General features: G+C 62.8%; 50 protein-coding genes and 1 tRNA gene (1 of these 51 only partly in view). 12 read left to right on the forward strand and 39 right to left on the reverse strand.

The features are described from left to right. The first annotated feature begins 408 nt into the window (after positions 1-408). Positions 409-1,455, forward strand: a complete 1,047-nt coding sequence (locus OX460_RS19190; protein WP_099665830.1) for a GGDEF domain-containing protein — start codon at positions 409-411, stop codon at positions 1,453-1,455. Here OX460_RS19190 and OX460_RS19195 read toward each other — a convergent pair. Continuing rightward, positions 1,452-2,678, reverse strand: a complete 1,227-nt coding sequence (locus tag OX460_RS19195; protein WP_099665831.1) for an HD-GYP domain-containing protein — start codon at positions 2,676-2,678, stop codon at positions 1,452-1,454. The genes OX460_RS19190 and OX460_RS19195 overlap by 4 nt on opposite strands. Positions 2,679-2,816: 138 nt before the next feature. On the opposite strand from OX460_RS19195, the gene OX460_RS19200 reads away from it, so the two are divergent. After that, positions 2,817-3,758, forward strand: a complete 942-nt coding sequence (locus OX460_RS19200) for a LysR substrate-binding domain-containing protein (RefSeq protein WP_289899589.1) — start codon at positions 2,817-2,819, stop codon at positions 3,756-3,758. Positions 3,759-3,952: 194 nt separating this feature from the next. Then, positions 3,953-7,549 (forward strand): indolepyruvate ferredoxin oxidoreductase family protein, encoded by a 3,597-nt coding sequence (locus tag OX460_RS19205; protein WP_289899590.1) that lies wholly within the window; start codon positions 3,953-3,955, stop codon positions 7,547-7,549. 54 nt (positions 7,550-7,603) lie between these two features. Here the strand turns inward: OX460_RS19205 and OX460_RS19210 are convergent, their stop codons facing one another. Beyond that, a complete protein-coding gene (locus OX460_RS19210; protein ID WP_077398629.1) occupies positions 7,604-8,614 on the reverse strand; it encodes a substrate-binding domain-containing protein in 1,011 nt (336 codons plus the stop codon). 453 nt (positions 8,615-9,067) lie between these two features. Here OX460_RS19210 and OX460_RS19215 point away from each other — a divergent pair, with 453 nt between their 5' ends. Continuing rightward, positions 9,068-9,400, forward strand: coding sequence for a hypothetical protein (locus OX460_RS19215; RefSeq protein WP_143451403.1), 333 nt, complete (start codon positions 9,068-9,070; stop codon positions 9,398-9,400). A gap of 7 nt (positions 9,401-9,407) precedes the next feature. Here the strand turns inward: OX460_RS19215 and OX460_RS19220 are convergent, their stop codons facing one another. Next, positions 9,408-10,451: an MBL fold metallo-hydrolase gene (locus OX460_RS19220; protein WP_289899591.1), complete on the reverse strand. Its 1,044-nt coding sequence runs from the start codon at positions 10,449-10,451 to the stop codon at positions 9,408-9,410. A gap of 169 nt (positions 10,452-10,620) precedes the next feature. Between OX460_RS19220 and OX460_RS19225 the strand changes: the two genes are divergently transcribed. Next, positions 10,621-11,244 (forward strand): TetR/AcrR family transcriptional regulator, encoded by a 624-nt coding sequence (locus OX460_RS19225; protein WP_099665834.1) that lies wholly within the window; start codon positions 10,621-10,623, stop codon positions 11,242-11,244. Here OX460_RS19225 and OX460_RS19230 read toward each other — a convergent pair. Beyond that, on the reverse strand, positions 11,217-12,323 hold the full coding sequence (locus OX460_RS19230) for an exo-alpha-sialidase (protein WP_289899592.1): 1,107 nt from the start codon (positions 12,321-12,323) through the stop codon (positions 11,217-11,219). The two genes, OX460_RS19225 and OX460_RS19230, sit on opposite strands and share 28 nt — an antisense overlap. Positions 12,324-12,327: 4 nt before the next feature. Further along, positions 12,328-12,597: a MoaD/ThiS family protein gene (locus OX460_RS19235; protein ID WP_289899593.1), complete on the reverse strand. Its 270-nt coding sequence runs from the start codon at positions 12,595-12,597 to the stop codon at positions 12,328-12,330. A 91-nt stretch (positions 12,598-12,688) separates the two neighbouring features. Between OX460_RS19235 and OX460_RS19240 the strand changes: the two genes are divergently transcribed. Then, positions 12,689-13,000, forward strand: a complete 312-nt coding sequence (locus tag OX460_RS19240; RefSeq protein ID WP_070258491.1) for a hypothetical protein — start codon at positions 12,689-12,691, stop codon at positions 12,998-13,000. Between the two features lies 1 nt (position 13,001). Here the strand turns inward: OX460_RS19240 and OX460_RS19245 are convergent, their stop codons facing one another. The 13 genes from OX460_RS19245 to OX460_RS19305 form a co-directional block, all read right to left on the reverse strand. After that, positions 13,002-13,298: a 2Fe-2S iron-sulfur cluster-binding protein gene (locus tag OX460_RS19245; protein ID WP_289899594.1), complete on the reverse strand. Its 297-nt coding sequence runs from the start codon at positions 13,296-13,298 to the stop codon at positions 13,002-13,004. A 16-nt stretch (positions 13,299-13,314) separates the two neighbouring features. Next, on the reverse strand, positions 13,315-14,463 hold the full coding sequence (locus OX460_RS19250; protein ID WP_289899595.1) for a Gfo/Idh/MocA family oxidoreductase: 1,149 nt from the start codon (positions 14,461-14,463) through the stop codon (positions 13,315-13,317). Positions 14,464-14,472: 9 nt separating this feature from the next. Further along, positions 14,473-15,525 carry a sugar phosphate isomerase/epimerase gene (locus OX460_RS19255; RefSeq protein WP_289899596.1) on the reverse strand — a complete coding sequence of 351 codons (1,053 nt, stop codon included), beginning with the start codon at positions 15,523-15,525 and terminating at the stop codon, positions 14,473-14,475. A gap of 46 nt (positions 15,526-15,571) precedes the next feature. Then, positions 15,572-16,507: a substrate-binding domain-containing protein gene (locus OX460_RS19260; protein WP_289899774.1), complete on the reverse strand. Its 936-nt coding sequence runs from the start codon at positions 16,505-16,507 to the stop codon at positions 15,572-15,574. A gap of 88 nt (positions 16,508-16,595) precedes the next feature. After that, positions 16,596-17,621: an ABC transporter permease gene (locus OX460_RS19265; protein WP_289899597.1), complete on the reverse strand. Its 1,026-nt coding sequence runs from the start codon at positions 17,619-17,621 to the stop codon at positions 16,596-16,598. Further along, positions 17,602-19,089: a sugar ABC transporter ATP-binding protein gene (locus OX460_RS19270; protein WP_289899598.1), complete on the reverse strand. Its 1,488-nt coding sequence runs from the start codon at positions 19,087-19,089 to the stop codon at positions 17,602-17,604. The genes OX460_RS19265 and OX460_RS19270 overlap by 20 nt, the downstream gene beginning before the upstream one ends. After that, complete coding sequence (locus OX460_RS19275; protein WP_099665843.1) at positions 19,089-20,114, reverse strand: LacI family DNA-binding transcriptional regulator; 1,026 nt, start codon at positions 20,112-20,114, stop codon at positions 19,089-19,091. Before OX460_RS19275 ends, OX460_RS19270 begins: the two co-directional genes overlap by 1 nt. A gap of 159 nt (positions 20,115-20,273) precedes the next feature. Beyond that, positions 20,274-20,861 (reverse strand): hypothetical protein, encoded by a 588-nt coding sequence (locus tag OX460_RS19280; RefSeq protein WP_099665844.1) that lies wholly within the window; start codon positions 20,859-20,861, stop codon positions 20,274-20,276. A 28-nt stretch (positions 20,862-20,889) separates the two neighbouring features. Beyond that, the gene (locus tag OX460_RS19285) at positions 20,890-21,801 is read right to left on the reverse strand and encodes a glycerophosphodiester phosphodiesterase family protein (RefSeq protein WP_289899599.1); all 912 of its coding nucleotides are present in this window, start codon (positions 21,799-21,801) and stop codon (positions 20,890-20,892) included. Then, the gene (locus OX460_RS19290) at positions 21,776-23,380 is read right to left on the reverse strand and encodes a hypothetical protein (RefSeq protein ID WP_289899600.1); all 1,605 of its coding nucleotides are present in this window, start codon (positions 23,378-23,380) and stop codon (positions 21,776-21,778) included. The genes OX460_RS19285 and OX460_RS19290 overlap by 26 nt, the downstream gene beginning before the upstream one ends. 1 nt (position 23,381) lies before the next feature. Then, complete coding sequence (locus OX460_RS19295) at positions 23,382-24,209, reverse strand: hypothetical protein (protein WP_289899601.1); 828 nt, start codon at positions 24,207-24,209, stop codon at positions 23,382-23,384. Between the two features lie 75 nt (positions 24,210-24,284). Next, entirely contained in the window at positions 24,285-25,328 is a 1,044-nt protein-coding gene (locus OX460_RS19300) for a hypothetical protein (RefSeq protein WP_289899602.1), read from the reverse strand. Continuing rightward, positions 25,325-26,089 carry a hypothetical protein gene (locus tag OX460_RS19305; RefSeq protein ID WP_289899603.1) on the reverse strand — a complete coding sequence of 255 codons (765 nt, stop codon included), beginning with the start codon at positions 26,087-26,089 and terminating at the stop codon, positions 25,325-25,327. Before OX460_RS19305 ends, OX460_RS19300 begins: the two co-directional genes overlap by 4 nt. Positions 26,090-26,276: 187 nt before the next feature. Between OX460_RS19305 and OX460_RS19310 the strand changes: the two genes are divergently transcribed. From OX460_RS19310 to OX460_RS19325, 4 genes are all read left to right on the forward strand, one after another. After that, on the forward strand, positions 26,277-27,653 hold the full coding sequence (locus OX460_RS19310) for a caspase family protein (protein WP_289899604.1): 1,377 nt from the start codon (positions 26,277-26,279) through the stop codon (positions 27,651-27,653). An 85-nt stretch (positions 27,654-27,738) separates the two neighbouring features. Continuing rightward, positions 27,739-28,563: a hypothetical protein gene (locus OX460_RS19315; RefSeq protein WP_289899605.1), complete on the forward strand. Its 825-nt coding sequence runs from the start codon at positions 27,739-27,741 to the stop codon at positions 28,561-28,563. A 175-nt stretch (positions 28,564-28,738) separates the two neighbouring features. After that, positions 28,739-29,470, forward strand: a complete 732-nt coding sequence (locus OX460_RS19320) for a hypothetical protein (protein WP_289899606.1) — start codon at positions 28,739-28,741, stop codon at positions 29,468-29,470. A gap of 46 nt (positions 29,471-29,516) precedes the next feature. After that, a complete protein-coding gene (locus tag OX460_RS19325) occupies positions 29,517-30,782 on the forward strand; it encodes a DUF6445 family protein (RefSeq protein ID WP_289899607.1) in 1,266 nt (421 codons plus the stop codon). 83 nt (positions 30,783-30,865) lie between these two features. Here OX460_RS19325 and OX460_RS19330 read toward each other — a convergent pair whose 3' ends face one another. The 17 genes from OX460_RS19330 to OX460_RS19410 form a co-directional block, all read right to left on the reverse strand. Next, a complete protein-coding gene (locus OX460_RS19330) occupies positions 30,866-31,807 on the reverse strand; it encodes a LysR family transcriptional regulator (RefSeq protein ID WP_034752932.1) in 942 nt (313 codons plus the stop codon). A 93-nt stretch (positions 31,808-31,900) separates the two neighbouring features. Next, entirely contained in the window at positions 31,901-32,875 is a 975-nt protein-coding gene (locus tag OX460_RS19335; RefSeq protein WP_289899608.1) for a glycoside hydrolase family 43 protein, read from the reverse strand. 3 nt (positions 32,876-32,878) lie between these two features. Then, complete coding sequence (gene yjfF, locus OX460_RS19340) at positions 32,879-33,853, reverse strand: galactofuranose ABC transporter, permease protein YjfF (protein WP_289899609.1); 975 nt, start codon at positions 33,851-33,853, stop codon at positions 32,879-32,881. After that, positions 33,850-34,932, reverse strand: coding sequence for an ABC transporter permease (locus OX460_RS19345; RefSeq protein ID WP_289899610.1), 1,083 nt, complete (start codon positions 34,930-34,932; stop codon positions 33,850-33,852). The genes yjfF and OX460_RS19345 overlap by 4 nt, the downstream gene beginning before the upstream one ends. Continuing rightward, positions 34,929-36,482: a sugar ABC transporter ATP-binding protein gene (locus tag OX460_RS19350; RefSeq protein WP_289899611.1), complete on the reverse strand. Its 1,554-nt coding sequence runs from the start codon at positions 36,480-36,482 to the stop codon at positions 34,929-34,931. Before OX460_RS19350 ends, OX460_RS19345 begins: the two co-directional genes overlap by 4 nt. A gap of 9 nt (positions 36,483-36,491) precedes the next feature. Beyond that, the gene (locus OX460_RS19355; RefSeq protein WP_077398584.1) at positions 36,492-37,466 is read right to left on the reverse strand and encodes an ABC transporter substrate-binding protein; all 975 of its coding nucleotides are present in this window, start codon (positions 37,464-37,466) and stop codon (positions 36,492-36,494) included. Positions 37,467-37,628: 162 nt separating this feature from the next. Next, positions 37,629-39,986, reverse strand: a complete 2,358-nt coding sequence (locus OX460_RS19360) for a beta-L-arabinofuranosidase domain-containing protein (RefSeq protein WP_289899612.1) — start codon at positions 39,984-39,986, stop codon at positions 37,629-37,631. Between the two features lie 9 nt (positions 39,987-39,995). Continuing rightward, positions 39,996-41,030 (reverse strand): arabinan endo-1,5-alpha-L-arabinosidase, encoded by a 1,035-nt coding sequence (locus OX460_RS19365; RefSeq protein WP_289899613.1) that lies wholly within the window; start codon positions 41,028-41,030, stop codon positions 39,996-39,998. A gap of 68 nt (positions 41,031-41,098) precedes the next feature. Continuing rightward, positions 41,099-42,649: an alpha-L-arabinofuranosidase C-terminal domain-containing protein gene (locus OX460_RS19370; RefSeq protein ID WP_251349497.1), complete on the reverse strand. Its 1,551-nt coding sequence runs from the start codon at positions 42,647-42,649 to the stop codon at positions 41,099-41,101. 208 nt (positions 42,650-42,857) lie between these two features. Further along, positions 42,858-43,625 carry an SDR family oxidoreductase gene (locus OX460_RS19375; RefSeq protein WP_251349498.1) on the reverse strand — a complete coding sequence of 256 codons (768 nt, stop codon included), beginning with the start codon at positions 43,623-43,625 and terminating at the stop codon, positions 42,858-42,860. An 86-nt stretch (positions 43,626-43,711) separates the two neighbouring features. Next, positions 43,712-45,289: an aldehyde dehydrogenase (NADP(+)) gene (locus OX460_RS19380; RefSeq protein ID WP_289899614.1), complete on the reverse strand. Its 1,578-nt coding sequence runs from the start codon at positions 45,287-45,289 to the stop codon at positions 43,712-43,714. Next, positions 45,286-46,278 (reverse strand): AraD1 family protein, encoded by a 993-nt coding sequence (araD1, locus tag OX460_RS19385; protein ID WP_289899615.1) that lies wholly within the window; start codon positions 46,276-46,278, stop codon positions 45,286-45,288. The genes OX460_RS19380 and araD1 overlap by 4 nt, the downstream gene beginning before the upstream one ends. 12 nt (positions 46,279-46,290) lie before the next feature. Further along, positions 46,291-48,033 (reverse strand): IlvD/Edd family dehydratase, encoded by a 1,743-nt coding sequence (locus tag OX460_RS19390; RefSeq protein ID WP_289899616.1) that lies wholly within the window; start codon positions 48,031-48,033, stop codon positions 46,291-46,293. A 196-nt stretch (positions 48,034-48,229) separates the two neighbouring features. Further along, positions 48,230-49,300 carry an aldose epimerase family protein gene (locus tag OX460_RS19395; protein WP_289899617.1) on the reverse strand — a complete coding sequence of 357 codons (1,071 nt, stop codon included), beginning with the start codon at positions 49,298-49,300 and terminating at the stop codon, positions 48,230-48,232. A gap of 17 nt (positions 49,301-49,317) precedes the next feature. Next, positions 49,318-50,265 carry a glycoside hydrolase family 43 protein gene (locus tag OX460_RS19400; protein ID WP_289899618.1) on the reverse strand — a complete coding sequence of 316 codons (948 nt, stop codon included), beginning with the start codon at positions 50,263-50,265 and terminating at the stop codon, positions 49,318-49,320. Positions 50,266-50,289: 24 nt separating this feature from the next. Further along, positions 50,290-51,642, reverse strand: coding sequence for an MFS transporter (locus OX460_RS19405; protein ID WP_289899619.1), 1,353 nt, complete (start codon positions 51,640-51,642; stop codon positions 50,290-50,292). A gap of 109 nt (positions 51,643-51,751) precedes the next feature. Then, the gene (locus OX460_RS19410) at positions 51,752-54,409 is read right to left on the reverse strand and encodes a TonB-dependent receptor (RefSeq protein ID WP_289899620.1); all 2,658 of its coding nucleotides are present in this window, start codon (positions 54,407-54,409) and stop codon (positions 51,752-51,754) included. A 302-nt stretch (positions 54,410-54,711) separates the two neighbouring features. Here OX460_RS19410 and OX460_RS19415 point away from each other — a divergent pair, with 302 nt between their 5' ends. Then, positions 54,712-55,389: a type 1 glutamine amidotransferase domain-containing protein gene (locus tag OX460_RS19415; protein WP_289899621.1), complete on the forward strand. Its 678-nt coding sequence runs from the start codon at positions 54,712-54,714 to the stop codon at positions 55,387-55,389. Positions 55,390-55,398: 9 nt separating this feature from the next. On the opposite strand, the gene OX460_RS19420 is transcribed toward OX460_RS19415, so the two are convergent. From OX460_RS19420 to OX460_RS19430, 3 genes are all read right to left on the reverse strand, one after another. Next, positions 55,399-55,977, reverse strand: a complete 579-nt coding sequence (locus tag OX460_RS19420) for a PIN domain-containing protein (RefSeq protein ID WP_289899622.1) — start codon at positions 55,975-55,977, stop codon at positions 55,399-55,401. Beyond that, positions 55,977-56,441 (reverse strand): helix-turn-helix domain-containing protein, encoded by a 465-nt coding sequence (locus tag OX460_RS19425; RefSeq protein ID WP_251349507.1) that lies wholly within the window; start codon positions 56,439-56,441, stop codon positions 55,977-55,979. The genes OX460_RS19420 and OX460_RS19425 overlap by 1 nt, the downstream gene beginning before the upstream one ends. 184 nt (positions 56,442-56,625) lie before the next feature. Beyond that, positions 56,626-56,701, reverse strand: a tRNA-Arg gene (locus OX460_RS19430). Positions 56,702-56,900: 199 nt separating this feature from the next. Between OX460_RS19430 and OX460_RS19435 the strand changes: the two genes are divergently transcribed. Then, the gene (locus OX460_RS19435; RefSeq protein WP_099665866.1) at positions 56,901-57,464 is read left to right on the forward strand and encodes a c-type cytochrome; all 564 of its coding nucleotides are present in this window, start codon (positions 56,901-56,903) and stop codon (positions 57,462-57,464) included. 137 nt (positions 57,465-57,601) lie between these two features. On the opposite strand, the gene OX460_RS19440 is transcribed toward OX460_RS19435, so the two are convergent. After that, positions 57,602-57,671 carry the end of a M13-type metalloendopeptidase gene (locus OX460_RS19440; RefSeq protein WP_099665867.1) on the reverse strand. 2,006 nt of this gene lie beyond the right edge of the window, so only the last 70 of its 2,076 coding nucleotides appear in the window; its start codon lies beyond the right edge, outside the window; the stop codon is at positions 57,602-57,604.

The raw sequence follows: 57,671 nt of genomic DNA on the forward strand, positions 1-57,671 counted from the left end.
GTTTCCTGCCGTAAATTTCTGCGCCATTGCATTGACTATAAAGCGTCCACGTTTTGGCAAATTGACGCGCCACAAGTTTCCATATGGAAATTATCAAACCCTGTCGACATGTCGGCTGACGCAAACAAATGTTGCGATCTGGATTGAAAGCCTTCGTCAGGGCAAGTTTTTTGCAATGCAGTGCATGAATCTCATGTATTTACATGAAATATTGCATACGTTAATTGCCTATTAGGCAAAAAGACATTATCCTGCTTAGCTCTTCTTTGGAAAGGCCTCTCGCCCGGCGGTACAGAGCGTCATGCCACCAAATAAATCTTGGCTTCTTGTAGACGGACGCGAACATGCTCTTGCTTGATGCAATGCTGGTATGACGACACTTGTGTGACTACTTTCCAGAGATCGACAATGGATTCCCTACTGAAACACATGGTGGACATGACCGGGCACCGCGACCACACGATGCTCGACATCTCCGTGATCTCGGCGGTCCAGGAACTCGCTGCCGCATCGCAGACCCGTGTGCTGGCCCTGACCACCGTGCGGGGCCAGGTGTTCGTGCGGTCGCGGGCCATCATCGTGGCGGGCAGCGTGGCCCGCATGGAAGAGCATACCGATCCTACCCTGCCGGGCGAACCGCTGTCGGACTACCCGGCCCTGGCCGCCTGCATCAAGCGCCATGAAGCGAGCGCCGACACCCTGTGCGCCGACGGCCGCCACCTGCTGTGGCTGCCCATCTGGATCGGCGACCAGGTCACCACCTGCCTGGAAATCACCAATCCCACGCCCTACACGGGCGCCACCATCCAGGTGATCGGCGGCATCGTCAGCGTATACCGCAATTTCCAGAACCTGCTCGACTACAGCGAACGCGATTCGCTCACCGGTTTGTTGAATCGCAAGACCTTCGACGACCAGCTGGCAAAAATCCTGCAAAGCCGCGGCGAACCGGAAGCGGAAAAGCCGCGTCCCGTGGATGAAGAACGGCGCCACCATACGGACACGGAACGGCAATGGCTGGCCGTGATCGACGTCGATCATTTCAAACTGGTCAACGATAAATTTGGCCACCTGTATGGCGATGAAGTGCTGATCCTGATCGCCAACCAGCTGCAATCGTCGTTCCGCTCGCAAGACCGCATCTTCCGCTTCGGCGGCGAGGAATTCGTCGTGCTGCTGCGCTCGATCACGCTGGAAAATGCGCAGAAAATCATCGACCGCTTCCGCACCAATGTCGAAGCGCACGACTTCCCGCAAGTGGGCAGAGTGACCGTCAGCGTGGGTTTCGTCAGCATCAACGCCTACGAAGCGCCCGTCATCATCCTTGGCCGCGCCGACCAGGCCCTGTATTACGCGAAGAGCCATGGCCGCAACCTGGCGTGCCACTATGACGAGCTCGTCGCAAAAGGCTTGCTGACGACGATCACCTCGAACGATACGGCGGAATTCTTCTAGGCATCCGCGAGGGAAAGAAAGCGCATAGGATCGACCTGCCACTTGGCAGCCGACTCATGGCCGACGATCTTGTCGGCGCCGCCGAAGCCGAAGCCGCGCGACAGGTCGACCGTTTCCGGCTTGATGTAGGTCTTGCTCTTCGTACTGAAAAACACATTCACCTTCGGCGCCAGCAGATTGCTTTCGTGCGCCTCGATGACGACGGCCAGGCGGCCCGATTCCAGCATCACCATGGTGCCTACCGGATAGATACCCACGCAGCGCATGAAATCCTGCGCGAACACGGGATTGAAGTGGAATTTGCTCCACTCATAGATCTTGCGCAAGGCTTCGGCCGCGGGAATGCCCTTGTGATAGCTGCGGTCCGACGTCAGCGCGTCATACACGTCGACGATGGCGGCCATCTGCGCCAGTTCGCTGATGGCGTCGCCGGCCAGCTGATCCGGATAGCCGCTGCCGTCGCGCCGTTCATGGTGGTGCAGGGCGATATCGAGCGGTATCGCGCCCACCTCGGGCGACTGGCGCAGGATGTCGTAGCCGTCGCGCGGATGGCGCTTGATCAGGGTAAATTCTTCCGGCGTCAACGGACCGGGCTTGTTCAGCACGCTGTCGGGCACCAGGGCCTTGCCCGTGTCGTGCAGCAAGCCGCCGAGGCCCGCCTGGTGCGTGGTCGTGGCATCGATGCCGCGCGAGCGGCAAAACGCCACCAGCAGCGCGCACACGCTGACGGAATGCAAAAAGGTGTAGTCATCCTTGGTCTTGATGCGCAACAAGCCGACAAGGGCGCCGGGATTGCGCAGGATCGATTCGGTAATGTCTTGCACCGTGTGCTGCACGCGGTCGAGCTCGACCGCCTTGCCCAGGCGCACATCGGCCATCACCGTGCGCACCAGGCTGGTCGCCTGCCGCCGCACTTGCGTGGCGCGCGCCAGTTCCATGCCCAGCGACACGCGCGTGACCACTTGCAGCGGCGCGGCGATCTGCACCAGTTCGCGCTCCGTCTCGGCGCGCGCCTGCGCCACGGTGGGCGCGTCCTGCACGTCGAGGCCCTTGCCGCTGTCGATTACCACGTCGTGGATGCCGGCCTGCATGATCTTGCGGATTTCATCGTCGCTGCGCAACAGGAAACGGTTGCGCACGAATGGATGCGTCATCCAGTCGCAACTGAGGTCATGGATGTACATGCCCACTTTTAATTGAGACGAATCAACTTTCTTGAGCATGCTGTCATCCCACAAATACACGGCTGGAGCACCGAAGGCGCTAGAATGAGTATAACAAAATTGTTATTCTGCTGGCCGCGTTCGGCGCCGTGGCGCAACACCCGGTTTTTTCCGCTCAACGCACCGCTTCTGGGACCCATGGAACTGCGCCAATTACGCTACTTTGTTGCCATCGTCGACCACGGCTCGCTGTCGCGCGCAGCCCTGATCCTGCACGTGGCGCAGCCAGCCCTGACGCAGCAGCTGCGCCAGCTGGAAGAGGAACTGGGCGTGCAGCTGCTGCACCGCTCGGCGCAGGGCGTGCTCAGCACGGATGCGGGCAAGGTGTTTTACGAACATGCGCAGGCGATCCTGAAACAGGTGGCCGACGCCCGCTCGGCCGTCACGCAAAGCGCCACGCGGCCGTCCGGCAATGTCACCCTGGGCTTGCCGCACAGCATATCCGGCGCCCTGGCCCTGCCCCTGCTGCTGGCCGCGCGCGAACGCTATCCCGAAATCACCCTGCAGCTGACGGAGGAAATCACGGGCAACCTCAATGAACAGCTCAAATCGGGCCGCATCAACCTGGCCGTGCTGTTCGACGATGGCCAGCTCACGCCCTTTGCCTGCAGCCCGCTGGTGGAAGAGGAGATGCGTTTTATCTGCCGCAACGATTCGCCGTTCGCGCCCGCCGGCCATGCCGTGTCGTTCCAGCAAGCCTTGAGCGCCACCCTGATCCTGCCGGGCCTGCAGCATGGCGTGCGCCCGCGCATCGACAGCCGCGCGCGCGAGCTGGGCCTGGAAACGGCGAACGTGATCGAGATCAACTCGATCGCCATCCTGAAATCGGCCATCCTGGCCGGCATGGGCGCCACCATCCTGCCGGCCGCTCCCCTGCTGGCCGAGCTCGACAGCGGCGCCATGCGCAGCTACGCCATCCACAGCCCCGTCCTGTCGCGCACGGTGGCCCTGTGCGCCTCGAAAAACATTCCCCTCACCAATGCGGGCAACGCCGTGAAAAACCTCGTGCTGCAAGTGGCCGCCGAACTGTGCGGCAGCGGGCGCTGGGTGGGGGCGCATGTGCTATCGCCCATGGCATAAGTATTTCTTATACCCCCATCGGCAAAGCGTATTTGCCCCCTTTCCTGACTCGTTCTACACTGACCACATTAACTATTTTAAATTTAAAATAGTTATGTGCCGCCCACTCGCGGCCATCCCGTCTGCACAGCGCGCGCCTTACCGGGCGCGTCCCTTGTACAGCCGATATCTGAAACACCCTTTTGGAGACAGCCATGTCCGTGACCACGGAAAACGGCTCCGCAGCGTTCGCTAGAAACGCCGGTGCCGCGCCATCTACGCCCCCCGACACATCCCGCTTGACCACCGTCAGCCTCGACGACAAATACACGGCCACTTCCGGCGCCATCTTCCTGTCCGGCATCCAGGCCCTCGTGCGCCTGCCCATGATGCAGCGCTTGCGCGACCAGGCCGCTGGCCTCAACACGGCCGGCTTCATCTCCGGCTACCGCGGTTCGCCCCTGGGCGGCCTCGATGAAAACCTGTGGAAAGCCAAGAAACAGCTGGAAGCGCACCACGTGCAGTTCGTGCCCGGCGTCAACGAAGACTTGGCCGCCACGGCCGTCTGGGGTTCGCAGCAAGTCGACCTGATCGGCCCGGCCAAGTACGACGGCGTGTTCGCCATGTGGTACGGCAAGGGCCCGGGCGTGGACCGCTGCGGCGATGTCTTCAAGCACATGAACCATGCGGGAACGTCAAAACTGGGCGGCGTGCTGCTGGTGGCCGGCGACGACCATGGCGCGTATTCATCGACCCTGCCGCACCAGTCCGACCACCTGTTCTCCGCGTCGATGATCCCCGTCCTGTATCCGTGCAACGTGCAGGAATACCTGGACCTGGGCATCCACGGCTGGGCCATGTCGCGTTTTTCCGGCTGCACGGTGGCCTTCAAGGCGCTGGCCGACACGGTCGAATCGTCGGCCTCCATCGATGCCGACCCGTTCCGCGTGGAAGTCAAGATTCCGCAGGACTTCGTCATGCCCGAAGGCGGCCTGAACGCGCGCCTGTCGAGCATCCCGCTGGGCCAGCAGGCGCGCAACCAGGAAGCGCTGATGCAGGACTACAAGATCTATGCGGCCCTCGCTTACGCGCGCGAAAACAAGCTCAACCACACCACCATCGACAGCCCGAACGCCAAGCTGGGCATCATTGCCTCCGGCAAGTCCTACCTGGACGTGCTCGAAGCGCTGGAAGAACTGGGCATCGACGAGCAGATGGCGGCCGACGTCGGCATGCGATTGTTCAAGGTGGCCATGCCGTGGCCGCTGGAGCCGGATAGCGTACGTGAGTTTGCGCAAGGTCTCGATGAAATTCTCGTGGTAGAAGAGAAGCGGCAAATCGTCGAATACCAGTTGAAAGAGCAACTCTACAACTGGCGCGACGACGTGCGCCCACGCGTCATCGGCAAGTTCGACGAAAAAGGCGAATGGGTGGCGCCGCGCGGCGAATGGCTGCTCACGTCCAAGGCCGACTTTTCCGTCTCGCAAGTGGCACGTGTCATCGCCAGCCGCATCGCGCGCCTGATTTCCGACCCCGTCACCTGCGACCTGATCAAGGCACGACTGAGTTTCCTCGACGCCAAGGACGCGGTCTTGAAAAAGGCCGTGAACACGCCGTTCCGCCCCGCCTTCTACTGCTCCGGCTGCCCACATAACACGTCGACGAAGGTGCCGGACGGCAGCCTGGCGCTGGCCGGCATCGGCTGCCACGTGATGGCCACGTCGATCTACCCGGAAATGAACAAGCTGACCACGCACATGGGCGGCGAAGGCGCGCCATGGATCGGGCAAGCGGCGTTTTCCGAATTGCCGCACGTGTTCCAGAACCTGGGCGACGGCACGTATTTCCACTCGGGCTACCTGGCCATCCGCGCCGCGCAGGCGGCCAAGGTGAACATCACCTACAAGATTCTCTACAACGACGCCGTCGCCATGACGGGCGGCCAGCCCGTGGACGGCTTGATTACCGTACCGATGATGGCGCAGCAAGTGGCGGCCGAAGGCATCGCCCGCATCGCCCTGGTCACGGAAGATTTATCGCGCTACAGCGACCGCAGCAACCTGCCCGCCCACCTGACCTTGCACGACCGCAAGGACATGGATGCCGTGCAGCGCGAATTGCGCGAAGTACCAGGCGTGTCCGTGCTGATCTACGACCAGACTTGCGCGGCCGAGAAGCGCCGGCGCCGCAAGAAAGGCGAATATCCGGATTTGCCTAAGCGCATGGTCATCAACGACGCCGTCTGCGAAGGCTGCGGCGATTGCGGCGTGCAATCGAACTGCGTGTCGATCTTGCCGAAAGAGACGGAATTTGGCCGCAAGCGCACCATCGACCAATCCTCTTGCAACAAGGATTACTCGTGCGCCAAGGGTTTTTGCCCCAGCTTCGTCACCGTCGAGGGCGGCAACCTGAAGAAAACCAAGACGGGCGCGAGTAAAGCGGGCGAGACGGACAACTTCGGCCCCCTGCCGGAACCGGTCCTGCCCGGCTGCGACGCGCCATACAATATCCTGATCAACGGCATCGGCGGCACGGGCGTCATCACCGTGGGCGCGCTGATGGGCATGGCGGCCCACCTGGAAGGCAAGGGCGCGTCCGTGCTGGACATGACGGGCATGTCGCAAAAGAACGGTTCCGTCACCTCGCACGTGAAAATCGCCCGCTCCCCGGCGCACATCCGCGCCCAGCGCATCGCCACGGGCGAAGCGGACCTGATCCTGGGCTGCGACATGCTGACGGCCGGCGCGCAGGATGCCGTGTCGAAAATGCGTCCTGGCCGCAGCCTGGCCGTCGTCAACCTGCACGAGCAGCCGCCGGGCACGTTTGCGCAAAATGCCGACTGGCAATATCCAACGGCGGAAGTGCGCCAGCTGATCGAGGAATCCGTGGGCGGCGCAGACGCAGCCGACTTCATCGACGCCACAAAACTGGCCACGGCGCTGATGGGCGATTCGATCGCCGCCAACCTGTTCATGCTCGGCTACGCGTGGCAAAAGGGCCGCATCCCGCTGACGGAAGCGGCCTTGCTGCGCGCCATCGAACTCAATGGCGTGGGCATCGAGTCGAACAAGAAAAGCTTCCTGTGGGGCCGCCGCGCCGCCGTCGACGTACGCCGTGTCACGCAAATCGCCACACCGTCACAAGCGATCATCGTGCAAATGCCGCAAAGCCTCGATAGCGTCATCAAAAAACGCGTGGAGTTCCTCACGGCCTACCAGAACGCCCCGTATGCGGACGGTTATTTGACCCTGGTCAAACAGGTGCGCGACCGCGAAAACACCTTGGGACTGGGCCAAAAGTTGTCGACGGCTGTCGCCAAGAGCTATTTCAAGTTGCTGGCCTACAAGGATGAATACGAAGTGGCGCGTTTGTACACGGATGGCCGTTTCGTGGAGCAATTGCAGCAGCAATTCGAAGGCAATTTCTCCGTGAAATTCAACCTGGCGCCGCCGCTGTTTGCGAAAAAGGATGCCAAGGGCCACCTGGTGAAAGCGGAGTTCGGCTCCTGGATGTGGCGCGCCTTCAAGCTGCTGGCGAAAGCCAAGGGGCTCAGAGGCGGCACCTTCGACGTCTTCGGTTATACGGCCGAGCGCAAGATGGAACGCGCGCTGATCGTCGAATACCGCGAATTGCTGGCCGGCATGCTGGTCAACCTGACGGCGGACAACCTGGCCACCTGCGTGGAACTGGCGACCCTGCCCGAAAAAATCCGCGGCTTCGGCCACGTCAAGGAAGCGGCCGTCGCCACGTATCGCCAGGACAAGGCGAGATTGCTGGCCAAGCTGGCGGACGGCAGCAAGCACGCGGCGTAAGCTGGCCAGCGGGGCTTGAAATGAAAACGCAGAGCCTCGGCTCTGCGTTTTTTTTCATTCAGGGCAACGCCCCACCGTCGCCCCCGGCAACAGCACCGGTTGCCAGATTTCCTGCAGCCGTTCCGGCGGCGTGCCGGCCAGCAGGGATTGCAGCATTTCCACCATCTTCGCGCCGGCGCGGCGCAGGTCGGGCTGGTCGATGGTGGTGACGTTGATGCCGATCAAGGTGTCTTCCACATTGCCCCAGACGATGACGGAGATTTCCTTGCCGATCTCGATGCCCGCATCCATCAGCGCGCGCACCACGCCCACGCCGGACAAGTGATTGTCGACGATGACGGCCGTGGGACGGGGCGAGCAAGCCAGCAATTGCTGCATGGCCTGGTAACCGCTGCGGCGGTCGAAAGTATTGTCGAGCAAATAGTGGGGATCGACCGGCAAGCCCGCTTGCGCCATGCAGCGGATAAAGCTTTCCTTGCGCTCATAAGCAAAATGCAGCTCCAGCGGCGCGCTCAGCAGGGCGATGCGCTGGTGGCCATGCGCCGCCAGGAACGACACGGCCAGGTCGATGCCCGTGTCGTTGTCGTAATCGAAATATGCATACGGCGCGTCGATGCGCGTGCGGCCATTCGCGACAAAGGGAAAGCCCACTTTCGTCAAATACGCGATGCGCTCGTCGACCACCTTGGTGCGGCCCACCACGAGGCCATCGACCTGGCGCCCGCGCACCATGGTTTCATACGAGGGCTGTTCATTCTGCGGCGACACGGGGGCGATGATCAAACTCATCTTCGACGCTTCGACGGCATCCGACATGCCATTCACCACGGAAAGAAAGACGCTGTCGCCCAGGTCGCTGGGCAGCAGCGGATAGATCATGCCCAGCACATTGGTGCGGCCGACGGCCAGGCTGCGCGCCAGCGGGTTGGGCCGGTAGCCGACTTTCTTGGCGGCGGCCAGGACGATTTCACGGGTGCGGGAATTGACTTCCGGATAGCCGTTCAACGCCCTGCTGACTGTCGTTTTCGACATGCCGAGGGCAATTGCGAGGCTCTTGAGATTCATGTTAACTACCTGTCTGTATGGCAAAAGAAACCAACTCTGACCGTCAATTATAGCCCAGAGCGCCAAACAGACCGCGCATTCGCGTGCGCAGACACGGTAGAAAAACAACAACACATTGACTATTTAAAAAGCAACGTTTTAAATGCGACCACGTTTTCCCTCTTCCCGGCACGGCATCCGTGATGGCAGACAAACAAGGGCCACAAGCGACAGCGGGTACTCACTTTGACAAGTGTCTCGCCAGCGCCGGCATGCCGCTGCGGCAACACACAGCGCGCACGATAGCATTATCAAGAAAACATAATTCACTGGAACTGTGCGAGAATTTGTCCTACTCTTGATTCAGGTAAAGATTACCGCTTGGCATGTTCGGACAATGATGCCTGGCACAGCACATCGGTCCGGGCTTCCCCCATCCCTGCACGCCTGGACATACTCTCAAAGGTGAACAATGTGGTCACGCTAAGCTCCGTCAACAACTTGCAAGCCTCGCTGGCCACGGCGCAACGCCGGGTCGAACAAGGCCAGAACCAGGTACAGCGCGACAGCGAACAGCTGGCGCAAAGCCGCCAGCTGCTGGCGCGGGAACAGGAATCGCTGAGCCAGACCCAGCGCAGCAGCCAGCAAGCCCAGGCCGATGCCCCGGCCGCCGTCAAGGCGCCGCAGCTGGACCAGGCGATCAAAGTGGCCGTGCCGCAACAAGCCATCCCCGCCGCGCCGAAAAGCACGCCCCAGCTGAACGGCTATGGCCAGACGGTGGGACGCCTGATCGACGTGACGGCGTAGGGCGAGCCTACTTCGCCATCTCCTCTTCCAGCATCGCCAGCCACCACTTCTTCCCCTTCGTCGGCTGCGCCAGGTCGACCGCCTCGCCCATCTGCGGCGTGGCCAGGTTCACGCCCTGCTTGGCCGCCAGCCCCGCGATGCGGTCGAACGGTTCATGCCAGGCGTGCAGCCCCAGGTCGAAGGTGCCGTTATGCACGGGCATCAACCATTTGCCGCGCAAGTCCAGGTGGGCTTGCAAGGTCTGTTCCGGCTGCATGTGCACGTCCGGCCACAGCTTGTCGTAGGCGCCCGTCTCGATCATGGTCACGTCGAACGGGCCGTACTTGTCGCCGATCTGCTTGAAACCGTCGAAATAGCCGGAGTCGCCGCTGAAAAACACGCGCACCTCCGGCGCGTCGATGACCCACGAGGCCCACAGGGTTTGATTGCCGTCAAACAAGCCGCGTCCCGAAAAATGCTGCGACGGCGTGGCGACGAGTTTCACGCCGACAATCGTCGTGCCTTGCCACCAGTCGAATTGCCGTACCTTATCCTTCGGCACGCCCCATGCCACCAGGGTATCGCCCACGCCCAGCGGCGTCACAAAATGCTCCGTCTTGGCGGCCAGTTGCAGCACGGCAGCGTGGTCGAGGTGGTCGTAATGGTCGTGCGACAGGATGACGGCCTTGATCGGCGGCAAGTCGGCGATGCTGATGGGCGGCTGGTGGAAACGCTTCGGCCCGGCCCACTGCACCGGCGAAGCGCGCTCGGAAAACACGGGGTCGGTGAGGAAGAATTCATTGTTCAGTTTCAGCAGCAAGGTCGAGTGGCCCAGGCGAAACAGGCTGTTGTCGGGCGCGGCCAGCAGTTGCGCCCGGGTCAAGGCTTGCACGGGTACGGCTACGGCCGGCACGGTGCTGTCGGGCTTATCGAAGAAAAACGTCCACATCAGCTTGAGCGTTGCGGCCGTGCCCAGCTTGTGCATTTGCACGGGGTTGCGGAACTTGCCGTCGAGGCGTTGTGGCGATTCTATGGGCGCGGCAGGCGCGGCGCGCAAGGTGCAAGAACTCATGATGATCAGGACTCCCAAGGATAAGAGACGACGTGCGACTCGGTGCAAGTGCATATGCGGCCCGACAAAGAATTAACAAGGGTTAAATTACACTACACAGTGTAGTTCCTATTTCTGGCAAAGTAAACCAAGAGGTGTAAAATATTGTTTTCAAAGGAGATTTCCCGCCATGGCCGCACCGCAACGCCTCACCGACCGCAAGCGCGTCGCCATCGTCGATGCCGCCATCGCCGAGTTCCGCGAGCACGGTTTTGATGCGACCAGCATGGACAAGATCGCCGCCACGGCTGCCGTATCCAAGCGCACCGTGTACAACCATTTCCCCAGCAAGGACGAGCTGTTCGCGGAAATCCTGCAGCGCATGTGGGAAAGCAGCATGGCCCAGCCTGCCGTGCCCTATGTTGCCGACCAGCCCCTGCGGCCGCAAGTGCTGGCCCTGGTCGAGCAAAAGATGGACTTGCTGTGCGATCCGGCGTTCATCGACCTGGCGCGCGTGATCTTTGGCGAAACCATCCACTCGCCCGCGCGCGCGCAAGCGATGGTGACGCGCCTGAATGAAAAGGAAACGGGCCTGAATATCTGGATCCGCGCGGCGCAGCAGGACGGGCGCATCAAGGCGGGCGAAACGCTGGAAGTGGCGCACCTGCTGATGTCGCCCTTGAAAACCTTTGCCTTCTGGCCGCAGATCACCCTGGGCGAGCCTTTGCTGGGCCCGGCACGCCGGCGCGAAGTGACGGAACTGGCCGTCGATATCTTCCTGTGCTATTACGGCGTGGCAAAACAGACGGCATAAACGGGCGGCAAGTGGGCGGAAATGGTCTGCCAGTGTTCGCCCCCGTCGCCTGAAAACCAGGCGCCGCCCGTCGTCGACGCCATCAACAGACTGCGCCCATCGTCGGCCAGCGCCAGCCCGTGGCGGTAGATGAGGTCGTAGCAATGCTGCTGCGGCAAGCCCGCGCGCAAGACTTCGAAAGTTTTCCCGCCATCGCGCGTGCGCGTCACGGCCAGCGCGCCGTCGATGGGAATGCGCAGCACGTCCGCCTGCGCCGGCACGAACCAGACCGTGTCACCGTCGCGCGGATGCACGGCCACGGCAAAGCCGAAATGCGACAGCGGCGCCGTCGTCACCTCTTGCCAGTGCCAGCCGGCATCTTCCGAGCGCCAGATGCCGTTATGGTGCTGGCACCACAGCGCCTCCGGCGCGCCGGCGCTGCGCACGATGCGGTGCGGGTCTTGCACGGCTTCGTTTTCATCGAGTTCGGGCGGCATGTAATCGGCGCGCATGCCCGTCGCGCTCAAGGCCCAGCTGGCGCCGCCATCGACCGTTTGCCACACGCCGCCGCAGGACACGCCCACCAGCACCTTGGCGCTGTCGCGCGGATCGACGCAGATGCTGTGGATGCCGGGCACGTCATAGCCGCCGCCAAACCACTGCGCCCGCTGCGGCACGTTCCACAGGGATTCCACCAGCTGCCAGCTGTCGCCGCGGTCGCTGGAACGAAACAGGCCGCCAGGCAGGGTGCCCGCCCACAGCACGCCGGGCTGGTCCGCGCCGCCGGCCGCCAGCGACCAGATCTGGCGCAAGGTCCAGTCCACCGTATCCGTGCTGCCTTCCGGCTTGGCGGGATAGGCGGGCACGGCGACTTCTTTCCATTCGCCACTGCCCGCGTCGCGCCGGTGCAGCTTGGCGCCGAAGTGCCCCAGGTTCAGGGCCGCGTACAGGGCGCCGTCGCGGCCGTCGTGCAGCAGCATGGAGACGGGATCGCCGGCAAACTGCACCAGCGCCAGCTGCCAGGCGCCGGCCGCATCGACATCGAACTGGAACAGGCCCTTGCGGGTGCCGAGATACGCGCGCTGCGGGACTGCTGTCATGGCGTCAACCTCCGGAAAGTGCCTGCAAGATATACACTTGGCTGTCGGGCCGCAAGGCGTCGTCGAGCATGCGCCGCTCGCGGCAGCGGGCGCCGTCGATGAAGATCACCACATTGGGGCGCAAGGCGCCCTGCTCGTCGAGTACGTAGCCGCGCAGGCGCGGCTGCCGGGCAAACGCGGCATCGAGGGCGGCGCGCAGGCGTGGCGCATCCACCTCCACGGCAGGAACGTCGAGGAAACGCGCCAGTTGTTGCGTAAAGTGCAATTTCGCCATGCTGCCTTCGACGTCATCGGCCTGGACTCATTCTAGTCCCCTTTGCGGCCAATACAATTAAAATAGAGGCAAGCACACAAGGAGGCCAGGCATGACGATTACCCCGGAAGAACTAGCGGTGCTGATGCAGGAAGTGGAAGTGGCCGATCCCATCGATTTTGCCGACTTGCCCTTCGACGAGCAGGAATTGCGCGGGCTGATCGCCAATCACCTGTGCGAGATGGCCGACGCGATGGAAAGTTTCAGCCCGGAAGACCGCAACCTGGCCTTGCTGGCCGTGGCGGCCAAGCTGGTGCTGGAAAACCTCGTCTTGCACGTGCAATTGCTGCGCCGCCACGGCTTGCCCGTCAGCGACAGCGTGGACGCGCTGCTGCAGCGCCTCAAGGGTGGCAAGCCGTCGTGAACTAATTGCCCGTGCGCACGGCGCGCGCCTGGATGGTGACATCGCTGTCCGCCACGGCCACGCAGGGCAAGATGTAGCCGTCGAGCCGTTCATCGGGGCTGATGCCGGGCCAGTCCACCGTGTAGCGTATCTTTCCTTCGGGCATGTGACAGATACACGTGCGGCAGGTGCCGTTGCGGCAGGAGCTGAGCAGGCGGATGCCGGCCAGCTCGGCGGCAGCCAGGATGGTACTGCCCGCATCGGCCGGGAATTGCCAGCCTTGCGGGACGATCGTGATGGTAAAGGGAGGCGCGCTCATGCCTCCAGTTTAACAGTCAGCTTGCCAGGGTCGTCCAGCGGCCGCCATCCGCATGGCTGCGCAGCACGGCTTCCGCAAAGGCCAGGCCCGCCACGCCGTCGGTGACGGTCGGCAGCCAGCCCGCTTCCTCGGGCACGGGCAAGCCAGCTTGCAGGGCGCGGATGCGCAAGGCCGCATCCAGGTACAGCTGGGCGAACGCTTCCAGATACCCTTCCGGATGGCCTGCCGGCACGCGCGTGGCGTGGCGCGCGGCCGCGCTGTCGACCCGCCCCGGGCGCAGCAGCTGGCGGTTGCCGCCCTGCGGCGTGAACCACAGCTCGTTCGGTTGTTCCTGATCAAAGTCCAGCTGCGCCTTGCTGCCGAACAGGCGCAGGCGCACCGTGTTTTCGCAACCGGTCGCCACCTGGCTGGCCCACAGGGTGCCTTTCGCCCCATTCGCGTAGCGCAACATCACCTGCACGTGGTCGTCCAGGGTGCGGTTGGGAACAAAGGTCGACAATTCCGCCAGCACCTGCTGCGGCGTCAAGCCGCTGACGAATTGCGCCAGGTGATACGCGTGCAAGCCCACGTCGAGCAGCACACCGCCCGGCCCCGCCTTCTGCGGATCGTTATGCCAGTTGCCTTCGCTCATGCCGCCCGCCGCGATGGCATCGGCCAGCCAATCCTGCGAATACTCCACCTGCACGAGGCGCAGTTCGCCTATGTCGCCCGCCTCGACCATGGCCCTGGCGTGGCGCAGCAGCGGGTAGCCGCTGTAGGTATGCGTGAGCGCAAACAGCAGATTTTTCTGCTGCGCCAGCGCCGCCAGCGCCCGGCCTTCCGCCAACGAAATACCCAGCGGCTTGTCGCAGATCACGTGGATGCCCGCTTCCAGGAACGCCGTGGCGACGGGCGCATGTAAATGATTCGGCGTGACGATGGCCACGGCCTCGATGCCGTCCGCGCGCGCGGCTTCCGCCTGCGCCATGGCGCGGTAATCGCTGTAGCAACGCTCCGGCGCCAGGTGCAGCGCGGCGCCGCTGTCGCGCGCGCGCTGCGGGTCGGACGACAGGGCGCCCGCTACCAGCTCATACTGGTCGTCGATGCGCGCCGCGATGCGGTGCACGGCGCCGATGAATGCGCCCTGCCCGCCCCCTACCATGCCCAAGCGTATCCGTCGCTGCATGTTGTCTCCCTATTTCAAGCCTAGCAAGTGATGAATTTGATCCTGGTCAACCGCACTGCCCGCGAAATCATCGAACGCGTGCTGCGCCACGTGGATGATGTGCTCGCGGATGAAACGCGCCCCTTCGGCCGCGCCATCCTCCGGGTGTTTCAGACAGCATTCCCACTCCAGCACGGCCCAGCCGGGGAAATCGTACTGCGCCATCTTGGAAAAGATGGCCTTGAAATCGATCTGCCCGTCGCCCAGCGAACGGAAGCGCCCGGCCCGGTCTTGCCAGTCGCCATAGCCGCCATACACGCCCTGGCGCCCGTTCGGTCGGAATTCCGCATCCTTGACGTGGAAGGCCTTGATGCGCGCATGATAAATGTCAATGAAGGCCAGGTAGTCGAGCTGCTGCAGCACGAAGTGGCTGGGGTCGTACAAGATGGATGCGCGCGGGTGGTCGTTGACGGCGGCCAGGAAACGCTCGAACGTCACGCCATCGTGCAAGTCCTCGCCCGGATGCAATTCGTAGCACAGGTCCACGCCGGCCGCGTCAAACGCGTCGAGGATGGGCAGCCAGCGCCTGGCCAATTCCGCGAACGCCGTTTCCACCAGGCCGGCGGGGCGCTGCGGCCATGGATACAGGTACGGCCAGGCCAGCGCGCCGGAAAACGTCACGTGCGCCTGCAAGCCCAGGCGCTGCGAGGCGGTGGCCGCCCACAGCAGCTGCTGCGTGGCCCAGGCCGTGCGGGCGGCGGGATCGCCGCGCACCTGTTCCGGCGCAAAGCCGTCGAACAGGGCGTCGTAGGCGGGATGCACGGCGATCAGCTGGCCCTGCAAATGCGTCGACAATTCCGTCACCTGCAAGCCGTGGCGCGCCAGCAGGGCGACCACGTCGTCGCAATACTGCTGGCTGCTGGCCGCTTGTTCCAGATCAAACAATCGCGGCGCCGTTGGCAGCTGCAAGCCCTTGTAGCCCAGGCCGGCCGCCCATTGCGCCAGGTGCTCGAGCGAGTCGAACGGCGGCTCGTCGCCGAGAAACTGGGCCAGGAAGATGGCCGGGCCCTGGATGGTTTTCATGGGTATCCTTTGGCCCCCGGGAATCTGGCCCCGGGGGAGGTTCGGTTTAAAAAGGCGAGTTCGGAAAGTAGAACTGCTTGGCGTTCTCGCGCGTGATCAGCACCGACGGGATGATCGTGTTGGCCGGCAATTTATCACCTTTCAGGCGCGCTTCCGTCGTCAGCTTGATGGCGTCGTACATGAACTTGGGCGAATACGACACGTCGGCCACGATCAACGGGTCGGAACCGTCCATGATCTTCTTCACGGCACCCTTCGCGCCCGCGCCGCCGAACACTTGCTTGATGTCCGTGCGCTTCGCTTGCGCGATGGCCTTTTGCACGCCGATGGCCATGTCGTCATCGGCAGCCCAGACGGCGTCGATATGCTTGAAGCGGGTCAGGTAATCCTGCATGACCTTGAAGGCGTCGTCGCGGTTCCAGTTGCCATACTTGGCGTCCAGCACCTTGATGTCGGGATGGCCCTTCATCACGGCGGAAAATGCGTCATAGCGCTCGTTGTCGAGCGTCGTCGGCATGCCGCGCAGCGCGACGATATTGCCCTTGCCATTCAGGCTTTTCGCCAGGTATTCGGCCGGCAGCTTGCCGAAGGCCGTGTTGTCGCCCGCAATGTACGCATCCTGCGACTGCGTGTTCGTCAAGCCGCGGTCCACCACCGTCACGTACACGCCCTTGTTTTTCACTTGGGCGACGGGCTGCGTCAGCGAGGCCGATTCGATGGGGAAGATGACGAGCGTGTTGATCTTGTTCACCGTCAACATGTCCTGCAGCTGGTTCGCCTGTTCAGGCGCCGTGGCGGCCGTCTTGACGATGATTTTCAGCCCCGGATGGGCTTTTTCCAGCTCCACCTTGGCCTGGTTGGCCCACCACACGATGCCCGAGGTAAAGCTGTGCGTGGCCGTGGGAATGGCCACGCCGACCACCAGCTTTTCTGCCGCTTGCGCACCCGGCAGCGCCCACGCCTGCATCACCAGCACTGCCATCCCTGCTACCCGTATAAAGCTCTTCATGCTGCTCTCCTCCAAGGTTGTGGGCGCCCGGTGGCCGCCCTTTCAGAACGCCGCTCTTGTTTTATTTGCGGCCTCGCTGCAGGAAGGCGACGGCGATGATCACCACGCCTTGCACTGCGGCATTCAGGTAGACACTGATGATGCTGGTCAAATTCAGGATGTTGCTGATCACGGATAATAAAATCGCGCCGATGACGGTGCCGACGATGCGCCCCTCGCCCCCTTTCAGGGCCGTGCCGCCCACGACGACGGCGGCGATGGCTTCCAGTTCCCACAGCAAGCCCGTCGTGGGCGTGGCCGAGCCCAGGCGCGGCACGTACAGCACGGTGGCGATGCCCACGCACACGCCCAGCAGCATGTAGGTGGCAATTTTCACCTTGTCGACGTTGATGGCCGCATAGCGCGCCACTTGCTCGTTGGAACCAATCGCCTGCACATGGCGGCCGAACGTCGTGCGGTTGAGGATGATGGCGCCGGCCGCCGCGACGAAGAGGAAAATCCAGATGGGGATAGGCGCGCCCAGCACGCTCGTGTAGTAGACGGGGCTGTACAGCTCGGACAGGGTGGCGTCCAGGGTCAGCGCGCCGCCATCGGCCAGGTACGTCAAGACGGCGCGGAAGATGCCCAGGGTGCCCAGGGTTACGATGAACGGTTCGATATTGCCCTTGCTAATTAAAAGACCATGCATCAGGCCAAAGCCGGCGCCCAGGATCAATGCCATGGCGATGCCCAGCATCAGCATGGTGATGGGCGCCAGGTCGCCGCCCGCCCCTTGCGCCAGCGCATTCATGAAATAAATCATGCAGCCGGCGATCAGGGCCGCCATCGAGCCGACGGACAGATCGATGCCGCCGGAAATGATGACGAAGGTCATGCCGACGGCGATGATGCCAATAAAAGCCGTGCGCGTGAGCACGTTCATCAGGTTGTCCAGGGTGGCGAAGTCGCCATTGAGCAAGGTGCCCGCGATGCACAGGGATAACAGGCCCAGCACGGGGCCGAAGCCCTTGATGCGCGCGCCCAGTCTGGCGATGCTGGCGCCGGGGGCGCCGGTGGAGACAGTGGTGTCAGTGCGTGCCGGTTGCATGGGCAATCAACTCCTCTTCGGTCAGGTGGTCAGCAGACAGGGTGGCTTGCAAGGTGCCGGCGCGCATCACGGCGACCCGGTGGCACAGGCCGATCAATTCGATCAGTTCGGATGAAATCACGATCACGGCGCGCCCTTCGGCGGCCAGGCGGTGGATCAAAAAGTAAATGTCGCGCTTGGCACCCACGTCCACGCCGCGGCTCGGCTCGTCCAATACCACGACCCTGGGGTCCGAATGCAGGTATTTCGCCAGCGCCAGCTTTTGCTGGTTGCCGCCCGACAGCATGCGCGCGCGGCTGTCCAGGTCGCCCGTGCGGATATTGAAGTCCAGCACCGCCTTGGCCAGCGCCTCCTTTTCCGCTTTCACGTCCAGCCACGGCCGCGCATAGCGCTCCATCGTCATCAGGGTGAGGTTTTCGCGTAAGCCCAGGTTCACGTGCAAGCCCTTGCCCTTGCGGTCTTCGCTCAAATACGTCATGCCATGCTGCATGGCCTGTTTGGGCGTGCGGATGTCCACGGGCTGGCCATTGAGATAGATCAACCCCGCGCTGCGCGGACGCAAACCCAACAGCGCCTCGAACGATTCCGTGCGCCCCGCCCCCACCAGGCCCGCAAAGCCCAGCACTTCGCCGGCCCGCACCTCGAACGACAGGTTTTTCGACCAGCCGGGTACGCTGAGTCCCTCGACCTTCAACAGCACGGGCGCATCCGGCGCCAGCGCCACTTTCGCCGGGAACATGTCCGACAACTCGCGCCCCACCATCAGGTTCGCCATCTGCTGGCGCGTGAGGCTGGCCGTCGGTTCGCGCGTGACGAAACGCCCGTCGCGCATGACGATGACCTCGTCCGTGTTGCGTTCCACTTCATCGAGCTTGTGGGAAATGTAGAGAATCGTCACGCCGTCCGCTTTCAGCTGCGCCATCACGGCGAACAGGCGCTGGGTTTCCGACGACGTCAGGGTGGCCGTCGGTTCATCCATGATCAGGAAGCGGGCGCGGCGCGACAGGGCCTTGGCGATTTCCACCAGTTGCTTTTCAGCCACAATCAAATCGCGGATTTTCGTCTCGGGCGACACGTCCAGGCCCACCTGTTTCAGGTAGCGCGACGCCTCTTCCCGCATGGCGGCCTCGTCGAGCAGCCAGCCGCGCGTCTGCTCGTGGCCCAAAAACATGTTTTGCGCCACCGTCAGGTGCTCGGCCAGGTTGAATTCCTGATGGATCAGCACGATGCCGGCCGATTCCGCCGCGCGCGAACTGGCAAAGCGCCGGGGCTGGCCATCGATCAACAGCTGCCCTTCGCTCACCGCCTCGTAGCCGGCGAGGATTTTCATCAGGGTCGACTTGCCGGCGCCGTTTTCTCCCAGCAAGCCATACACGCGCCCCGGCGCCAGGTTGAAACTGACGCCATGCAAGACGCGCACGGGGCCGAAATCCTTGCACACCCCCTCGAAACCGACGGCAACGCTCACTATGCACTCCCTCGCAAGACCAAGTTATGGTTAAGCAACACGCCCGGCACCTGTGCCGCCGGGTCCGCCAAGCGCTGCAGCAACAGTCTCGCCGCCGTCTCGCCCAGCTCGCGCATGGGCTGGGCGATGGTGGTGAGGCCCGGATCGATCTGCGCGGCGATGGCGATATCGTCGAAGCCGATCACGGCCACGTCTTCCGGCACGCGCTTGTTCAGCTGGCGCAGCGCGCTCAGCACGCCAATGGCCAGGGTGTCGGAGACGGCAAAGATGGCCGTGGGCGCGTCGGGCTGGGCCATCATCCGCAAGGTGGCGGCCGTGCCCGCTTCGTAATCGAGGCTTTGCACGGTGTGCACCCACTGCGGCTGCACGGGCAGGCCGGCCGCCGCCAGGGTGTCCAGATAGCCTTGCTGGCGTTGCCGCGCGTACAGATAGCGTTCATCCGAGTTGATCAGGCCGATGCGCGTATGGCCGCGCGCCAGCAGATGCGCGACGGCGTCGGAGGCGGCCCGGTGGTTGTCGATGCCGACATAGGGCACGGCCACGGCAGGGTCGAATTCGCAGCACGCCACCCACGGCAGGCTGACGGATTCATGCGACAAGGCATGCTGCACCGTGTCCGGATCGAGGCAGATGGCGCCGTCGGCGCGGTGCATGCGCAGCAAGTCGAAATACGAGCGCTCGCGGCCCGCGTCGGCGCCCGTGTCGCACAGCAACACGAAATAGCCGTGTTCGCGCGCCACCGTGTCGATGCCGCGCACGATCTGCGCATAAAACGGGTTGCCCACGTCGGGCACCATGGTCAGCAGCATGCGGCTCTCGGCCGTGCGCAGGCTGCGCGCCAGATGGTTCATGCGGTAGCCCAGGGCCGCCACGGAAGCGAGCACCTTGTCGCGCGTGGGCGCCCGCACCCCGGCCTGCTCGTTCATCACGCGCGACACGGTGGCCACCGACACGCCCGCATGCGCGGCGACGGCGCTGATGGAGACGGTTTCTGTCGGCAAAGGTGATGGAACGGCTGGCGGCATGAAGGTGCTCAATAAAATGTAATCGATTACATTTATAAGCCAGTCGCGCGCGCGATGCAAACATTATCGATGCTGCGATGCGCAAAAAAGAGGCAGGAATGCGGCAGGAAAAAGGCAAAAACGGGGCAAAAACGGCCCTGCGCGGGCCGTCGGATACAGCTATTTCTGGGCTTGCAAGGCGCTTTGCTGCACGGCAAAACCGGCGCGCACGGCGGACAGGGCCGCCACCCACAGGATCAGGCCGGCACCGAGGCAGCCGATGGGGTGCATGGGGCCATGGCGCACGGTCAGCGGATAGCCGATGGCCCACACGCACAGGGCCATGCCGATGGCCAGGTGGCGGCGCGCCTTGAACAGCCAGGCCAGCGGGAAGAAATGCAGGCCCACGATGAGAATGACCGCGGGAATGAACCACGCCTGCAAGCCCATGTTTTTCAGGACGTTGCCGACGATGAAGATGGCGATCCATTGCCCGGCGTTCACAATATTGAACAGCCGCCCCACGCGTTTCGCTTCCGGCGATTGTTCCGCCGCCGCATGCGCGGCGCGGTGGCGCCGGAACTGGCGCCACGCCAGCATGAACAGCAGGACGGTGACGCCGGCGACCGGCAGCAGCCTGAGCGGATGCGCGCCATACGTCTGCACGCACCAGGCGGCCACCCACAGGCCGCCAAACAGGGAAAAGAACATGGCGCCGATGGCGCTACGGGCCAGCGCGGCGGCGGGGTCGGGTTGCGGCAGGGTCATGGCATGGTCTCTCGGCAAGTAAAAACGCTTACTTCATCATCGCACAAAACGTCTCGGGATTGCCGTCAAGAATGACGCCGCTGGGCCAGCGGTGGCTGCGCTGCTGGGCGCGCAGCAGGGACGCGGCCAGGGCCGAGTCGCCATCGACGGCGTACACGAAGACGGGCATGTTCAGGCTGGCGGCATCAGCCAGCAGATTCGGATTGGCGTCCAGGCTGCGCGCATCCACATGCACGCCGGTGGGCATGCCGATCTGTTGCTGCACACGCTGCAGCCACGGCTTGTCCAGCTTGGGCGGGCGGGCATTTTTCGCGATATAGCGGCTGACCCGGTTGGCGCCGGCCGCCTGCGCATTGCGCGCGTCAAACACGAGCAGGCCCAGGTAACCCTGCGGATCGGCGCGGCGCGCGCACGCCAGGTTGTTCGGCACGCCCGACGTCAAAAACCAGTTGCCGTGCTTGATGTTCGCGCGCAACTGTCCCACCAGGGTGGCGATCGGCGCGCACGACGACACCACATCCTTGATTTCCGCATTCAGGGTCTTGGCCGGGAAAGCCGTCGCCAGGTCGGCGACATCGGTGACGAAGGGCGGCGTTTCCGGCGTGGCCACGCCGCGGTTCTTCATGCTGGCGGCGCGCCAGTCGTCGGCCGTCAATTGTTTCACGGTGCGGGGCGAGCCCGTGTCGACGACTCTGCCCGTCAGCAAGTCGTGGTGCACCACCCAGCTGCCGTCGCCCAGCAGCTGCAAATCCGTCTCGACGCCGTCCCAGGTGCCGAAATACGTGTTGCGCAGCGCGCTCAGCGAGTTTTCCGGCGCATTGCCGGCGCCGCGGTGCGCATGCATCTTCATGCCCAGGCAATCGGCTTGCGCGGCCGTGCTGGCTATGGAGAGCAGCAAGGCCAGCGCGGCCGCCTTATTTTTGTTGCGGGTGATAGCCATAGTGAATTCCCTGCAAAACATGGATGCGGATCGCTTCGTTGACGGGGTAGCTGTAGCCCTGCCCCACCGCCACGACGTGCGTGATATTGGCCAGGATGGCCTTGCCGGCGAGATTCCAGCGCGTGCTGTCGGACTCGCCCTGACGCGTCCAGTCCAGCATTTGCCGGAACAGCTCGCTACGCGTGACGTTGTTGTCCAGCACCGACAGCATGCCCCAGGTGCCCGCAAAAGCCGTCGCCAGCACACCCGTGGCGATCCAGGCGGAGCGCCGGCTCAGCTGTCCATCGGCGCCCGCCTGCTCGCCACGGCGCATGGCCAGCAGCAATAGTACGACGGTCGCGATCAGGTACAGCAATTTGGAAAAGTGGCCGATGGCGCCCAGCAGCGAGAAGAACAGGGCCACGGGCGGCACGATGGCGGCGCGCGCCGCTTCCTTGCCTTCGTGGAAGAACCTGCCGCCCGCTTCAAAATCCGTGCGGCTGGCACGGTATTCCACCAGTTTTTCCGCCGTCTGGCGATCCAGGAACTGCTCGAACAGGCGGCCGAACTCGGCCGGACTCGCATACGCGGCCTGCACCGTGGCGCTGGCCGGCAATTTCAACGCTTCGCGCAATTCCGCCTGCACGCCGGGGCGCGCGACAAAAGCGGCAAACGGCAAGCCCGGCGGGATGCGCTCGCCGCGCACGGAGACGCCCTTGCTGGCTGCCTCGGCCGCGTAACGGCGCTTGACGGCGGCGCGGAAGCCCAGCTCATCGTCGGTACGCCAGTTGGCGGGCACGGGCACTTTCTTGCGCACATTGTTGACGACGGCAGCCTGGCGCCGCATCGGCACCGAATGCGGCTGCCAGCCGCGCCGCGACAGGCTGCTCACGTATTCCTGCCACGACGATTGCTGCTTGGCGCGCAAGCCGGCATCGCTGTCGGGGATGATGCCCGCATACAATTCCCACTTGCCGGCCAGCTCGCGCATGGCTTCTTGATATTTGTCATAGTAGCCGGACGGGCCGCCTGCCACCTGGCGCACGTTGGCGCGCACCAGCTGCTCCTTGGCCGGTCCCATGCGCTCGTCAAGATGCCGCACCGAGACGGCCAGGAAGGGGAACAGGGCCAGGAAGGATTTCCCCTCCGGCTTGGCGAACAGGGTGGGATCGTCAACCAGGCCCTGCAGCTGCAAGCTGCCGCCTACCAGCGAACGCTGCAGCAAGGTGGTGTTGAAGGCCATGCGGCGAAATTCCGCGTCGCGCGTATTGACCAGCACATTCACCGTGGTTTTCAGCACGCCGAAGACGACGCCGGCCGTCACCACGCAGCAGACGAGGATCTTGGTCCAGCCCGGCCCGCTGCCATTGTTCTTCAGCCGGCGACGCCACATCAGTTGCAGCACCACCAGCGCGGCGGCGATGCCCGACAGGCTGCGGCCATAGAATTCCACCCCTTCCACGTCTTCCGGCTTGACGTTGCCCCCCACCACGTCGAGCAGGCGGGCATTGAAGCCCAGCTCGAAGCACAGATACGCGATGGTAAGGACGATCAGGATCAAGGTCTGCCGGATTTGCAGACTGCGCAAGCTGGCGGTCATCCTATTTCCTCAAATCGATGACGACGGGCTTGATTTCTTCCGTCTGGAAACTCATGGCGGCCGGCACGCGCGAAGCGCTGTCGCCGGCACGCGCGGCCGGAGCTGCCGCTGCCGGGGCGCCAGGCACGGTGCGGGCTGGCGCGGGCGCTTCCTGCGCCACCTGGCGGCGGTTCCGGCCGGTGGCGCGCGTGGCGGGCTTGGTGGCGGCTGCCGGTGCGGCGGCCGGAGCGGCAGGAATCACGCGCCCGCTGTCGCTGCCCGGCACGGTGGCGATGACGGGGCCGGCGGCGCGCAGAGCGTCGTCGGCAAACGGCTGCGCGCGCGTATCGACGCCGGGCGGCACGGACACGCTGGCGTTGAGCAAACGGCTGTCCGTGTAAATCATGCGTGCCAGGCGGTTGTAATTGGGGAAGTCGATATTGAGCGATTTGCCATCGGCCGCCAGTTCCACGCGGGGACGGTCGTTGCAATTGCCGACCGTCCACTGCAGCACGTCCGTGCCCTGGAACGCCAGTACTTCATAGCGGTAGGCGCAACCGCGCTCCTGGGTTTCGACGATCACCACGGTGCGCTCGCCCACGTTTTCCACGCGCGCCACGCGGGCCGTGATGGCCTTGTCCAGCGGCACGACGCGGAAAGCCTGCGACAGCTTGATCGAATACTTGCCCTTCGGATCCTTGCGCAAAGTGCCTTCCGTGCCATCGCGCAAGCGGAAGGTGGAAATCGGCGTGCCGAACAGCTCGGCCGTATCGAGGCCCATCAACACGCCGCCACGGCCATTCGGCGTCATGGCGCAGCCCGTCAACAGGACGCCGGCGGCCAGGCCCATGGCCAGTTTGCGCCCGTGCGCAGATGCAAAATTCTTATACGTTGCCATACTTGATAACTTTCTCTTATTTCGGGGTCAGGGATTGATCACGGCCAGCGGATTGCCCGGACCTGGCGGCGGCAAGACTTTCTGGCGGTTGCGCGACAGCACAGTGAAGGCGCCCAGGGTGTCCGGGCCGGCGACGATTTCCAGCTGCTCGCGCTGCAGCCAGGTGCGGATTTCCGCCTCCGTGGCCTCGGCGCGGAACAGCACGCGCGTGCGCACGCCCGTCTCGACGCCGCTGCGCTGTGGAGCACCATTGCGGAATTCCGCATTGCCGACGACGGCGCCCTCTTTCGGCAGGAACAGCCACGCCGACTGCACCACCATCACGCTGGCGGCCACGGCCGTGACAAGTTTGAGCCAGCGGCTGGCGTTGGCAGCTTGCTTGGCCGCCGGCACCGGCTTAGCTGCCGGTGCCGGCGCATCGGCCGAAGCGATCTGCAACTGCTGCAGCCCTTGGCGCAGCAATTGCCGGTACGCCACGCGGCCATCCTTGCCCAGCTCGCTCGACAAAGGCGTGCCCGTCAAGGCGTAATCGTCGCCCGGCAAGGCCACGCGGGCGATCACGCCCGGCGCGCTAGTAGCCCCGTTGGCGCGGCCATGCAGCTCCAGCCAGCGCGCCGCCTGCAGGCGCTCCTGGCTGAACACGCCCAGGCAGGCGCCCAGGTCCGTCACGGCCAGGATCACCGGCATGTCGCACAGCACCAGGCCTGCGCGCGGGTCGGCGGGCGCGTCGCGCTCCTCGACCACGAGGCCGCAGGCGTCCGCATACGACGTGTCCGGCGTGACGAGCCAGCCGCGCCAGCGCTGCCGCGTGCTGTCCCAGGCGTCGAGCAGCACGGCGCCGAAGCCGGGACAGCGCGCCAGCAGGTGAATCTGTCCACCGGCGATGGGCCTTGCTGCCAGCGGTGCGGCGTCGCTGCGGCGCGCGAAGCGTTGCATCACGTGTTCCGGCACGGGAATGTCGCGCCAGTCGGGGGTATCGCCCGCCACCTCGTCGTCCAGCATGTCGGTGGAAGACGGTGGCGACGGCAGGCGCGCGGCAACGATGGCCAGTGTGGGCGTCAATGCAGTCATGCCGATGGCCTTTCATCAGTATTCGGGTGGGTGGACACGGGGTCCATGTGCAGGGATAACGCGGCCACACATAAAATATCCAAAACTATTTGCGCCGCCTGCATGTCGCGCGCGGCCAAGGAGTCCCCCACGCGCAGCTTGAGCAGGCTCAAGACCCAGCTGCCCAGCAAGGTGGCGCGGTGGGCCGGCTCGACCACCTGGCGCCCCGCGCTGGCAGGCTCGCCCTTCTGCCTGTGGACCAGGCCCAGCTTGCCGCCGTGGTAGTGCGCGGAGGCAATCTGCTCGGCCAGTTCCTTGACGGGCATGCCGCCGCAGCCGCAATGGCGCAGCAGCAAGATCAAATCGCGGGGCAAAGTCGTAATGAAACTGTCGGCCGCCTCGCGCACTTGCTGTGGCGTAAGCTGGTAGTCGCGCAGCGGTTCCGCATAGGCGTCGGGGGCGCGCAGCTCGCAGCCCTCTTGCGCATCCGCATCGTCGTCGTCACGCTGCTTGCGCAGCTGGTCGATGATGAAGCGCTTGAAGTACAAAAACAGGGCGCCGACGTGGTGGGGCGCGGCGTCGCTGTCGCTGTGCAAGACTTTTTCGATGAAGAACTGGTGGCGCAGATCGGCCAGGGAATCGCCCAGCGACGCCGCTTCGCGCGGGCGGCACGGGGTCAGCGCGGCGATGACGCGCTGGTAAAACTCGCCCAGTTCGCCTTGTGTCAGCTGCGGGCGGCGGGTCCAGAAAGCATGAATCCGTTCAAATTGTTCCGATTGCACAGCCGGTCCGATCGTGTGTTGGGCGCCACGCGCCACTGGCCGGCGGCGACGCGCACCGGCAAACAAGCAATACGCTGGCCAGACAAGAGAAACTTGTCAGTAAGGTAAAATGCATTTAAGCAATTTTCTCATATCACCGTCAAAATCGCTAACTTTTGTTACTTTCACGACAATTCCCGAGACGCCGATGCATCGCCTGATTTCCCTGTTTTTCAGCCTCATCTTTTTACTCTGCGGTAACGGCGTGCAAGCGGCTACGGGGAGTGCCGCCAGCGGTCCCGGCAAGCGCATCGCGCTGGTGATCGGCAACGCGGCCTATCCGCAACCCCTGTTAAATCCCGTGAATGACGCGCGCGCCATGGCCGAACGCCTGCGCCGCCTGGGCTTTGAAGTGCTGCTGCGCACGGACATCAATGCAGCGCAGCTGCAAAAGGCGTCGGCCGAGTTTTCCACGCAGGCGCGCGGCGCCGATATCGCCCTCGTGTTTTACGCGGGCCACGGCGCGCAGGCGGGCGAAGCCAATTATGTATTGCCGCTGGGCGCCAACATGAATGCGCTGAGCGCGTCCGCCATCGCCGCGCAGGGCGTGTCCGTCTCCAGCCTGGCGGGCGACTTGCAGCGCACGGGCGCGCGCGGCGCCGTGCTGATCCTCGACGCTTGCCGCCAGGAATATACGCGCGGCGGCGCGGTGGTGGTTCCCGGCGGCAACGCGGCCAGCCACGGCTTTGCCGATACGGCCGCGCCACGGGGCGTGGTGATCGCCTATTCGGCCGGTCCCGGCGCCCTGGCCCGCGATTTCTGGTCGCCCGATTCGCGCAACAGCCCCTACACGAGCGCCCTGCTCGACGCGCTGGACGCTCCGGGCTTGCCCATGGGCGACGTGTTTTCGCAAGTGGCGGCACGCGTCGCGGCCATGACGCACGACGTGCAAAAGCCCCGCGTCTCGTTCGGCGAAACGTCGGCGCGCCTGGTGCTGAACATGGGCAGCGGCAAGGGTGTCAGCCCGCCCCCCGCCGGCGTGCTGGCCTCGGGCAACAGCGGCATGCGCGCGCCAGCGCCAGCCATGGAGAAGCCGGCCACACCGGGCGTCAAGGTGTGGCCCGGCAACGTGCTACAAGACATCAACTATGAAATCCGCATGCAGATCGCGGCCCGCCCGTTTCCCCGCCAGCAACTGGAAAAGCGCGCGCGGGGCGGCGACCTGGTGGCGCTGACGGCCCTCGGCTATGGCATCGGCGGCGGCGACGCGGGCGTCAAACAGCCGAAGATCGGCATGCAGTGGCTGGAAAAGGCGGCCGCGAAAGACTTTCCGATTGCCCAGACCTATCTGGCCGAATTGCTGATGGTCAAGGGCGACCCCGCCTCGCTGAAACGGGCGGGCGCGCTGCTGGACGCCGCCTCGCAGGCGGGCTACACGGCCGCCCATGCGTATAAATTCGACCTGGCGCGGCGCACGGGCGCGCCGCCGCAGGATGCGGCCCGGCATTTGCAGGACGCATTCATGGGCTTGATGAAAGATTACCAGGGCGCCGCCAAGGACATGATGCAGCCGCCCAAAAAATAATTTCAAATAAATTTGGATTTCCCTGAACTGCCCCCGTTATCCGTGGGTACATGCAATACAGCATGACAGTGACCAGGGAAATCCCATGCAAGCATCCAGCCCAGCAGCAATCACCACCGGCCAACGGGGCCGCATCCTCGCCTACCAAGCCAGCGGACAAGGTTCCGTCAGCGTGGCCGGCATTCAACATGCCTTCGACGTCGCTACCCACTGGCGCTCCGACGTGGCGCCCGCCATCAACGCCGTCGTCGACGTGCGTTTCAACGAGTCAGGCGGCCTCGACACAGTCAGCGCCGTGGCAACGCAGCAACTGGCGCAGGAAGAGATGGCCGGCGCGGCGAAACTGGCGCGCGACAAGGGCCAGCAGCTGTGGGGCCAGGCCGTCTCCGCCCTGGGCATCAAGGTGCTGGCCAGCCTGGGCGTGCTGATCGCCGGCGCCTTTGTCTTCAACACCATCGGCATCCGTTTGTTCGCCTCCGTCTCGCGCACTTACTGGCAGTTGCTGGGCCTGTCCGCGGACAGCCTGGAAAGCTTTGCCCGCGATGGCGGCGGCGGTTTTACTTCGGCGCAATGCTTCTTCCTGCTGGCCATTGCCGCCTGCTGCGCCACCATGGCCAGCAGTAGCCCGAAAGCGGCGCTGGGCAAGTGCGCGCCGCTGCTGTTCATCGTCATCCACAGCAGTTTGCTGTTCATCAAGATCAAGGGCGCCGTCAGCGACGCGGGCAACGCCATGGGCGGCATCATGGGCAGCCGCGCGGCCCGCATGGCCGAGCAGATGGCCAGCGAAATGCTGGGGCAGGTGTGGCAAGGGCTCTCGTTCGGCATCGGCTTTTATCTGGTGCTGGCGTCTTCCATCGTCCTGGCCGCCTACGGCCTTGGCGAATACAAGCGCTTAGGAGGCAAGCACTGAAAACCTACTGCGCAGCCCACTTCCGGGTCGGCGTTGCTCACCGTACATAAAGTACGGTTCCGCTACTCAACCCGGCATTGGGCTTGCTCGCTACGGTTTTCAGCGCTGCCGTGACTTTCATAACTCTAAAAATTGAACCCGTCATTACCGTTTAACTCATTTTGAAGGAAATATCATGCAACGTACCCTCCCCGCCCTGCTCGCCATCGCCGTGATCCTGTCCGCCTGCGGCAAGACGGATAACGCCACACCAGCCGCTTCTGCCCCCGTCGCCGCGAATGTCGCGGACCTGGCCGCCAAGGCGCAAGTGAAGGCCACCGCCGCCAGCCTGCCGCAAGCGGACGCTGCCACGCCAACGTCCAGCTATGTCGACATCACCAGCGGCAACCAGTTGATGTACAGCTACATCGCCCTGTCCGGCGTGCCGCCCGACTACGCGGCCGTGGCGCAGCGCATCTCGCGCGAATATGCGGGCAGCAACGACGCCTTCCGCAAGCAGGAAGTGCTCGACGCCCTGAAACCGCAGATCGACGCCAAGGTCAACGAAGCGAAAACCCGGCGCTACCTGCGCTACCAGATCAATGGCCAGGGCGCGCTGTCGCCGTACGCCATGGACAAGGCCGCCTTCCCGGCCAAGTTCGCCGAAGCGGGCACGTATTACTACATGTACGACAATGGCGACTACAAGCTGGCGTTCACGAATGGCGATGGCTATTCGCTGCTGAAGGTGGACCAGGATGCGGCCCGCAAGATCGAGGCGGCGCGCAGCGGCTACAAGGACTTCGCCATCGTCGTGTACGCCTACGCCCAGGAAGCGGACATGGCCAGCAACCAGGTCAAGGCGCAGATCGTCAAGGTGGCGGTGAAATTGAATGGGGAAGAAATTCCCGTCAACCAGGCGCAGTAGAACGGCCTCGGTTACACTGTTCGCCACATTGCATCGGGATAGCGACATGGGCGAACAGACACTGGCGGAACAACATCTGGCAAACGGGCAACGGCTGCAACAGGCGGGCAAGCTGATCGAAGCGATCAATGCCTACCAGGCCGCGTACAAGCAAGACCCGGCCCTGGCCGAAGCGCAGCATTTCCAGGGCCTGGCCATGCTGGAATTGGGCCAGGGCGCCATCGGCCTGGGCCTGTTAAAACTGTCGCTCAAGCAACAGCCCGACAACGCCCTGTTCCACTACAACCTGGGCAACGTGCTGCGCGGCACGGACAGCGAGGCGGCGCTGGCCAGCTACGCCACGGCGGCGCGGCTGGCGCCGCACGAGCACGATTTCGCCATCAGCCATGCGGAATTGCTGATGGGAAAACAGCGTCTGCTGGAGACCATCGCCGAACTGGAACGGGCCCACGCCCTGCGTCCACAGCGTTGGCAAACCTTGCAGGGCCTGGCGGAGCTGTATTACCGCACGGGACAGCAGGAACTGGCGCTGGCCCGCTACGCGCAAGGCCTGGCGCTGCATCCGGCGCTGGCGCAAACGTGCTGTATCGGCTTTGCCAACCCGCAAGCGGAACAGGCGGAAGCATTGACGCCGCTCAATGTCGCGGACACCCTGCACGATTTTATCCGCGAAACGGACTTGCACATCCTCGACGATTTCTTGCCCGACCCGGCCGCCTGGCGCGCGCAGGCGCTGGCGTTGCCGTTCGAGCAGCAGCGCTACGCGGGACAAAACTATCCGGGCAGCCAGACGGCGGGCCAGCCCAGCCAAGCCATCATGGAGCGCATCGCCACGGCCCTGGGCCGCCCCATCCGTTTCATTTCGCCCGATAATGGCTCGTACCGCCTCAGCTATGCGGACGCCATGGCGCGCACGGATATCCACGTGGACAATGAGACGGGCAACAATTTCAATTTCTATGCGGGCGTGCTGTATCTGAACCCGCCCGAGCAGTGCCAGGGCGGCACCACCTTCTGGCGCCACCAGCCCAGCGGCTGGTACCGGAGACTGCCCGAGGCGGACGTCAAGGCGGGCGGCTACGCCAGCTTCAAGGATTTCCAGAAACGCTGGCTGCCGAACAGTAAAGTACAGAAATTCAACGACTTGCAGGAACAGCGCGACAGTTGGCAAGCCCTGCTGGAAGTGCCCATGCGCCACAACCGCCTGATCGTCTACAAGGGCCATTACTTTCACTCGATCAGCAATGTGTTTGGCGATACGCCGGAGAATGGCCGGCTGGTGCAGCTGTTTTTCTTTGAAGTGCCGGAATGAACACGCCGGGCTAGTGCCGGATTACTCAGCATAAATCCGGGGTCAGACCCGACGGGTCTGACCCCAGCTCTTCAGCCGTCGGGTCAATACATGTCCGCAGCCGTGGCGCGCACCGCTTTTAACAGCATGTCCGCGCCCGGCGACAACAGATGATCCTGCTGGCGGATGATGCCGAACGCATCCATCTTGCACGGCAGCTCGATGGGCAAAATGCTCAGCACGTTCAACGATTCGTAATAATGCGCCACTTCCGTCGGCATCACGTGCAGCGAGTCCGTTTGCTGCAGCAAGGACGTGATCAACAGCAAGGCGGTCGTGTCGACCACGTCCACAGGCGGTTCCTGGCCCGCGCGGCGGAACATCATGTCGAAGCGGTGGCGCAGGATGCTGCCTTGCGGCGGCAAGATCCACGGCTGGCCCGCAAGGTCCTTCAATTGCAAATTCTTGCGCGACAGCAGCGGATGGCCATTGCGCGCCACGGCGCTGGCCGGCTCTTCCGTCAATTCCTCGTAGATCAGGCCGGCGCTGCTTTCCTTTTCCAGGATGCGCCCGATCATGAAATCCAGGGTGCCGTGCTGCAGCATGTCCATCAGGGTATTGCTGTGCTCCAGGTGCACGCCGATGCGCATCAGCGGCGCCTGCTGCTTGATGCGGGCGATCGCGCGCGGCAGCAAGGCCATGGCCGGCGTCATGATGACCCCCACTTCCACCTGGCCCGTCAAGCCCGACTTCAGGGCGACGATATCGTCATGCGCCAGCGACAGACTCGTCAAGGCCATGCGCGCGTGGCGTATCATCGTCTCGCCGTAGATGGTCGGCTCCATGCCGCGCGGCAACCTGTCGAACAGGCGCACGTCCAGCATCTCTTCCAGGTCCTTGATTTGCTTGGACGCGGCCGGCTGCGTCATGTGCAATTCTTCCGCCGCGCGGTGGATGTTGCGCTGCTCGTCAAGGGCGATCAACAGCAGCAATTGCCGCGTCTTCAGGCGGGCTCGCAAGAACCAGTTGGGGTTGAGGGTATCCATGAATAAATCATATCATGATCGATATCGCTTCTAACTCAATATCGATGTTATAGATATCGGTGTGTCTCCTTTTTGTGTATCGTCAAGCAGCGTTCAGGATGCCTTGCAAGCGGCGCTGGGGTTGGCCGCCGGACCGGCCGTTTGATGGATGAATTCGATGGTGCCGTCCGGCTTGTATTTCAGTTCTTCCACGGCCACGGAGCGGCGGTACTCTCCGCCGCCGGGCAATTTGTCGTTGTGATAGAAGATATACGACTTGCCGTTGAATTCGATGATGGCCTGGTGAATGGTTTTTACGATGGCATTCTTGTCCATGATGGTGCCGCGGAAATGCCAGGGACCTGTCGGCGTGGGCCCCGTCGAGTACGCCGTTTCCTCGGGGAAGTTGCGCGAGTACGATAAATAATACGTGCCCGCATGCTTGTGCATATACGCCGCTTCCGTAAACGCATCCATGCCGAAGGTCAGGATCGGGCCGTCCAGCTCCGTCATATTCGCTTTCAGCTTGGCGTACTTCAAGACCGTGTTGCCCCAGTAAATGTAGGCTTGGCCATCCGTGTCGATGAAGACGGCCGGATCGATGTCGTCCCACGGGATCGCCGTCTGCTTTGTCATGTCGTTCGTGATCAGGGCGCTGCCGCGCGCATCGACGAACGGTCCGGTAGGGCTGTCGGACACGGCCACGCCGATGGCCTTGCCGGGGATGGTTTTATGGTCGACGGTCGAGTAAAAATAGTACTTGCCGTCGCGCTTGACGATGTCGCCCGCCCACGCATCCTTGCCGGCCCAGGCAAAAGTGGAAAAGCGCACGGGCGAGCCGTGATCCGTCCAGTTGGCCATGTCGCACGAGGAATACACGCGCCACTCGTGCATGCGGTAGTCAAGGTCCGTGGCGCTCGCTTCATCGTGGCCGACGTACAGGTACACCCTGCCATTGTCGACCAGCGCGGCCGGGTCGCCCGTATAAATATCTTTCACGATGGGATTGGCTGCCTGCGCGCCGAATGGGGCACAGGCGAGCGCCGCCGCCATGCCGATGGCTGCGGCACGTTTGTTCTGTTTCAACATTGATTAACTCCCGTTGGTATTTTTCTGGCCCATGGCCATCAGTCTTTGCACGACGCAAAAGACGAACAGCAAGCCGCCGATGACGATCTTGGTCCACCACGAGCTGAGCGTGCCGTCGAAGGCGATCAAGGTCTGGATGGTGCCCAGCACCAGCACGCCCGACAGCGCGCCCGCCACGTAGCCGTAGCCGCCGCTGAGCAGGGTGCCGCCGATGACGACGGCGGCAATCGCGTCCAGCTCCGTGCCTTGCGCATGCAAGCCATAGCCGGACAACATGTAGAACGAAAACAGCACGCCGCCCAGCGCGGCGCAAAAGCCGCTGAACGCATAGATCAAGACCTTGGTGCGGCCGACAGGCAGCCCCATCATCAAAGCCGACTGTTCATTGCCGCCGATCGCATACACGGCGCGGCCGAACGGCGTCGCATGCGCCAGCCAGATGGCCAGCAACAGGGTCGCCACGGCGATCACGACGCCGGGCGACACGAAGCCACCCAGGAAGCCCAGCTGGGTCTGCGACATGGCCACGAACAGCGGGTCGGCTATGGTGATGGAATTGATGCTGATCAAATAGCACAGGCCCCGCGCCAGAAACATGCCGGCCAGGGTGACGATGAACGGCTGCAATTTGAAATAATGGATCAGCGCGCCCATGCTGGCGCCAAATACGGTGCCCAGCGCCAGCACGGTGACGATCACCAGCAGCGGCGGCCAGTGCGCCACGTTGAGCAGCCAGGCGGCGATCATGGTCGACAGGGCCAGCACGGAACCGACGGACAGATCGATGCCGCCGGACACGATGACGAAGGTCATGCCGACGGCGATCACCAGCAAAAAGGCGTTATCGATCAACAGGTTAAAGATCACTTGCGTCGACAGCAGGCCCGGATAGGCGCCGCCGCCCAGGCCCAGCATCACCACCAGCAGCAAGACCGTGACGAGCGAGGTGAAATACGGGGTGTGCAGCAAGCCCTTCATGCTTTTCTCCGATGCAGCAATTGCTTGAATTCCGACGATTGCGACAGGCAGACGAGGAAGACGACGACCGACTTGACGACCATGTTCACTTCCGGCGGCACGCCCAGCGAATAGATCGTGTAGGTCAAAGTCTGGATGATGAGCGCGCCGATCATGCTGCCGACCAGGCTGAACTTGCCGCCGGCCAAGGAGGTGCCGCCCAGGGTGACGGCCAGGATGGCGTCCAGTTCCAGCATCAAGCCCGCATTGTTCGCGTCGGCGCTCTTGATGTTCGAGCTGATCATCAGCCCCGACAAGCCCGCGCAGGCGGCGCAAAAGACGTAGACGAAGAAGATCAGGGTCGCCGTCCTGATGCCGGCCAGGCGCGCGGCGACGGGGTTGATGCCGACGGCCTGGATGAACAGGCCCAGGGCGGTCTTGCGCATCAGCACGGCCGTGATGAGGAACACCAACGCCACAAGGAACAGCGAGAACGGCAAGCCGAACAGATAGCCGCTGCCGATGAAGAAGAAGGGCTGATAGTAGACGGTGACGATCTGTCCATCCGTCAACAATTGCGCCAGGCCACGCCCCGCCACCATCAGGATCAGGGTGGCGACGATGGGCTGCAAGCCCAGGCCCGCCACCAGCACGCCATTCCAGGCTCCGCACAGCAGGGCCGCGCCCAGGGCGGCCGCCAGGGCCCAGCCCATGGGAATGTTGCTTACATAGGTCGGCACGCCATTGTCCATCACCATGGTGCCGCCGATCAGCATGGCGGCCACGGTGCCGGACAGGGCCACGACAGCGCCCACGGAAATATCGATGCCGCGCGTGGCAATGACCAGGGTCATGCCCAGCGCCGCCAGCATCAGGGGCGCCGCGCGGTTGACGATGTCGATCACGCTGCCGTACAAATGGCCGTCACGGATTTCCAAGTGGAAAAAGCCGGGGATGGCGAAGAAATCGACCAGCAGCAGCAAGCACAGCGCGGCCAGGGGCCGGCTCAGGGGGTGATGTAAAACGGTATGCAAGGCGGACGTACCCGTAGTGGAAGCCGGACGCGCCAGCGGCGCGCTCGATGGCGTGGATAAACTCATGTGGCGTCTCCCGCAATCACTTGCAGCACGGAACTATCGTCGAGCTCGCCGCGCGCATAGTCGCCGCAGGCCTTGCGGTCGCGCATGACGAGAATGCGGTCGCTGCAGCGCAGCACTTCCGGCAATTCGGACGAAATGAACAGGATGGCCATGCCCTTGCGGCACAGCTTGCTCACATAACTCATGATTTCCTGCTTGGCGCGCACGTCGATGCCGCGCGTCGGCTCGTCTAAAATCAGCATGGCCGGCGACGTCACCAGCCAGCGCGCCAGCAAGGCTTTCTGCTGATTGCCGCCCGACAGGCTGCCGATGGGGGTTTCGATGCTGGCCGTCTTGATGCCGAGCGCTTTCACATATTCGTCGGCCAGCGTCTGCTGGCGTTTGAACGGGATGGCGCGCAGCAAGCCCGTGCGGGCCTGCAAGGCCAATATGATGTTTTCGCGCACGGACAGCGACAGGATCGCGCCCTCGTGCTTGCGGTCTTCCGAGCAAAAACCGATGTCCCGGGCAATCGCGTCGCGCGGCACGTGAAACTGATGCGGCTTGCCTTGCATGGTGATGCTGCCGGAATCGGCCTTGTCGGCGCCGAACAGCAGGCGCGCCAGTTCCGTGCGGCCGGAACCGAGCAAGCCGGCCAGGCCCAGCAATTCGCCCTGGCGGATGTGGAAATCCATGGGCAACAAGGCGCCCTTGCGGCCCAGTCCCGTCGCTTCCAGCACAGTCGGACCAAAGCTGACGGCGCCTGCTTCTTGCGCCAGATCAAGCTCTTGCGCCTGCGTGTCGGCCGCCACGCCGATCATCTTGTTCACCAGCGCCAGGCGCGACAGTTCGCTGCACGCATATTCCCCTTCGCGCTCGCCGTTGCGCATGACGGTGATGCGGTCGGAAATGGCGTAGGTCTGGTCCAGGAAGTGGGTGACGAAAAGTATCGCCATGCCCTGCTCGCGCAGGCGGCGCAGCACGGAAAACAGCAGATTGACTTCCGCCTCGTCCAGGCTGGACGTGGGCTCGTCGAGGATCAGCACGCGAGCCGAAATGTTCAGTGCGCGCGAAATGGCCACCATTTGCTGAATGGCCAGCGGAAAGCTGGACAGTTGCGCCGTGACATCGATATCGATCTGCAATTGCTGCAGCAAGGCACGCGCCTGTTGCTGCATGGAACGCCAGTCGATGGGGCCAAAGCGGCCGCCAAAGCGGCGCGGATAGCGGCCGATAAAAATGTTTTCCGCCACCGACAGGTTAGGGCACAGATTGACTTCCTGGTACACGGTGCTGATGCCCAGTCCCTGGGCATCCGAGGTGGACGCGGGCGCAATGGGCTTGCCATCGAGCAAAATCTGGCCGCTGTCGGGCGTGTAGACGCCCGTCAGCACCTTGATCAGGGTCGATTTCCCGGCACCGTTTTGCCCCATCAGGGTGTGCACTTCACCCGGATACAGGCGCAGGGCTACGTCGCTGAGGGCTTTGACGCCGGGAAAGGACTTGCTGATGCCGCGCAACTCCAGCAAGGGAGCTGGCGCGGCAGTGTGATGCGCTTGCGTCTTCATCATGCGGCAAGCTTAGTATTTACGGTTCGGGAATTCCTTGGCGGCCACCTCGGCAGGGAACACGCCTTCCACCGTCGTGATGCGCGCTGGCACGGGTTTACCGGCCACCACGTCGCGGGCGATGGACATCAATTGCGGGCCCAGCAGCGGGCTGCATTCGACGGTCACGTTCAGCTTGCCGGCGATCATGGCCTCGAACGCGCCTTTGACGCCATCGATGGAGATGATGATGATGTCCTTGCCCGGTTTCATGCCCGCTTCTTCAATGGCCTGGATGGCGCCGATGGCCATGTCGTCATTGTGCGCATACAGCACGTTGATCTTCTTGCCTTCGGCCTTGAGGAACGCTTCCATCACTTCCTTGCCCTTGGCACGTGTAAAGTCGCCCGTTTGCGAACGGATGATCTTCATCTTCGGATTCTTGCCCACCACTTCCAGGAAGCCCGCCTTGCGGTCGATGGCCGGCGCGGAGCCAACCGTGCCCTGCAGTTCGACGATGTTCAGCGTCGCATCCGGGGTTTTCTTGGCGTGCTCGAGCAGCCATTGCCCCGCGCGGCGGCCCTCTTCCACGAAGTCGGAACCGATGAAGGTGACGTACAGCGATTTGTCGGCCACGTTGACGGCGCGGTCCGTCAAGATGACGGGGATCTTGGCGGCCTTGGCTTCGCGCAAGACGGTATCCCAACCCGATTCGACGACGGGCGAGAAGGCGATCACGTCGACTTTTTGCGCGATGAACGAACGCAGCGCCTTGACCTGGTTTTCCTGCTTTTGCTGGGCATCGGCAAATTTCAGGGTGACGCCATCTTTCTTGGCTGCATCCTTGATGGAGACGGTATTGGCGGTGCGCCATTCGCTTTCGGCGCCCACCTGCGAAAAGCCCATGACGAGGGGCTTGGCGGCGAAGGCGGAAGAAGTAGCCAAGGTGGTGGCAGAAGCGGCCAGCAGCATGGCGCTGGCGAGGAGTGTGCGGCGTGTCAATGTCATTCTTGTCTCCAGTTTTTTTTGGAATACCATCACAGCCGGATGCCGGATGGGCGGTTTTTTATGAACCCATGGTAGGAGAAAGCAACATAGCCATCCAATCAATTCTTTTTCGCTTGCGATACCGATTTGCGTATCGGTAGAACGAGCCGGGTCCTTCTTCCCTCAGCGCAACAGGCGCAGCCCGTACAGACCGCCCGCCACGGAATCCTTGCCGGCGACAAATTTCACGCTGAGTTTGCCGTTGCCAGCCGCCACCAGGGCCTGGGGAATGGCGATATCGAGCGTGTGCAGTTCCTGCGGCGCATCGGCTGCCACGGTGACCGTTTGCAGTTTCGTGCCGTTGAGCAAGACGTCAAAGACGCGGCCCGCATCGAGGGTGGACAGGGTCAGGCGCAGGGTTTTCGCTTCGGCGTGCGGGTCGCTCAGTACATAGCTGAACCAGCCCGTCGCATGGCGCCAGTGCCGGCCCTTGTTGACGCCGTTTTCTCCCCCTTCCGCCTGGAAGTTGTGGTCGGACTCGGGCTGCTGTTGTCCCGGCGCCACCTGGTCGATGGTGAGCGCGTCGAGCGCCAGACGCTCGGATTCCGCCTGGCGCGTGCGTTCCTGCAGCTGCGCCAGCCTGGCCGGCGTGGATACGGGCCAGTACAGCATGTAGCGAGAGTCATGCAGGCGGAAGAAGGGAATCAGCCGCAAGGTGGCCGCATCCTTGCCCTGGATCAAGCCGGGCGCCGTGAAGGTCAGCGGCTGGCCCTTCACGGGTTTGATCTTGCGCATGAAATCCTTCTCGTCGCTGACGAACAGCGGTGACGATTCCAGCGGACACACTTGCCCTTGGGCGATATGGCCCATGCGCGTATCGTCGGCAAAATAGTTCAGTTGTTCATGGGCGAACGGCTGCGTCTTGGCGGCCAGCACGATGGGGCCATGCAGCACGGCATAGTAATTCGACTGGTCCGGCATCTGCTCCAGGCGCGTCGTCATCGGCAGCACGACATCGACGCTGTCGCCGGTTTTCCAGGCGCGCGCGATGGTCACGTACTCGCCCGGCACGCTATTCACGCGCAGCGCCTTGCCGTTGAGTTTGACGCGCAGCTTGCCCTTGGCTACCCACCGCGGGTAGCGGATCTTCAGGCTGAACGTTTTACTTCCTTGCACCGTGATGCGCGTCGTGTCACGGTCGGGGAACCGGGTCGATTGGACGATCCTGACGCCCTGCTCTTTCCAGTCCAGGGTGGACGCCATGAACAGGTTTACGTACAGCGCGTCGCCCTCATGCGCGTAGATGAACTCGCCATACTTGGCCTGGCTTTCGATGCCGGAACCCACGCAGCACCACATGCCCTTGTCCACTTGCGAATATACGCGGTAGTGGTTCGGGCGCATGGGCGTAAAGTAGACAAAGCCGCCCGTGCCGGGGCGCTGCGACGACAAAATGTGGTTGTACAGGGCGCGCTCGTAGTAATCCGCGTAGCGCACCTGTTCGTCGCGCTTGAACAGCTGTTCCGTCAGCTTGAGCATATTGTAGGTATTGCACGTTTCCGGCCCTTCGACCTCTTCCACCATCGAGGAAAAGTCGTGCTCGTCGTGGAAATGTTCCTTGACGCTGTTGCCGCCGATGGCCACCGTGCGCTTGTCGTGCACGGTTTGCCAAAAGAATTGCGCCGCCTGCTGCCAGTCGCGCCGGCCCGTCAGCGCGCCGATGCGCTCGAAGCCGATCACCTTCGGGATTTGCGTATTCGCATGCAAGCCCGTCAGCTTGTCCTGTTGCGCCACCAACGGTTGCAATATGGCCTGGTGCGAAAAGCGCACGGCCAGGTCCAGGTAGCGCTGCTCGCCCGTCATGGCGTAGACGTCGGCCAGCACTTCATTCATGCCGCCGTGCTCGGCACGCAGCATCGATTGCATCTGTGCATCCGTGAGCGAGGCCGAGAGTTTCACGGCCCAGTCCGACAAGGCGATCAGCATGGTTTTTGCTTGCTCGCTGCCCGCCTGCTGATACGCGTCGCGCAAGCCGGCAAACACCTTGTGCAGGTTGTACCACGGCACCCAGCGACCATTGACGGAAAAGGTGTCGGCCTGCATGTCTCCCTTGGCGATGGCTTGCCAGGCAGCGTTGCCGTCGGGAATGCCGCCCAGGTAGCCGTTGCCGTTGGCGTCCTGGCATTGCTTCAGTTCCGCCAGCACGTAATCGAGGCGTTCGCGCGCCTGCGCATCGCCCGTGGACGCCACCATCAGCGCCAGCGCGGACAGATAATGCCCGCCCAGGTGGCCATCCAGGCCCGTCGATTCCCAGTTGCCATAGCTGGGCTGCACCTGCGGCAAGCCCGCCTCGCGGCGGAACGGCGCCAGCAATTTATCGGGCTCGAAGGCCAGCAGGTAGTGCAAGTCCGTCGTCTGCGCATCGAGGAACGGTCCCGTCCCCAGGCGCACGGACGAGAGGGGAAACAGTTCCGCTGCCTGCAGGACAGGCGTGGCCAGGCCGCCGGCGGCCAGCGCCAGCGTCAACAAGGTCTTTTGCATGGCGCGCCCTTAGGGTTTGGCGGCCGGCAATTCGCGGCTGCGATAGCGGTTCAAGTCGCGGGGATCGACTTGCGGCCAGCCGTTCTTGTCCCACGTCATGGGCAGGATCTTGAGCTTCTGCAAGTAATTGTCCGCCGTTTCATACGCGTGCAGCACCAGGTAATCCTTGCCGTCGAAGGTGTAGGCGCTGTTGTGGCCCAGGCCCTTCCAATCCTTGTCGCCTTGCAGCAGCACCGTGCCGCCGCCCTGCGCCATGTCGCGGCCATCCCTGTCCAGGTAAGGGCCCGTCACGCTGGTCGAGCGGCCCACGGCCAGGTGATACGTGCTTTTTTCCTTCTGGCAGCACAAGCCCCAGGAAACGAAGAGGAAATACTCCTTGCCGCGCTGGAAGATGAACGGCGCTTCGATTTCCTCGGGTGCAGGCTTGAATTCGCCGGCCCGTGGCGGCAGCGGTGCGCGGCGCGCCAGGGAGTGCCACTCTTGCGGTTCCGCAATACGGGTCCAGTCGGGCGTCAATTTCACCAGCTTGATGCCGTTCCAGAATGAGCCGAAGGACATCCACGGCGTGCCGTGCTTGTCCGTGATGATGTTCGAATCGATGGCGTTCCACTCGTCGCGCTCGGGCACGGATTGCAGCAGCATGCCCTGGTCCACCCAGCGGTAATCGGGCGAACGGGGATTCAAGGTGGTATTGACGGTCACGCCGATGCCCGACGTATTCTTGCCAAAGCCGGACACCGAGTAGTACAGGTAATATTTTCCATCATGAAATTGCACGTCGGGCGCCCAGATATGGTCGTCAAACGATGGCGCGGCCGTCCTGGCCCAGGTCGGCTGGCCGGCAAACACGCGCCCTTCCGGCTGCCAGTCGAGCATATTCTTCGAGCTGTAAAAGGTGATGCCGGGCCCCGTGCTGTACAAATAATACGTGTCGCCTTCCTTGGCCATCACGGGGTCGTGCACGCTGACCTGGGCCGCGTGCGCGGCAGCCATGATCGCCAGGGTGCTCAGGATGGCGGCCGCGCCGCGCGTCAACATGTGCATCGTCTTCTCCAAAATGGTCAGCCGGCCCATCATGCGGGCCGGCTTGATGAATGACAAGGGGTGGCAGGCTAGTCGACCGCCACCACGACGACGGCCTTGGCGGGCACCGACACGGTCAGCTTGCCGCCTTGCGCCTTGGCATTAAACGCCACGGGCTGCACGGCTTGCGGTTGCGCAAAGCTGTTGACGGCATCCATCTTGCCTGCGGTCAGCACGCGGCCAGTCACGGCGGTCACTTTTTGCCCCGCCAGCGCCACGCTCACGTCGACGGCCTTGTGCGGATTCGTGTTGACCAAGGACAAGTACACCTTGCCATCCTTGGCGCGCGCGGCCGAGGCGCTCACTTCCGGAATACTGACCTTGCCCAGGCTGTACTTGCCATTGCCGCTGATGGCGACCGGCAAGGCCGTGGCGTCCTGGAACGGCACGTACATTTCAAACGCGTGATACGTGGGCGTGAGGAAATATTTATCCTTGTCCGTGATGATCATCGCTTGCAGCACATTGACCATTTGCGCGATATTCGTCATGCGCACCCGGTCCGCATGGGCGTGGAAAATGTTGAAATTCAAGGCGGCGACGAGGGCATCACGCAAGCTGTTTTGCTGGAACAGGAAACCCGTGTTGGTGCCCGGCTCCACGTCGTACCAGGTGCCCCATTCATCGACGTACAAGCCCGTCTTTTTCGAGGGATCGTTCTTGTCGATGGCGGCAAGATTGTTCTTGATCAAGCTATCGATGCGCAGGGTGCGGCTCAAGGTGGAAATCCATTCGTTTTCGCCAAAGCCCGTGGCCGCGCCCTTCTTTTCCCACACGCCGGTCGGCACCGTGTAGTAGTGGAAACTGATGGCGTCCATCATGTTCGGCTTGATTTCGCGGCTCAGGGTGCTGGACCAGCTGATGTCGTCGTCATTGCCGCCGCTGGCGATGAATTTCGGGCGCGCGCTTTCCGGCGTCTTCATGAAGGTGTGATAGTGCTTGTACAGGTCGGCGTAGTACTGCGGGCGCATATTGCCGCCGCAACCCCAGGCTTCGTTGCCGATGCCAAAGTAATCGACTTTATACGGCTGGGCGCGGCCATTCTTGCGGCGCAGCTCGGCCAGGGTGGACTTGCTGTCCGACGTCATGTATTCCAGCCATTCGGACATTTCCTGCGGCGTACCGGAACCGAGGTTGCCGTTGATATAGGTCTGCGCGCCCAGCAACTCGGCCAGGTCAAAGAATTCATGCGTGCCGACGGCGTTCGACTCTTCCACGCCGCCCCAGTTGGTATTGACCTTGGTCGGCCGCTTCTCGCGCGCGCCGATGCCATCCTTCCAGTGGTATTCATCGGCAAAGCAGCCGCCCGGCCAGCGCACCAGGGGCACGTGCAACTGCTTCAGCGCGCCCAGCACGTCGTTGCGCCAGCCTTTGGTATTCGGAATGGACGATTCCGGCCCCACCCACATGCCTTCGTAGATGCCCGTGCCCAAGTGTTCGGCGAACTGGCCGTAGATGTTTTTATTGATCACGGAACCAGGCTTGGCCGCATCGATGGTGACGCTGACGGGCGCGGCAAAAGCGCCGCCGACGGCCATGGCCAGGCTGAAGGCCACGATGCTGGTGTTGATACATTTCATGCTGTCTCCTGTTTTTAAGTGAAAAGCAAGGGCCGGGATCAACCCGGCAATGGATGTGGCGATGCCTCTCCTGCTACGGAGTGGGAGGCATACACGAATGGGGTAAGGCGGGAAGGCCCGCGGCCGACAAAACGCCCAGGGCTAGGCGCAGGGTCGCAGACAGTACGCTAGTACGGCAAGACCCTGCAACAACGCCCTGGACGTTTTGTCAGACCCAGCCGGCGTCGACGATGAACTCTTGACTCGAGCACATCGCGCCGTCATCGGAGGCAAGGAACAGCACCATGGCGGCGATGTCCTGTGGCATCAGCTTGCTTGGCAAGCATTGGCTTTTCTTGATTTCCACTTCCGCGGCCTCGTCGACCCACAGGTCGATCTGGCGCTGCGTCATGACCCAGCCGGGCGTGACCGTGTTGACGCGGATATTGTGCGCGCCGTAATCGCGCGCCAGGCCCCGCGTGAGGCCCACGACGGCCGCCTTGGTGGTGGCATACACGGGGTAGCCGCCCGACTTCATGTGCCAGGAAATCGAGCTGACGTTGATGATGGAACCGCCACCCTTGCGCTTCATGCCCTCGAAAACGGCCTGGCACGTGAAGAACATGGGACGTTGATTAATCGCAATACGCTCGTTCCAGTATTCCAGGGTGACATCCTGCGCCTGGTGGCGCTGGTCGTTGGCGGCATTGTTGACGAGGATATCGAAGTCGCCCAGTTGATCGGCCAGTTCGGCCATGACGGCTTGCAGAGAGGCAATATCCGTGATGTCGCAATGGCGGAACACGGGCGCCGTCCAGCCCGCTTCGGCCAGGCGGCGGCACAGGGCCTCGCTCGCATCCACGGCGATATCGACAAACGCCACCACGGCGCCCTGGGCGGCAAACTCCGCCACCAGGGATTCGCCGATGCCGCTGCCGCCGCCCGTGATGAACACGCGCTTGCCCTGCAAGCTGCCATATTTCGCCAATTGCTTCATCTTGTCTCCACCTGTTTATTTTTTATGTACAACGTGCAACGCAAGCTGGCGCGGCAAGGGCATCGGCCCCGCCGCGCAGCAGCTTTTTACTCCTTGCCGAGAACGCCATCCTTGCGGCGCCAGATCCCCAGCGGATTATCATCGCGCAGCGACTCCGGCAGCAAGTCCTGCAGCAGGTTCTGGTACGACACAGGGCGCAGGAAGCGGTTGATGGCCGCCGTGCCGACGGAGGTGCTGCGGCCGTCCGACGTGGCCGGGAACGGGCCGCCGTGCACCATGGCCGTCGACACTTCCACGCCGGTGGGGAAACCGTTGGCCAGGATGCGGCCCACGCGGCGTTCCAGCACGGGCAGCAAGCGGCGCGCGTCTGCCAGGTCGCCCGCATCCATCTGCAGGGTGGCCGTCAGCTGGCCTTCCAGGCTTTCCGTGATGGCGATCAATTGCTCGATGTCGCGGCATGCCACCAGCAGCGAAGCGGGGCCGAAGACTTCGTCGCGCAAGTCGTGCTTGGCCAGGAAAGCTTCGCCCGACGTGACGAACAGGGCGGCGGCGCCCTTGCCCTCTTCTCCCGTATTTTGCACCAGCGGCGTCACGTCCGCGTGCTGCGCCAAGGCGGCGACGCCCTTGGCATAGCTGCTGGCGATGCCGGCCGTCAACATGGTGGCGGCCGGCGCGGGCGCCAGCGCTTCGGCGGCAGCGGCGGCAAAGGCCGTAAAGTCGGCGCCTTCCAGGCCCAGCACGAGGCCGGGATTGGTGCAGAACTGGCCCACGCCCATCGTCAGCGAGGCCGCAAAACCGCCGGCGATCGCCGCGCCACGGGCGGCCAAGGCTTGCGGCAGCACAAACACGGGGTTGATGCTGCTCATCTCCGCGTAGACAGGAATCGGTTGCGGACGCTCGGCCGCCACCTTCATCAGGGCGATGCCGCCCGAACGCGAGCCCGTGAAACCGACGGCCTGGATGGCCGGATGGGCGACCAACGCCTGGCCGATGCCATTGCCCGTGCCCGTCAGCAAGGCGAACACGCCGGCCGGCAGCTTGCAGATGGCAATCGCCTTGACGATGGCGCGCGCCACCAGTTCCGACGTGCCCGGATGAGCGGAATGAGCTTTCAGGACCACGGGGCAGCCGGCCGCCAGGGCCGAGGCCGTGTCGCCGCCGGCCACGGAAAAGGCCAGCGGGAAGTTACTGGCCGCAAACACGGCGACGGGGCCCAGGCCGATCATGCGCAAGCGCAAGTCAGGACGGGGCGGCACGCGCTCCGGCAGCGGGCTGTCGATGCGCGCATCCGTCCAGGAACCTTCGCGCAGCAAGCCGGCGAACAGTTTCAACTGGCCCACCGTGCGGCCGCGTTCGCCTTCCAGGCGCGCGCGCGGCAAGCCGCTTTCCGTCATGGCGCGCACGATCAAGTCGTCGCCCAGTTCGCCGATTTGCGCGGCGATGGTGTCTAAGAAGTCGGCGCGCTCCGCGTCGCTGGTGGCGCGGAACGGGTCGAAGGCGGCTTGCGCCAGACGGCATGCTTCGTCGATTTGCGCTACGTCAACCATGTGGAAGGCGGGCGCGATGTGGGCGCGCGCGGCCGGGTCCCACGCTTCGAAGGAACCGCCATTGCCCTTGACGGCCACGCCGCCGATCAAGGCTTCACCGGTGATATGGAAACTCATAATGTGCTCACTTTCGCAAATTCGGTTGGGAAGACGTCGAGGCGGTTGCGCAAGGCAGGGCCAAAGGCCGGCGCTTCGATTTCAAAGGTTTCGCCCGGCGCCACGCTCACGCCATCGGCAAAGCTCAGGGTGGCCGTGCCAAAGAAATGCACGTGCACGTCACCGGGGCGCTTGAACAGCGGATACTTGAAGTGATGGTGTTCCAGGTTGGCAATCGTGTGCGACATATTCTCTTCACCACTGACGAAGGCCTTTTCCCAGCGCACCTTGCCCGCCGCGTCGAGCACGCGCGAAGTACCGGCGATGTGCGCGGGCAATTCGCCCACCAGCAGGGCCGGGCCCACGCTGCAGGCGCGCAACTTCGAGTGGGCCAGGTACAGATAGTTCTGGCGCTCCGTCACGTGGTCCGAGAATTCATTGCCGATGGCGTAGCCGACCCGGTAGGGCTGGCCGTCGTCGCCGATCACGTACAGGCCGGCGATTTCCGGCTCTTCGCCGCCATCGAGGGCAAAGTCCGGCATGCGCAGCGGCTGGCCGCCCGCGCGCACGATGGAGCCGTCGCCCTTGTAAAACCATTCGGGCTGCGCGCCGGCCGTGCCGTCAGCCGGCTTGCCGCCTTCCACGCCCAGGCGGAACATTTTCATCGAGTCGCTCAGCGATTCGGCGTCGCCGCCGATCTTCTTGTGCATGGCGTCGCGCGCGCCGGCGCTGCCCAGGTGGGTCAGGCCCGTGCCCGTCACGTAGCAGTGCGCCTCGTCCGCATGGTCGAGCGGCGGCAGGACGCGTCCGGCAGCGGCCACGTCCGCATAGGAATGCGTGGCGTTGCCGACGGTAGCATTCACCAGGTCCGCCAGATTGATACGCTTGCGGATGGCGTCTTGCGCCAGTGCATACGTCGTGTTGTAGCCTTCGATGACGCGGATCACGTCGTCTTGCAGCAGGCCGACGAGGCGGCCGCCATGTTCATTCGTAAATTGCAGCAACAGCATGGAATTCTCCGCTTAGTGTGAGTGGCGCGGCACGGCGGAACCGCGATTGCCGACCAGGAAGTCGAAATCGCAGCCTTCGTCGGCCTGCAACACGTGTTCGATGTACAGCTGCTGGTAGCCGCTCTTCGGTCCGGGCGCGCTGCCCAGTTCGCGGGCCGCCAGGCGTTCGGCAATTTCCGTGTCGCTGATGTCGATGTTCAGGCTGCCGTTGTGGCAATCGAGGGCGATCATGTCGCCATCCTTGACGATGCCCAGCGGGCCGCCCGCCATCGCTTCCGGCGCCACGTGCAGCACGACGGTGCCGTAGGCCGTGCCGCTCATGCGCGCATCCGAGATGCGCACCATGTCGGTGATGCCTTGCGCCAACAGTTTCGGCGGCAAGCCCATGTTGCCCACTTCGGCCATGCCCGGATAGCCTTTCGGGCCGCAGTTCTTCATGACCAGCACGGAGTTCGCGTCCACGTCCAGATCCGGATCAAGGATGCGTGATTTATAGTGCTCGAAATCCTCGAACACGACGGCCTTGCCACGGTGCTGCATCAAATGCGGCGAAGCGGCAGACGGTTTCAATACGGCGCCGCGCGGCGCCAGGTTGCCGCGCAGCACGCAGATGCCGCCATCGGCCAGCAGCGGGTTGTCCAGCGTGCGCACCACTTCATCGTTGTAGATCGGCGCTTCGACGCAGTTGTCCCACAGCGACTTGCCGTTGACGGTCAGCGCATTCTTGTGCGGCAACAAATCGCCCTCGCCCAGGCGGCGTATGACGGCCGGCAAACCGCCCGCATAGTAAAACTCTTCCATCAGGAAACGGCCCGACGGCAGCAGATCGACGATGGTCGGCGTGCCGCGGCCCACACGGGTCCAGTCTTCCAGCTCCAGCGGCACGCCGATGCGGCCGGCAATCGCCTTCAGGTGGATCACGGCATTGGTCGAACCGCCGATGGCGGCGTTGACCTTGATGGCGTTTTCAAACGCTTCGCGCGTCAGCACTTTCGACAGGCGCAGGTCTTCGTGCACCATTTCGACGATGCGGATGCCCGACATGTGCGCCAGCACGTAGCGGCGCGAATCGACGGCAGGGATGGCGGCGTTGTGCGGCAGCGACGTGCCCAGCGCTTCAGCCATGCTGGCCATGGTCGAGGCCGTACCCATGGTGTTGCAGGTACCGGCCGAGCGCGACATGCCCGATTCGGCCGACATAAACTGGTGCAAGGTGATGGAACCGGCCTTCATCTGCTCGTGCAACTGCCATACGGCCGTACCGGAACCGATGTCCTTGCCATTCAACTTGCCGTTCAGCATGGGGCCGCCGCTGACGACGATGGTGGGGATGTCGACGCTGGCCGCGCCCATCAGCAGCGCCGGCGTCGTCTTGTCGCAGCCGACCAGCAGCACGACGGCATCCATCGGGTTGCCGCGGATCGATTCTTCCACGTCCATCGAAGCCAGGTTGCGCGTCAGCATGGCCGTCGGGCGCAGATTCGATTCGCCGTTCGAGAAGACGGGGAATTCCACGGGGAAACCGCCCGCTTCCAGGATGCCGCGCTTGACGTGTTCGGCCAGCTGGCGGAAATGGGCGTTGCAGGGAGTCAGTTCGGACCAGGTATTGCAGATGCCGATGATGGGCTTGCCGTGAAACTCGTGGTCAGGTATGCCCTGGTTTTTCATCCAGCTGCGGTACATGAAGCCGTTCTTGTCCTGCGAGCCGAACCACTCGGCAGAGCGCAGGGCAACCTTCTTTTTTGTCTCAGACATGCCATTCTCCTGGTTGTGCCATGCCGGATCTAATGTCGTCGGCCCGGGCAGCGATGTTGGAATACTAAAGAATCCTGCCATGCCTTTCCAATCAATTTTTAATGCGTTCCGATACCGAAAACGGTATCAGCATGCCGTAATGAAAACGCCCTGCGGGCACGTGGCGGCAGGGCGTGGGCTGTTTTCGCAGGGATACTTATCCGGCGGAAAAGCGGTACACGGTGTGCGTCCGATACTCCTCGCCCGGACGCAAGATGCTGTTCGGGAAGTGGGACTGGTTCGGCGAATCCGGGAAATGCTGGGTTTCCAGGCATAGCGCGCTGCGGTAGCCGTTGGCGCGCAGCTTGCCGGGCTGGCTGCCGTCGAGGAAATTGCCGGAATAGAACTGGACGCCGGGCTCCTGCGTGTACACCTGCATCACCCTGCCCGATTGCGGATCGCGCACGGTAGCGGCCAGGCTGAGCAGCTGACCGGGCTGTTGATTCAGCACAAAGTTGTGGTCGTAGCCACGGCCGATGCGGAGCTGTTCGTGCGGCAGGGCGATGCTGTGGCCGATGACGGTGCTCTGGCGCAAGTCGAACGGCGTGCCGGACACGTCCGCCAGTTCGCCCGTGGGAATCGAACCCGCATCCACGGGCAGGTAGCGGTCCGCGTTGATCGTCACCTCGTGGCCGAGGATATCGCCCTGCCCCGCCAGATTGAAATAGCTGTGGTTGGTCAAGTTGACGGGCGTGGCCTGGTCCGTCACGGCGTGGTAGCGCAGGCTCAGGGCGTTGTCGTTGTCCAGTTCGTACACGACGGTCACGTCCAGCTTGCCCGGATAGCCATCTTCGCCGTGCGGGCTGCTGCGCGTGAACGTGACGCCGGCGGCATCGTCCCGGCTGAACGGCTCGGCCTGCCACATGACCTGGTGAAAGCCCTGGTTGCCGCCATGCAAGTGATTCGGTGCATTGTTGACGGCCAGCTGGTAATCCTTGCCGTCGAGGCTGAAGCGTCCCTCGGCAATACGGTTGCCGAAACGCCCGATGACGGCGCCCAGGAAAGCGCCATTGGCCAGATAGGGTTCGAGGCGCTCGAAACCAAGCACCACGTCGGCCAACGTGCCGTCGCGGTCCGGCACGTGGATTGCGCTGATGATGGCGCCAAAGTCGAGCACCTTGACTTGCATGCCCTGGCGGTTCGTCAGGGTAAACACGGTGACGTGCTGGCCACCGGGCAGGATGCCGAACGGCGCTTGCGTCACTGAAACAGAATCAACTGGGGTCATGGCGTCGGGTCCAGGTTTTACAGGGTCGATGAGCGGCCAAACACGGGCATGCCTTGCGCATCCCAGCGCAGCGGTTTGACGAACGTGTGGCGATCCGGGTTCCACAGCGGATCGCCGACGATTTCCGTGTAGGTGCGGGCATGGTACACCAGCAATACGCCGTCGCCGTCCTCGGCCGTCGTGAAGCTGTTGTGGCCGGGGCCGTAGATGCCGTGCTCGTAGCAGGTGGCAAACACGGGCTCGGGCGACTTGCTCCACGAGAACGGGTCGAGCAGGTCGGCCGACGCATCGGCCCACAGCAAGCCCATCGCATAATTTTCATCGGTGGCGCTGGCCGAATAGCTGATGAAGATCTTGCCATTGCGTTTCAACACGGACGGCCCCTCGTTGACCCAGAAGCCGCGGATTTCCCAGTCGAATTCCGGCTTGCTCAGCATCACGGGCGGACCGGCCAGCTGCCACGGCGTGGCCATCGGCGCGATATACAGGTTCGAATTGCCTTCGATGGCCACATCTTTCTGCGCCCACAGGTAGTACAGCACGCCGTCGTGCTCGAACGTGGTGGCGTCCAGGCAAAAGGTGTCGATGCCCGTATCGATCTGGCCCATGAATTCCCACTCGCCTTCCAGCGGGTTGGCATTCGTATTGCGGATCGCATACATGCAGTGCTGGAACAGCTTATGCTTGATTTCGCGGCTCGGCGCGGCGGCGAAATACACATACCAGGCGCCCTGATTGAAGTGCAATTCCGGCGCCCACACCAGTTCGCTGTACGGGCCCGTGTCCGGCTTGTGCCACACGTCGACCGTGGGCGCGTCGGCCAGGCCGGCGATGCTGTCCGCACGGCGCAGTTCGATGCGGTCGTACTGGGGCACGGAGGCCGTAAAGTAATAATAGCCGTCGCTGTGACGGTAGATATGCGGGTCGGCCCGTTGTTCGATCAGCGGTTTCAAGACGTCAGCCATATTGCCTACTCCAAATAATTAATCTCATGCAGCGACGTAGCCGCGCTTGTGCATCTCTACCTTGACACCCGTGTAATAGCTGTCGCTGATGCGGTACTTGAACATCAGCAAGCCCATCAGCAGGTGAAAGAAGCCGGGGATGATCGACAGCATCAGGGCGATGCCGTTCAGGGCGAATTGCGTTTGCTCATGGTTGGGCTGGTAGTCGAAATACGCGAGCAGCACGCCCACCAGACCGCCCGCCACCGCCATGCCCGCCTTCTGGCAGACGGAAATGCCGCCAAAGGCGAAGCCGGAGACGCGCTTGCCCGTCTTCACCTGTCCATAGTCGATGGTTTCCGCGATGGCCGACCAAAATACGGGCGCATGCAAGTCCACCACGAAGGACAGCAGGAAATACAGGGCGAAAGCCAGCACGGTGTCGCTCGGTTTTACAAAGAAATAGATCGCCAGGCTGATCAGCGCGACGCCGATCTGCGTGTAGCGGAACAGTTTAACTTTGCAATAGAACTTGGTGATCCAGGTCGAGGCGATCATGGCCAGGATGGCGGCCACCACGCCCGTGGTCAAAAAGGCAGCCACCGTTTCCGTGCTGCCGCCCAGATAGTATTTCGCGTAATAAATGGCGACGGAACCGCGCACCACGTAGCCGATGGTGCCCGTGACGCACACGCCGCACAGCACCAGCCACTGGTCGTTCTGCAACAGCACTTTCAATTGCGCCAGCAACGATTGCTTTTCCACTACGTGCACGACCCGCTCGGTGGTGGAGAAATAGCAGAACAGGAACAGGGCCACGCCCATGACGGCCATCACGGCCATGGCTGCCTGGTAGCCGACGGCCGGGTTGCCGCCGCCCCAGCGCTGCGACAGGACCGGCACGACGATGGTCACCATGAAGGCGCCGATCTTGGCGAAGAACAGGCGGTAGCCGTTGGCCGACAGGCGGTCCTGCGGGTCGCTCGTCAAGCCGCTGATCAGGGAAATATACGGGATGCCCACGCCAGCCGTCATGATCGTCATCAGGATATATGTGGAATATGCCCAGATCAGCTTGGCGTCATACTGCCATTCGGGCGTGCTGAAGACAAAGAAGACGCTGACGCCATACGGCACGGCCAGCCACAGCAGGTAGGGGCGGTAGCGGCCCGAGGCAAAGCTGTAGCGGTCCGTGATCTGGCCCATGACGAGGTCGGCGATGGCGCCGATGACTTTCACGGCCACGAACAGCAGGGCCAGGTCCGTGGTTTTCAAGCCATAGATATCGGTATAGAAAAAGGTGATGATCAACATCATCGACGAAATGACGACATTGAGCGCCATGTCGCCGGCGCCGAAGCCGACCTTTTCAACGGTGGATAATTTTTGCGTCTCCATGCTTTCCGTCCATTCTTTTTATGATGAATCGTGCGTGACTGTCCAACTGACAGGGGCGTTGCCGGCCGAAACCATGGCAACGCCCTTGATTTTTTACTGTGCGATCAACTTACATTTTCCAGCGTAAAGAGAGGCCAACTGTCCGGTCATAGCGGCGCGTATCGCGCGCATACACGCCAGGCTCGTTCCAGTAATCCTTGAACTTGGTATCGAGCAAGTTATTCCCATCGAAGGTCACGGTGAACTGCTCGTTGATCTTGTACGACAACGAACCGTCGAGCTGGGCCGTCGGCGCCACCTTCAAGTCCAGGCCGGGGCCGCCCTGGTTGTAGCTGTCGATGAATTTCGAGCGCCAGTTGTAGGCCAGGCGGCCCGACCAGGCGTCTTTTTCGTACAGCAACACCAGGTTGTAGGCATAGCGCGACACGCCCGTGATCGCATGGCTGCCCGTCTCGTCGTCGGTCGTGCCGCTCATGTAGGTGCCGTTCGCTTGCAAGCCCAGGCCGCTCAAGATGCCGGGCAAGCCGTCATAGAACTGCTGGTAGCCGATTTCCAGGCCTTGCAGCTTGCCCGCCGCCGTGTTGTACGGGCGGTCCACGTCATATGTCTTGCCGGCAATGGTTTCGCTGGAAATGCGTTGCTGGATATACCCGTCGAACTTGTGGTGGAACACGGTGGCGGTGACGGAACCGGCCGGCGCGAAATACCATTCCAGTGCCGCGTCGACATTGTCGCCCACGACCGGTTTCAAATTCGGATTGCCGCCCGCGCCCGTCGCCTTCACCGTTTCCGTCGAGTTGACGAGGGCCACGCCCGGATTCAGCTGGGCAAAACCGGGGCGGCTGATGGTGCGGCCCGCCGCAAAGCGGCCGACCAGGTCGGCGCGCAGCTTGATTTTCAGGGCCACGCTCGGCAGCACATCGGTGCTAGACGTGTCGCTGATGACGGGCGTGTAGACGCCATCCTGCGAGCTGTTGCCCTGCAAGCTTTGTTCGGTGCGCACGACGCGCACGCCCAGAGTACCGTCGACGGGATAGTCAGCCAGCTTGAAGGCGACCTTTGCCTTGGTGTAGATGGAATACGTCTTTTCCGTGTCCTTGAAGAACGAACCCGGATCCATGGCGCGCGCCGCGCTGCTGCCCGTGACGGCCTGGCGCACGGTGCCCGTGTTATTGAGCAAGAAACTGGCGCATGGCGTGTACCACTGCTTCAAGCCATAGTCGGGTCCGCCGCTGGACATCGATTCCGACAAGCAATTGAGGCCTGGAATCGACGTCACGCCCTGGCGGCTGAATGGAAATGCGGCGCCGGACACGTCCGGTGCTTCCGCATTGCCTTCATAGCTTTTGATCGATTCGGCTTCGCGCTTGACGCCGCGCAAGCCGACGCTGATTTCCTTGAAGATGCCGCCGGCACTCGGCGTGTAGGCCAGGTCGGCGCGCACATCGTTCGAGCTGCCCTGATCCTGGCCATAGCGGTCGAAGAAGCCCTTCAAATAGTAATTCGACGGGTCTTGCAAGTCGATGCCCGTGTAATCGACGTGCAAGGTGCCGTTCTGGTTGGTATTGATGGTGGCGTTCGGCACTTGCGTGATGGCGTCGAGGATGGGGTTGCGCCATTTGAAGGTACTTCTGGTGCTGGCCACCTCCGACGTGAAACGCCATTCCGGGTTGATATCCCACAAACCGCCGACGGCAAACTGGTGCGTCTTCGTCTCGTTCTTGTTCGCCTGCGTCGACATGATGGTGTTCACGTTGGTCGAAGTCAATGTTTGCAGCTGGTTGGTGCCAGGAATTTTGGTGGCCGACACGGGCGTGCCCCACCATGGCAAGCCGACGAAGTAATCGGACTCGGCATCGAGCAGGAAGCGCGTGGCCATGCCTTCCGCGTACAGCTCGACATCGGCGTTCGGACGCCATTGCAGCACGGCATTGGCGGTCGTGCGGCGGCGGTCGCCCTTGATCGGCAGCAAACCCACCTGGTCCGGCCCCGTCAAACCGGGCGACAGGAAACTTTTATCCACGGGCGCCGTATTGAATGCGCGTTCTTCATGGTAACGGTGCTGCTGCTGCGACAAGCCCAGCAGCGCGCCCACTTCACCGATGCCCGTCTTCCAGCGGTTCGCCACCATGCCGCTGATGTTCGGGTCGGTGGCTTTCGATTTGTCGCTGTAGACGGCGCGCGTATTCACGCTGGCCGTAAATTCCTTGAAGTCGAACGGGCGGTTGGTGCGCACGTCGATGATGCCGGCCACGCCGCCTTCGACCTGGTCCGCGCCCTGCGATTTATACACGTCCACGCGCTGCAGCATGGTGGCGGGAATGTCGGCCAGGTTGACGTAGCGGCCCGTGGTGGTGAACAGTTCGCGGCCATTGAGCAGGGTCGTGACATCGCGCAAGCCGCGGATCATGACGGCGCTGGCCTCGCCCGAATCGCGGCGGATCTGGATGCCGGAAATGCGCGCCAGGGTTTCGGCAACATTGTTATCAGGGAATTTGCCGATGTCGTCGGCGACGATGGAATCGATGACCTGGTCCGAGCGCATCTTGATCTGCTGCGAATTTTGCGCCGAGCGGCGCACGCCGCTGACGGTCACGACCGACACTTCCGCGGCAGGCTCGGCACTGGCATCGGCCGCCACCGCCTCCTGCGCCCATACCGAAGCCGTGCTCAGCAAGCCAATACCGGCCAATGCCACAACGGCTGCCTTCAAGGTGAATGGACGAGGGGAAGTGGCCGCGAGCGGACCGGTGGCGTTGCGCATCATGAATCTCCAGATATTGTATTGATATTTTTGCACTGCTTGCATGTCGTTCGCATGCTCGGCGTTTATCTTAGGGGCTGGGCGATAATCTCTCCAATCAATTTTTCCACTGTTTCGATATCAATTTTGATATCGGCAACTGGAACACTTTGGAGGTTGCAAACGGACAACGGCAGGGGCGTCGCGGGCGTTTTCATCAAAGGCCGGCACAAAAAACAGGCAGCACTGGCGTGCAGCATGAAAGTGCGAACAGGACTAAGCTGATGGCGTAACACTCCCCCCACACCGCTTGCACAGGAGTTCGCATGAACGTTTTAATGGTATTGACCTCGCACGACCAGTTGGGCGACACGGGCCACAAGACCGGCTTCTGGCTGGAAGAATTCGCCGCCCCGTATTACGTGCTGAAAGACGCGGGCGCGCACCTGACCCTGGCTTCGCCCAAGGGCGGCCAGCCGCCGCTGGACCCGAAAAGCGACGCCCCCGAATCGCAGACGGCCGCCACGGCCCGCTTCAAGGCCGACCCGGCCGCCCAGGCCGCGCTCGCTTCCACCGTCCTGTTGTCCAGCGTGCAAGCGGCCGACCATGACGCCGTGTTCTATCCGGGCGGCCACGGCCCCCTGTGGGACTTGGCCGAAGACCGGGACTCGATCGCCCTCATCGCAGCGCTGCAGTCAGCCGGCAAGCCCGTCGCCGCCGTCTGCCACGCTCCCGGCGTCTTGCGCCACGTCAAAGGCGGCGATGGCCAGCCTCTCGTGAAGGGCAAGCAGGTGACGGGTTTCACGAATACGGAAGAAGACGCCGTGGGCTTGACGAAAGTCGTGCCCTTCCTGGTGGAAGACATGCTCAAGGATAACGGCGGCATCTACTCGAAGGGCGCGGACTGGGCGCCATATGTGCTGACGGACGGCATCTTGATCACTGGGCAGAATCCGGCCTCGTCGGAGGCGGCGGCGCAGGCGTTGCTGCGGTTGCTGAAGTAACGCGCCACGTTATAGCGAAGCCATGGCGGAGCGCAGCAACTTGCTCAACTGGGACAAGCCTTGCGCTTCGTAAGTGGCAATCAATTCGGCTGAGGATCTGGGCGGTTTGCGCAATCGTGCCCGATTTTCCTTGACGACAGCAAGCATGCGTGTGGGGGCCAATTCATACTGGGCCACCAGAAAATCATCCGGGTGCAAGACTTCAATGTTGTGCCCGCGCATGAGCGCGTCCGGGAAATCCTTGAGATTGAAGGTGACGATGGCATCAGCATGTCCCACGATAGCAGCCGCCAGAACGTGCCGGTCGTCCGGATCGGGCAAGATCAAGGTATCGATCAGGTATTCGTACGCTTCGATCACGCCATCCTCCACTGCCTCGGCCATCAGCGCGCTGGTGCGCGCCAACGCCGAAGGGTCGAGATCAGGCCGCTTGAGCAGCAAGTTGCGTTGCCACTCCTCCTGTATCTGCGCTGTCCAGCGTGCGCTGAAGATACCGTCCGCCGCCAAACTCAGCAATAGATCGCGCAAGGGTGCCGGATATAACACACAGGCATCGAGGACGGCAGTGTAACGGTAGTATCCGGCCATCAGTCCCCCAGTTCAAGCTCCTGCGCCTGATCTGCCAAGGCTTGCAAGGCCTGTTGCGAACGCCGTTTGCGCTCATCCTTGTACTGCACCACATCCTCAAAGCGCAGCCGGCGGTGCGTACCCACCTTATGATGGGGAATTTTCCCCGCTTCAAGCAAGCGCACCAGATACGGCCGTGACATATTCAAATACATGGCCGCTTCCTGGGTCGTCACATCGAGCTCCTTGGGCATGACCGTCACGGCCTTCCCTTGCGCCAAGGTGCCTAACACATCGGCAAACAGGCGCAATACATTCGGCGGCAAGCGCAGCAAGGGGGCGTCGCCCAAGTCCTGCGCACCCTCTTCCAGAATGGCAATCTGCACGGCACGCGAATGATCTAGCGCACTGACCAAGCAACGCTGCGCCGCTTTCGCCAGTTCCAGGTCTTCTTTATTTTCCAGACGGTCAATCACATTCGACATGGTATTCCTCCCTACTTCCCGTTCAAGCTTACGAGTCAAACGCAATAAACGCAACCAAAATAGTATAACAATTTGTGCACGGACAAGCACGACACGAAGCCAGAACGGCAAGGCGAACAGACACAGGAGAACCCATCAACTGCGAACAGAGGGGGAAATAATGGAGGAAACAACGGGGACATCTTGGTGCGGCTGGCGGGGATCGAACCCACGACCCTTGGCTTCGGAGGCCAATACTCTATCCACTGAGCTACAGCCGCGTAGGGGGAATTTCTGAAGTGATGCGAAGGATACCGTTTTTCTTTACCTACGTCTACGGAAACTGTCGTATCGCTGGCAATTGCATGTCGCTGCTCAATTTTTGTGCCTATAATTGTGGGTTTCATAAAGGTTTACATACAAGCATGTAAAAATGCTACCTTACACGGCCATCAGTTTCAAATCTGGACTAAGGACATCATGAGCGACGCACATAACGAACAACAATCAGCGATCAAAACGCCTAAACAATTGCTTGCCGCCGTAGCTGGCTTCTTCCTCATCACCGTCATCGGCATCATTCTGCTGGTGCAGTTCGTCACGGCGCAAAAACTGACGGGCGCCGGTACGGACAGCCAGTCACCGGAAGCCATCGCCGAGCGCCTGAGCCCAGTGGCCAACGCCGGCTTTACCTTCAAGGATGCCAGCGGTCCGAAAGTGTTGCAAAGCGGCGAAGCCGTGTACACGGCAACCTGCGTGGCTTGCCATGGCGCCGGCGTGGCCGGTGCACCGAAGTTTGGCGATGCGGGCAGCTGGTCGGCCCGCCTGGCCCAGGGCTACGATACGGTCCTGAAACACGCGATCGAAGGCTTGCGCGCGATGCCGGCCAAGGGCGGCAATCCCGACCTCGACGATGTGGAAGTGGCGCGCGCCGTCGTCTACATCGCCAACGCGTCGGGCGGCAAGTTCAAGGAACCGGAAGTGCCGGCACCGGCCGCTGCCGCTGATGGCGCCGCCGCACCAGCCGCGGAACCGGCCAAGTAAGCAGCGTCACACCCGTTTCCAGGAACCGCCCGCCAGGGCGGTTTTTTTTTACCCATCGTTTGCGCCAGATCACACGGCGTAAAAAAGCCGCCCGGCTTGCGCGGGGCGGCTGGCAACTTATGCCTCGGACTAGCGTCTTACCACATGATGACGCGGTCTTTCGGTGGCAGATACATCTTGTCGCCCGGTTTCACGTCAAACGCCTGG

Source organism: Janthinobacterium sp. SUN033 (genome assembly GCF_030397595.1).
GTDB classification, from domain to species: Bacteria; Pseudomonadota; Gammaproteobacteria; order Burkholderiales; family Burkholderiaceae_D; genus Janthinobacterium; species Janthinobacterium kumbetense.

Bases quoted from the DNA above. Each gene is read 5' to 3' on its own strand.
- OX460_RS19190 (WP_099665830.1), top strand. From the start codon at position 409: ATGGATTCCCTACTGAAACACATGGTGGACATGACCGGGCACCGCGAC.
- OX460_RS19195 (WP_099665831.1), bottom strand. From the start codon at position 2,678: ATGCTCAAGAAAGTTGATTCGTCTCAATTAAAAGTGGGCATGTACATC.
- OX460_RS19200 (WP_289899589.1), top strand. From the start codon at position 2,817: ATGGAACTGCGCCAATTACGCTACTTTGTTGCCATCGTCGACCACGGC.
- OX460_RS19205 (WP_289899590.1), top strand. From the start codon at position 3,953: ATGTCCGTGACCACGGAAAACGGCTCCGCAGCGTTCGCTAGAAACGCC.
- OX460_RS19210 (WP_077398629.1), bottom strand. From the start codon at position 8,614: ATGAATCTCAAGAGCCTCGCAATTGCCCTCGGCATGTCGAAAACGACA.
- OX460_RS19220 (WP_289899591.1), bottom strand. From the start codon at position 10,451: ATGAGTTCTTGCACCTTGCGCGCCGCGCCTGCCGCGCCCATAGAATCG.
- OX460_RS19225 (WP_099665834.1), top strand. From the start codon at position 10,621: ATGGCCGCACCGCAACGCCTCACCGACCGCAAGCGCGTCGCCATCGTC.
- OX460_RS19230 (WP_289899592.1), bottom strand. From the start codon at position 12,323: ATGACAGCAGTCCCGCAGCGCGCGTATCTCGGCACCCGCAAGGGCCTG.
- OX460_RS19235 (WP_289899593.1), bottom strand. From the start codon at position 12,597: ATGGCGAAATTGCACTTTACGCAACAACTGGCGCGTTTCCTCGACGTT.
- OX460_RS19240 (WP_070258491.1), top strand. From the start codon at position 12,689: ATGACGATTACCCCGGAAGAACTAGCGGTGCTGATGCAGGAAGTGGAA.
- OX460_RS19245 (WP_289899594.1), bottom strand. From the start codon at position 13,298: ATGAGCGCGCCTCCCTTTACCATCACGATCGTCCCGCAAGGCTGGCAA.
- OX460_RS19250 (WP_289899595.1), bottom strand. From the start codon at position 14,463: ATGCAGCGACGGATACGCTTGGGCATGGTAGGGGGCGGGCAGGGCGCA.
- OX460_RS19255 (WP_289899596.1), bottom strand. From the start codon at position 15,525: ATGAAAACCATCCAGGGCCCGGCCATCTTCCTGGCCCAGTTTCTCGGC.
- OX460_RS19260 (WP_289899774.1), bottom strand. From the start codon at position 16,507: ATGGCAGTGCTGGTGATGCAGGCGTGGGCGCTGCCGGGTGCGCAAGCG.
- OX460_RS19265 (WP_289899597.1), bottom strand. From the start codon at position 17,621: ATGCAACCGGCACGCACTGACACCACTGTCTCCACCGGCGCCCCCGGC.
- OX460_RS19275 (WP_099665843.1), bottom strand. From the start codon at position 20,114: ATGCCGCCAGCCGTTCCATCACCTTTGCCGACAGAAACCGTCTCCATC.
- OX460_RS19280 (WP_099665844.1), bottom strand. From the start codon at position 20,861: ATGACCCTGCCGCAACCCGACCCCGCCGCCGCGCTGGCCCGTAGCGCC.
- OX460_RS19285 (WP_289899599.1), bottom strand. From the start codon at position 21,801: ATGGCTATCACCCGCAACAAAAATAAGGCGGCCGCGCTGGCCTTGCTG.
- OX460_RS19290 (WP_289899600.1), bottom strand. From the start codon at position 23,380: ATGACCGCCAGCTTGCGCAGTCTGCAAATCCGGCAGACCTTGATCCTG.
- OX460_RS19295 (WP_289899601.1), bottom strand. From the start codon at position 24,209: ATGGGCCTGGCCGCCGGCGTCCTGTTGACGGGCTGCGCCATGACGCCG.
- OX460_RS19300 (WP_289899602.1), bottom strand. From the start codon at position 25,328: ATGACTGCATTGACGCCCACACTGGCCATCGTTGCCGCGCGCCTGCCG.
- OX460_RS19310 (WP_289899604.1), top strand. From the start codon at position 26,277: ATGCATCGCCTGATTTCCCTGTTTTTCAGCCTCATCTTTTTACTCTGC.
- OX460_RS19315 (WP_289899605.1), top strand. From the start codon at position 27,739: ATGCAAGCATCCAGCCCAGCAGCAATCACCACCGGCCAACGGGGCCGC.
- OX460_RS19320 (WP_289899606.1), top strand. From the start codon at position 28,739: ATGCAACGTACCCTCCCCGCCCTGCTCGCCATCGCCGTGATCCTGTCC.
- OX460_RS19325 (WP_289899607.1), top strand. From the start codon at position 29,517: ATGGGCGAACAGACACTGGCGGAACAACATCTGGCAAACGGGCAACGG.
- OX460_RS19330 (WP_034752932.1), bottom strand. From the start codon at position 31,807: ATGGATACCCTCAACCCCAACTGGTTCTTGCGAGCCCGCCTGAAGACG.
- OX460_RS19335 (WP_289899608.1), bottom strand. From the start codon at position 32,875: ATGTTGAAACAGAACAAACGTGCCGCAGCCATCGGCATGGCGGCGGCG.
- yjfF (WP_289899609.1), bottom strand. From the start codon at position 33,853: ATGAAGGGCTTGCTGCACACCCCGTATTTCACCTCGCTCGTCACGGTC.
- OX460_RS19345 (WP_289899610.1), bottom strand. From the start codon at position 34,932: ATGAGTTTATCCACGCCATCGAGCGCGCCGCTGGCGCGTCCGGCTTCC.
- OX460_RS19350 (WP_289899611.1), bottom strand. From the start codon at position 36,482: ATGATGAAGACGCAAGCGCATCACACTGCCGCGCCAGCTCCCTTGCTG.
- OX460_RS19355 (WP_077398584.1), bottom strand. From the start codon at position 37,466: ATGACATTGACACGCCGCACACTCCTCGCCAGCGCCATGCTGCTGGCC.
- OX460_RS19360 (WP_289899612.1), bottom strand. From the start codon at position 39,986: ATGCAAAAGACCTTGTTGACGCTGGCGCTGGCCGCCGGCGGCCTGGCC.
- OX460_RS19365 (WP_289899613.1), bottom strand. From the start codon at position 41,030: ATGCACATGTTGACGCGCGGCGCGGCCGCCATCCTGAGCACCCTGGCG.
- OX460_RS19370 (WP_251349497.1), bottom strand. From the start codon at position 42,649: ATGAAATGTATCAACACCAGCATCGTGGCCTTCAGCCTGGCCATGGCC.
- OX460_RS19375 (WP_251349498.1), bottom strand. From the start codon at position 43,625: ATGAAGCAATTGGCGAAATATGGCAGCTTGCAGGGCAAGCGCGTGTTC.
- OX460_RS19380 (WP_289899614.1), bottom strand. From the start codon at position 45,289: ATGAGTTTCCATATCACCGGTGAAGCCTTGATCGGCGGCGTGGCCGTC.
- araD1 (WP_289899615.1), bottom strand. From the start codon at position 46,278: ATGCTGTTGCTGCAATTTACGAATGAACATGGCGGCCGCCTCGTCGGC.
- OX460_RS19390 (WP_289899616.1), bottom strand. From the start codon at position 48,033: ATGTCTGAGACAAAAAAGAAGGTTGCCCTGCGCTCTGCCGAGTGGTTC.
- OX460_RS19395 (WP_289899617.1), bottom strand. From the start codon at position 49,300: ATGACCCCAGTTGATTCTGTTTCAGTGACGCAAGCGCCGTTCGGCATC.
- OX460_RS19400 (WP_289899618.1), bottom strand. From the start codon at position 50,265: ATGGCTGACGTCTTGAAACCGCTGATCGAACAACGGGCCGACCCGCAT.
- OX460_RS19405 (WP_289899619.1), bottom strand. From the start codon at position 51,642: ATGGAGACGCAAAAATTATCCACCGTTGAAAAGGTCGGCTTCGGCGCC.
- OX460_RS19410 (WP_289899620.1), bottom strand. From the start codon at position 54,409: ATGATGCGCAACGCCACCGGTCCGCTCGCGGCCACTTCCCCTCGTCCA.
- OX460_RS19415 (WP_289899621.1), top strand. From the start codon at position 54,712: ATGAACGTTTTAATGGTATTGACCTCGCACGACCAGTTGGGCGACACG.
- OX460_RS19420 (WP_289899622.1), bottom strand. From the start codon at position 55,977: ATGGCCGGATACTACCGTTACACTGCCGTCCTCGATGCCTGTGTGTTA.
- OX460_RS19425 (WP_251349507.1), bottom strand. From the start codon at position 56,441: ATGTCGAATGTGATTGACCGTCTGGAAAATAAAGAAGACCTGGAACTG.
- OX460_RS19435 (WP_099665866.1), top strand. From the start codon at position 56,901: ATGAGCGACGCACATAACGAACAACAATCAGCGATCAAAACGCCTAAA.